The sequence below is a fragment of the Leifsonia sp. 10L418 genome, assembly GCF_056395445.1.
Genome location: NZ_JBFTJN010000003.1, coordinates 57,278 through 114,105, shown reverse-complemented (window position 1 = coordinate 114,105; position 56,828 = coordinate 57,278). Strand labels below are relative to the sequence as shown.

The window sequence follows — 56,828 nt, the reverse complement described above, 5'->3', positions numbered from 1 at the left end:
CACCGCCTACATCGTGGCCGGGCAGCTCGGGCTTCCCGGCGTCCTCGCCGTTCCGCTCGCCATCGTCGCGGCGATGCTCGTCGGTGGCGGCTTCGCCGCGGTGTCCGCTCCGTTGTCAAGCCGGTTCGGTATCCCGATCATCATCTCGACGCTGCTCCTGTCTCCCGTCGCGGTCGCCGTGGCCTCCTACCTCGTGCGGTTCCCGCTCGCTGACCGCGGGTCCGGTGTTGCACAGACTCCGCGCCTGCCGGACGACGCCCACATCTGGGCATTGGGCGGGCTCCGTTACACCTCGGTCGGTCTCCTGCTCATCGTGGCGATCATGGTCGTCTTCTACCTGGTCGACTCGCGTTCCGCGGTGGGCTACGAGCTGCGCGTTGTCGGAGCGAACCGCAGGTTCGGTGCCTATGGTGGGCTCGTCTCCGGGCGTTTGGCCCTCGGCGCCATGGCGTCGGCCGGTGCCGTCGCCGGGTTGGTCGGGGCCATCATCGTGCTGTCGTCGCCGTTCCGTTTCATCGACGGCGCGCTCGTCTCGCCGGGCTATACCTTTGCGGGGCTCGCCGCGGCGCTTTTGGCCGGCGGCCGGCCGGCCCTGGTGCCGGTCACCGCCGTGCTCTTCACCATCCTGCAGGTCGGTGGCGCAGCGATGGAGCGCACGGCAGATGTGCCCCGGCAACTCTCCGATGTCGTGCAGGGCGTTGTCATCGTGATCCTCGCTCTCCGCGTGGTGCTCGAGGCGAAGCGCTCCGGCGCAGGGAAGGACGACTGATGGGCATTCTCGAGTGGGGATTTGTCGCCGCCGTGTTCACCGCAGCCACCCCGATCCTGTTCGCTGCCCTCGCCGGTGCGCTGTGCGCCCAGGCGGGCGTGTTCAACATCGCCCTCGAGGGGCAGATGCTCTGGGGCGCGTTCACTGCGGTGGTGGGCAGCTATCTCACCGGAAACGCCTGGGCCGGCGTGCTGGTCGCCATCCTCTCCACCGCCCTCTACTCCCTGGTGCTGGCCGTCGGCACCGCCCGCTTCAAGGCCGACCCGATCATCATCGCCATCGGAACGAACCTGCTGGCCCTCGGGTTGACCGGGTTCTTGCTGCGAGCGTGGTTCGGCGTCTCCGGATCGTTCGCACCGCGCGGCCTAGCCGGGCTCGGCACCATGCCCTGGCTGGAAGACGTGCCGATTCTCGGGCCGGTGTTCGCCGGACAGACGGCCCTCGTCCCGCTCGCTCTGGTCCTGATCGTCGCTGCCGGCCTGTGGCTGCGGATGACGCCGCGCGGCCTCCGCCTGCGTGGCGTCGGCGAGCATCCGGACGCCGCGGAGAGCCTCGGCGTGAGCGTGCGCAGCCACCAGTTCTGGGTCACCGTGCTGGGCGGCGCGCTCTGCGGCCTCGCCGGGGCGCAACTCTCGCTCGGCAACGTGACCCTGTTCACCGAGAACATGACAGCCGGGCGAGGCTGGATCGCCGTCGCTGCGGTCATCCTGGTGGCCAACAAGCCGCTCTGGTTGCCGCTGGTCTGCCTCGGCTTCGGCGCCGCAGAAGCCATCGGCTTCCGCCTTCAGGGCATCGGGGCGCCCCAGCAGCTCACCGACGCTGCCCCGTACGCCATCACCGTGATCGTGCTGGTGCTCACCCGCATCCGTTTCACCAGACGCGCCGCACCGACTTTGGTGTGACACCCGGTGGTCTGACCGCCTCATTCGCATTCCTCACCCCGTAATCCTCTTCACCCCGCAATCCTCTTCACCCCGCAATCAAGGAGCACCGCCCGTGACGCACGCCCAGCCCACCGACATCCGCCACGTGATCGTGGATACCGACACCGGAATTGATGACGCGCTGGCGTTGCTCTATCTGGCCGGCCGACCAGATGTCGAGATTTCGGCGATCACGAGTGTGTACGGAAACACGCCAGTCGAGGATGCCGTCAGCAACATCGCCCGGGTCCTCGCGGTGATCGGGCGAGAAGACATCCTGGTCGCCCGCGGTGCGGCAGGCCCGATTTTCGGGGAACCCCGGATCGCAGAGCACGTGCACGGCACCGACGGGCTGGGCGACCTCTGGGCCGAGAAGCTGGAGCCGGCCAATCTGTCACCGCTCAGTTCCGCCGAGCTGCTGGTGGAACTCGCGCGTTCCCGGCCCGGCTACTACGACCTGCTTCCAATCGGACCGCTGACCAATCTCGGTCTGGCCCTCGAGATTGAGCCCGATCTGCTGACCCTTTTCCGTTCAACCGTGATCATGGGCGGTTCCGGTCCCTTCCCGCCGTTGGGCGGCGTGCAGATGGTGGACGCGAACATCCACAACGACGCGGAAGCCGCAGCCCGGGTGTTCGCCGCGCCGCGCACCTCGCTGGTCATGGTCGGAGTGAACGTCACCGCGGGGACGATCATCGACGAGGCAGCCGTTCAGGCGCTCCACCGCGCGGGAACCGAGTGGGGCACGTTCTCGGCACAGATCCTCGAGGCGTACATGGACTTCTACCAGTACGCCTGGGGCCGCCGCGTGTCGCCGGCCCACGACGGCCTGGCCGCTGCGTTGTTGGTGCACCCGGAATGGATCACGAAGTCGGTGTCCGGCCCAGTGAACATCACGACGGATGGCTTCTTTACCCGTGCACACCTCGTGCGCACCGCTGAGGGGATGCCGGTGAGCTGGAGGACACAGGATGCGCCGGACACCCTCGTCGTGCTCGACGTCGACCGCGAGGCTTTCCTGAACGAGTTCGTGGGAGTGTTGGCCGCCGGTCGCCCGGAGCTGGTCTAACTGCTGGCCTGACTCTCGCGGGTGGCGGTCGCACGCAGGATGCGTGAGGTCGCCTCCGTGAGGGTCTCCACCGTGTCCGTCGAGAGACGGGAGAGGATGAGCGCCCGTCCGGCCTGGAGCACACCCCGGGCGGCGCCCTCGCGGAGAACCGGTTCCAGCGATTCGATGTCGCTCGCCTTGGCGAATCCGATGATGCGGCGTACCGCCTTCGCTCCCGCGTACGTTCCGGCATCCTTCCGGATGTCGTCGAGGAGCGCCTCACGAACGTCATCCGACCAGACCCTCTGATCGATCCTGCGGGGCCACAGGGCGCGGAACTCCGCCTCGAAGGCATTCCACAACTGCGCCGGAAGGGTGAGGATCAGATCGGCGCGTTCCGATTCGCCGAGCGCTTCTGCCCGGGCGGCGGCCAGCACGAAATTCGCCCACAGTGCGCCGAGATCGAAGCCGGTGGGACCGTAGAAGCCGAACTCGCTGTCGAAGGCCCGCGCCGATGCCGGCCGCTCGACCGTCGCTGCCCGCACGAACACCGAGCCGGTGTGCAGGTCGCCGTGCAGCAGCGACTGGGCGGTGGTCATGAAACGGTACTTAGCCAAGCCGATCTCGCGGAGCACCTGCTGATCAGAACGCAGAGCAGCGACATCCGGTGCATTGGCGGGCAGGACGGCGTTGTGCTCATGTTCAACGTAGGGCTCGGTGAACACCAGGTTCTCGGTGATCTCGCACAGCTCGGGGTTCACTGCGCGCGCGACCAGTCGCTTCTGTTCGATCGGGTCCAGGCCGAGCACCGAGGTGAAGAAGGCGGTGCGGGCAATATAGCGGCCGATCTCCGCGGCCGCCCACGGCTGCACTCGACCGGTGTTCAGCTCGGTCCGCCAGACCGCGTGATCCGACAGGTCCTCGATGGCCAGAACATAGTTCTCCTGGTCGAAGTCGTACAGTGCAGGCACATGGGTGGCATCCGCCTGCTCGTGACGGGCCAGTACCAGCCACTCGCGGGTCGTGCGCTCCCTGGTCATCGGCCAGCTGGGGTCGGTGCGCACATGGGGCAGGGATTGCTTGAGCACAATGGATGCCCCACGGCGGTCCCGCACGATGAAGACCAGGTTGAGATTCCCGTCTCCGACCTCCACGACCGAGACCAGCGCGGAGGCGTCAATGTGCGCGGTGAGCGCCGGGCGGCCGGCCAGATAGCGCGGAATGCTGTCCAGGGTCAGCTGGTCGAAGTCGGAGACAGTGCGAGTCACCATGCGATTTTCCTTCTGAAGCGAGTCGTGGGAATGAGTACCGACAAGTGGGATGGTCGCGGTGCGGGCGACAGGGCCATCGGAAGCTTAACGACCTGACACGTGCGGATCACGCGTCGTGTGACGCCGTGTTACTTCGGGAGGTGTCGGGTAGAGGGGGTCACGGCGGGCACGTCATTACGATTGCCCCATGACTCTTGTGACCGTGTGGAATGAATCCGACCCAGCGACCGTAGTAGTGCAGACGCGCGATGCCGAAGAGATCACTCGGATCCTCGCCGGACTCGGCGCTCGGTTCAGCCGGTGGGAGGTCAAAGAGATCTCCACTGATCCGACCCAGGAGGAGGTTCTCGAGGCCTATCGTGACGAGATCGCGGCGGTGAACGCCGAGCAGGGGTACACCCTCGTCGACGTGATGACACTCGTGCCGTCGGAGACGCCTGAGTACCGTGACAAGGCTGCGGCTGCCCGCCCGAAGTTCCTCAGCGAGCACCGCCACGATGACGACGAAGACCGATTCTTCGCCCGCGGAAGCGGCGTGTTCTACCTGCACGCCAATGAGAAGGTGCACGCGGTGCTCTGCGAGGCGGGCGATGTCATCTCCGTCCCGGCCAACACCACGCACTGGTTCGATATGGGGACCCGTCCCGACTACGTGTCCGTGCGCTTCTTCCACGACGATGACGGATGGGTCGGCAACTTCACCGGCAGCGACATCGCCGCGTCGTTCGCGAGCTTCGACGAACTCGCGGCCGTTCCCGTCTGACCACGCCTCACTCGGGTCTCGTCCCCTGCCCGGTGATCCTCAGCTGAGGCGAGGAACTGCCGCGAGCAGGCTCTGCGTGTAGTCATGTCCCGGGCGGGTCAGCACGGTCTCGGTGTGACCGATTTCGACGATTCTGCCGGCCTGCATCACGGCAACGCGGTCGCTGACGTGTTGGATCACACCGAGATCGTGCGAGATGAAGAGCAGGCTGAGGTCCAGCTCGCGCTGCAGATCGTCAAGCAGGTCCAGCACCTGCGCCTGCACTCCCACGTCGAGGGCCGACACCGGTTCGTCGCAGATCACGATCTCCGGGCGGGACGCCAGGGTGCGGGCGATGCCGACGCGCTGGCGTTGCCCGCCGGAGAGGTCGAGCGGTCGCCGGGCGAGCAGGGTGGGAGACAGTCCCACCCAGTCCAGAAGTTCGCTGGGCGTCGGCGCGGACGATCGGGGCGACGGGCGCAGTGCGCCGCGGGTCGCCGGGTGAGTCGCAGCGTGAGTCACGGCGTGAGTGCTGCCCGGCCGGACACCGATCGCGTCGCGGAGGATGTCGTCGACGCTCCACCGCGGATCGAACGATCCGAGCGCATCCTGATAAATCGCACCGATGCGGGGGCGGAGCGGACGGCGACGTTTTTCGGTCAGCGTGCTCCAGTCCTCGCCGAATAGACGCACCTGGCCGGCGTCGGGGCTCCGCAGGGCGAGGGCGAGCCGCGCCGTCGTGGTTTTGCCGGAGCCTGACTCGCCGACCAGGCCGAGGGTCTCGCCGCGCACCAGTGAGAATGACACGTGGTCGACGGCGAGGCGGTGACGGCCGTCGGGCCCGCGGAAACCGGCGACGAGGTCGATCGCCTCGAGTACGACCTCAGCTGCGCCCGCGGGTGGCGCGGCGGGGTGCGTTTCGAGTGTGTGCGGCGCGGCGGGTGACTGCACTAACGCGGGTGACCGCACCAACACTGGTGGTGACGGCGTCAGCGCCGGTGCCGCGGCCGGCAGCCGGGCCGGGCTGAGACGGATGCCGCGGGGCTTGTCAACCGGAACCGCCTGCAGCATGCGGCGGGTCAGCGAATGCGTCGGTGCGCCGAGCACCTCGTCCGTCGGGCCGGTCTCCACGATGCGTCCGTCGTGAAAGACCGCGACCCGGTCGGCGATCCGGCTGACGACGGCCAGATCGTGGCTGATCAGAAGCAGGCCGGTTCCGGCGGCGGTGAGTTCCGCGAGCAGATCGAGAATTTGGGCCTGCACCGTCACGTCAAGCGCCGTCGTCGGTTCGTCGGCGATCAGCACGGGCGGGTCGAGGGCGATCGCCGACGCGATCAGTGCGCGCTGACGTTGCCCACCCGACAGAGTGCCGGGAAGTTGCGCGGCACGCAGCTCGGCATCCGGCAAGCCCACCCGGCGGAGCAGTTCGACGACCCGGTCGCCGCGTTCGGCCGCGCTCAGCGAGGTGTGCAGACGCAGGGAGTCGGCGACTTCCCGCCCGACCGTGCGCAGCGGGTCCAGCGACACCAGGGCGTCCTGCAGCACGAGTCCGATGTCGAGGCCGCGTCGTCGTCGCCACGCCGCGTCGGAGAGGCCGAGCACACTCGCCCCACCGAGTTCGAGCGTGTCGGCGCTCACCTGGGCGTGGCTGCCGGCCAAACCAAGCAGGCTGCGCGCGGTGACGCTCTTTCCCGACCCCGACTCCCCGACGAGGGCGAGACATTCACCGGGGCGCACCTCGAACGAGACGCCGCGCACGACTTCGGTCAGTCTGGCGCGACCGGCAAAACCGACCCGGAGGTTCTGCACCGACACGGCGAGCGCGGGGTCAGCGGGCCGCCCGGGTTCTGCAACAGGCGTGGGGGTCATGCGTGACGCATCCTTCGTTCGATGCTGCGGCCGAGTGCGGTGGCGGCGACGGCGGTGAGCACGATGACGAGGCCGGGAAAGAAGCTCATCCACCAGGCCGAGCCCAGGTAGATCCGGCCGGCCGCGAGCATGGCGCCCCACTCGGCGGCGGGCGGTGCGGCACCGAGGCCGAGGTAGCTGAGCGCTGAGGCCCAGACGATGGCCTGTCCGAGGCCGAGGGTGGCCAACACGAAGAGGGGGGCGAGCGTATTCGGCAGGATGTGGCGACGGAGGATGCGCCGGCGGCTGTGGCCGAGCACGGTGGCGGCCTCGACGAACGATGCGGATTTCACGGTGATCAATTGCGCTCGGATGATCCGGGCATAGCCGGGTGCCGTCGCGAGTCCGACGGCGACGGTTGCCGTGGCGACGCCCGGGCCGAAGATCAGGATGACGACCAGGGCGAGCAGCAGACCGGGAAAGGCGAAGAGCACCTCGAAGAACCGGTTGAGGGTGAAGTCGACGACTTTGCCGCTCATCCCGGCCAGTGTGCCCAATACAATGCCGAGGCCCAAGCCGATCACCGTCGCCAGGGTGCCGATGAGCAGCGAGCTCGCGGCGCCGTGCACGACCCGGGTGTAGACATCCCGCCCCGACTCGTCGGTGCCGAACCAGTGGGCTGGGGAGGGCGCGGCGAATGCCGAGAGCGGGTCGATGGCGAGCGGGTCGGCGGGTGCGAGGAGCCACGGGACGAAGGCGGCAAGCACGAGCAGGAGCGCAAACACTCCGGCGAGCGCCTCACCGACGCCGATGCGTGCTCCCCGGAGCGGAGTGATCGTTCGGCGGCGTGCCTGGCCGAGCCCCGCCTGGATGCCGAGATCACTCATGCGCGTGCCTGTCGGGGCTCTGCTGGTTCGGACTCTGCTGGTCGAGACTCGGCCTGTAGTGGCTCTGCTTGGCGAGGGTCAACCAGCCGCGTCACGACATCGGTGGCCAGGGTGACCAGGATGTAGACGACGGCGACGACCATCACGACACCGATCACCACCGGCACATCGCGGGCCGTCACGGCGTTGAGCAGGGTGCGGCCAAGGCCGGGCCGGGCGAAGATCGTCTCGACCACGACGGCGCCGCTGATCAACGAACCGAATGCCCACCCGGTGAGGCTGATCGCCGGGACGGCCGCGTGACGAATCGCGTGCAGGCGTCGCACCCCGCCTTCGCTCTCGCCGCGGGCCCGGGCCGACAGCACAAACGGTGATTCGAGCGCGGTGAGCAAAGCCGGCCGCATGATCTGACTGAGAAAACCGGCCAGTGGGATTGCCAACGCCAGCACCGGCAGCACCAGACCCGCCGGGGTACCGGTGCTGATCGGCGGCAGAACCCCGAGCCACAAGCTGAACACGATGATCAAGGATGTCGCCAACCAGAAGTGCGGCAGTGCGGCGGCGACCACGTCAAGCCCGGAACCGATCGACGCGGCAATCCGCCCGCCCCTGGTCGACCAGATGGTGAGGGTGAGGGAGAACAGCCAGGCGACGGCGAGCGAGAGGATCGCGAGGGTCAGCGTGCCGACCAACTGAGGGAGGATCACCTGGGCGACATCCTGATTCAAGGCATAGGAGCGCCCGAGATCACCGGTGGCCAGCTTGCCCAACTGCATCAGGTACTGCACAAAGAGCGGCTGGTCGAGGCCGTTCTCGGCGCGCACCAAGGCGAGCGCCTCGGGGGAGGCCTGCGACCCAGGCCCGCCCAGGAGGGCCAGGGCCGGGTCGCCGGGAATCAGGCGCACGGCGAAGAAGGTCAGCGTGGCCACGGCCCAGAGCACGCCGATGGCTCCGGCGAGGGTCACCAACACATGGGTGATCGTCGCACGGGACCCCGACATCCGTTTCACCACCCCCAACTCACCACCCCGTCTATTCCTTCATTGCCGTCAGACCTACCGATTCAACCAGGCGCCCTGGAATGTCGGAGTCGACACGGTGGGCATCGCCCGCACGCCTTCGACGTCGGAGCGCAACAGGAAGTGATTCTGCTGGTCGTAGAGCGGCAGGATGTAGAAGCCCGACAGCAGCAGGTTCTGCGCATCCGTCTCGAGGGTCTTACGCTCGGCGGGATCTGACACCTGGCCGGCCTGGGTCAACAGGGCGTCAAGCTTCGGGTCGCTCACCTGCGCGTTGTTGGCGAAATAACCGCTCGGCGCCGGAACAATACCGCTCGAGTGATAGAGGATGCGCAGCACGTCGGGTCCGACCTTCGTGTAGGGCGCACTCACCGCGTTGTACTCGTGGTTGCCGAGAGCCGCATACCAGCTGCCGAGATCCATCGGCTCGAGAGCGACTTCGAACCCGGTCTGCTTCGCCGTCGCCTGAATCTGCTCGAACAACGACTGCTCGGCCGGAATCGACTGGTTGGTGCTGACCGGGAACTGCACGTGGAGGCGTACGCCGTCCTTCACCCGGTAGCCGTCGGTGTCACGCTCGGTCCAGCCGGCCTCGTCGAGCAGCGTGTTTGCTGCCTTCTGGTCGTAGGTGAAGAGCTCAGGCTTCGACACGGCGAGCGGCTCGACACTCGAGAGGGCGGAGTACGAGCGTGTTGCCGTTCCCTGGAACAGGCTTGATACGGCATCGTCGACGTTCGCGGAGCGGATGAACGCCTCCCGCACCTTGACGTCGTTGAACGGCGGCTTGCTCGAGTTCAACTCGATGCGGTTGGAGGCACCGGGACGCGGGGCGTCGAGGTGCTGCAGGGAGCCGCTCTTCTCCGCCTGCACGATCGTGTCGGGCTGGGCGTTGTCGATGACGTCCACGTCGCCGGCCTGCAGCGCGGCGTAGCGCGACGCCGATTCAGGGATGAAGCGCCAGGTGATGCCGTCGAGGTAGGCCGGCCCGGTGTTCGTGGCGTCGGCCGGCGGAGAGTTGTACGCATCGTTACGGGTCAGGGTGACGGCGTTCTGCTTCACCCACTTCGTCACGACGAAGGGGCCGGTCCCGACTGGGGCGGCGCAGTTGTCGTCTTGACTGCGCTTCAGCGCGGTGGGGGACTCGATGGCCAGCCACGGCTGGGACAGGGATTCGAGCAGAGCGCTATCCGGCTCGCTCAGGGTGAACTTCACCACCTCGGGGGAGACCGCCTCGGTGGAGACGACCTTGCCCAGGGCGAGGTAGCCGGTCGACGACCCGGTCTCCGGGTTCTGCAGGTGTGCCACATTCGCCTGAACCGCGGCAGCATCAAGCGGGGTTCCGTCGGTGAAGGTCACGTCGGGCTTGAGCGTGAACTCCCAGGTCAAGCCGTCGGCGCTGGTCGTCCAGGATGACGCCAGCCAGGGAACGATCTCTCCGCTCTTATCGCGGGAGACGAGTGACTCCAGGAACTGGGTGCTGAGCAGAGCCTGGGGGTAGTTGCCACCGACATGGGGGTCGAGGCAGGTGGGCTCGGCGTCACCGGACGCATAGGTGAGGGTGCCGCCCGTGCGGGGGCTGCCGGATGCCGCATCGGGGGTGGGCGCGGTGCATCCGGTCAGGGCGAGAGTCGCAATGGCGAGTGCTGCGACAGCGGTGAGGGTTGGAGCGTGGCGGGAGACAGTGCCAACTGTTCGGCGACTGCGGGGGTTCGTGCGCATCGGGGTTCTTTCTCATCGGCAAACTGTGCACCTGGTGGGGCGTGCACGTGGGGGCTGTACAAGCGAGGGGACCAGGCAGTTACGGGAACTGTGCAATTATTGGACTCAGTCCATTAACTGAGGAACTCTTTCTATCGTAGAGCCAGCACCGGGGAGCCATGAACCACACCGAATCAACCCGGGCCGGACGCCCGCGCGGCTCGTCACGCGCCATGCTGCAAGAGGCGGCGGCCGAGTTGTTTCTCGAGCAGACCTACCCGAGCACCACGATCGAGCAGATCACTCGACGTGCGGGGGTGAGCCGCAACACTTTCTTCAACTACTTTTCGGCGAAGAGCGACCTTCTCTGGGTCGAGGTCGACGGTTGGCTGACTGGTCTGCCCGCCGCACTGGAGACGGCGCTCGCCGAGGTGGCGGGTATGCCGACCGACGCCATCCGCGCGGCCCTGCTGGCGCTCGCCGAGGGGATCCCGGCCGGTGACGTGCCCTGGGCGCTCACGCAAACCGAGCTGATGGGAACAGCCCTCGACTTGCAGGCGTCAGCCCTCTCCCGGTTCACCGCTCAGGGTGCCGTGCTGACCCGAGCCGTTGAGCGGGCGACGGCTCGACCGCAGGGTGATCTGCTCCCTTCGGCATTCGCGGTGGCGGCGCTCGCCGCGACGTGTGCCGGGGCCCTCGCCTGGGCGGGGGCCGGCGTGGCACGGGGCAGCTTGGTTCCCTTTCTCGATCAGGCGCTCAGCCCGGTCTGTGACGGATTCCGGCCGCTGCTGCCAGCAGGGTAGAAGGAAACACTTAATTCTGGCGGGCGATTTGCGGAGCGCTCGACTGGTTACGTCAGACCTGCGAATCGTGGCGAAGGCTCTGTTTGTTCGCGTTCGTGCTGCGGATATATCGCGTGACGAGGACCGCCTCGACGATTGTGCCGAAGAAGACGCCCACAAATGCACTGGGCGTCCCGGAAAGGGCGACGACGAGACAGAAGGTCAGAAGGACCCCACAAAACACAATGTTGAAGAGGGAAGCGCGTCTGCCAAGAGAAGGCAAGCGGTCTCGTTTTGTTCGGCTGGTCATGTTCTAAGTATGGTTTCCTGGCGACCGCTCAGATCGAGATCACCACAGCTGATGATTCACTCCCCAGAAAATACTCCGAGCGCCGGGGGTGACACATGGTTGTGTGGCGGTATTCGACCGCGGGCCCCCGCTAATCAGGGCAGCGCGGGCAACGCTACTGGCCAACCATCATTCAAGAGGCGCGTGGAATCCATGAATCCAGAACTGGTAACGACAATCGTGCAATTCCTCGGAGGCGCCCTCGCCTTCACGATCGGTGTCTACATCCTGGCAAAACGCCAACATGTCTTCGATCAGATACGACGCAGCATGAGGGAAAAAGTCGGCAAGGCTGGGATGTTCGTCATCCAGTTTGGCAAACCACGTGACCTCATTTATCCCGGAATAGGCGGGATCGGCATTGGTGTTTTCCTCGTCATCTCGGCGGTCGCGCGCATGGTCGGCGTCTAGGCGAGCCCGCCAGAAAATTGACTTTGGGGCGTTGCGGACTGAACACTTTGCATCGAAGATCAGAGCGGGGTTCACCGCCAGCCATTGTGTACCTTCAGAGCACAGCACCTTTCGGGAATGTGCGAGACAGGCAATTCCGCCCACAAACGGACGGTAGAATTGCTCACACTGACACTGATCCGGCCATCACCGGGGAGTTTTCGGAAGAACGAAACATCGCTTCGGCGCTGTTTTCAGTAGAGCCGAACGGTTCTGGCCCGTCATAGCCGGTGAATAAGCGGTCGTCGGCTGATCTGAATCTGGGTTAAGCGGCGGCAAGCGAGGTGGTACCGCGGCGGTTCTCGAGGCGAGAATCGTTCGTCCTCGTGGAACAAGGGCTGCAGAGCCAACTCGTCCAGGAGAACCATGACGTACCCCCAGGGTCAGACCCCGAGCTCTTCAGATGGCTCAACCCCCGCTCCCGAGTCGATGGGCGCATTCGGCCAGGCTGTTCAGCCCGGCGTTGTCGCCTCGCCGAACTTTCCGGAGATCGAGACCGAGGTTCTCGCCTACTGGAAGCAGGACAACACCTTCCAGGCGTCGATCGACAACCGCGAGGATGCCCCGGAGTGGGTCTTCTACGACGGCCCGCCCTTCGCGAACGGGCTGCCGCACTACGGCCACCTGCTGACCGGCTACGCGAAAGACCTCTTCCCGCGCTTCCAGACCATGCGCGGCAAGCAGGTGCACCGCCGCTTCGGCTGGGACACCCACGGCCTGCCCGCCGAGCTCGAGGCCGAGCGGCAGCTCGGAATCACCGACAAGAGCCAGATCGAGGAGATGGGCCTCGCCGCCTTCAACGAGGTCGCACGCGACTCGGTGCTCAAGTACACGCACGAATGGCAGGACTACGTCACCCGCCAGGCGCGCTGGGTGGACTTCGACAACGACTACAAGACGCTTGACATCACCTTCATGGAGTCGGTGATCTGGGCGTTCAAGCAGCTGCACGAGAAAGGCCTCGCCTACGAGGGCTACCGTGTGCTCCCGTACTGCTGGCGAGACCAGACCCCGCTGTCGAACCACGAACTGCGCATGGACGACGACGTCTACAAGATGCGCCAGGACCAGACGGTCACCGTCACGTTCCCGCTGATCGGCACGAAGGCAGAAAGCCTCGGCCTGACCGCCGTGCGCGCTCTCGCCTGGACGACGACGCCGTGGACCCTGCCGACCAACTTCGCCCTCGCGGTGGGCCCGGCCATCCAGTACGCTGTGCTGCCGGCCGGACCGAACGGCACACCGGATGCGACGGTGCTGCGCGAAGACGCTGCCTCCTCACACGACGGCGGAGCCACCGAGGTGCTCGGCGCCGAGTACATGCTGGCGATCGACCTCGTCGGCAACTACGCGAAGGACCTCGGTTACGACAGCGCAGAAGAGGCACTCGCCGCCGTTTCGCGCACCGTCTCGGGCAGCGAGCTGGAAGGCGTCTCCTACGACCGCCTGTTCGACTACTACGCCGACACCGCGGAGTGGGGCACCGAGAACGCCTGGACGATCCTGCTCGCCGACTACGTCACGACCGCCGACGGTACCGGAATCGTGCACCAGGCTCCCGCCTACGGTGAGGAAGACCAGAAGGTCTGTGAGGCCGCCGGTATCCCCGTCATCCTCTCTCTCGATGACGGCGGAAAGTTCCTGCCCGAGGTGACCGAGGTCGCCGGCCAGCTGTGGTCTGACGCCAACAAGCCGCTCACCCAGCTGCTGAAGGCCGAAGGGCGCCTCCTCCGCCAGGCCAGCTACGAGCACTCGTACCCGCACTGCTGGCGCTGCCGCAACCCGCTGATCTACAAGGCCGTCTCGAGCTGGTTCGTGCGCGTGACCCAGATCCGCGACCGCATGGTCGAGTTGAACCAGGACATCAACTGGGTTCCCGACAACGTCAAAGACGGCCAGTTCGGCAAGTGGGTCGCCAACGCACGCGACTGGTCGATCAGCCGCAACCGGTACTGGGGTTCGCCCATCCCGGTCTGGAAGAGCGACAACCCCGAATACCCGCGCATCGACGTCTACGGTTCGCTCGACGAACTCGAAGCCGACTTCGGCGTGCGCCCCACCGACCTGCACCGCCCGTACATCGACGAGCTGACCCGGCCGAACCCCGACGACCCGACCGGCCAGTCCACCATGCGCCGCATCAGCGACGTGCTCGACGTCTGGTTCGACTCCGGTTCGATGCCGTTCGCCCAGGCTCACTATCCCTTCGAGAACCAGGAATGGTTCGACAGCCACAACCCGGCCGACTTCATCGTCGAGTACATCGGGCAGACCCGTGGCTGGTTCTACGTGCTGCACGTGCTCTCCACGGCGCTGTTCGACCGTCCGGCATTCAAGAACGTCGTCAGTCACGGCATCGTGCTCGGCAACGACGGCCAGAAGATGTCGAAGTCGCTGCGCAATTATCCCGACGTCAACGAGGTCTTCGACCGCGACGGCTCGGATGCGATGCGCTGGTTCCTGATGAGTTCCCCCGTGCTGCGTGGTGGCAACCTCGTCGTCACCGAGGAGGGCATCCGTGAGGGCGTGCGTCAGGTGATGCTGCCGCTCTGGAGCACCTGGTACTTCTTCTCCCTCTACGCCAACGCGTCGGGCGAGAACGGCTACACCGCCACCTGGCGCACCGACTCGACCGATGTGCTCGACCGCTACCTGCTGGCCAAGACCCGGGACCTGATCGACGAGGTCGGCAATGACCTCGAGCTGCTCGACAGCACCCTCGCGGCCGGCCGCCTGCGCGACTTCGCCGACGTGCTGACCAACTGGTACGTGCGTCGCTCCCGCGACCGGTTCTGGGATGGGGTCGCAGAAGACGGCACCGGCAGTGACGCCTTCGACACCCTGTACACGGTGCTGGAAACGGTCACCCGTGTCGCCGCCCCGCTGCTCCCGCTCATCTCCGAGCGCATCTGGCAGGGTCTGACCGGTGGGCGCAGCGTGCACCTGACCGACTGGCCCGACGCCTCGGCCTTCCCGGCCGACGCCACCCTTGTCACGGCGATGGACCAGGTTCGGGCGATCAGCTCGACCGTGCTGTCGCTGCGCAAGCAGGCCGGCCTTCGCGTGCGCCTACCGCTGGCCACGCTGACCGTCGTCACGTCGAACATCGCCGCACTCGCCCCGTTCGACGCGATCCTGCGCGAAGAGCTCAACGTCAAGAACATCGACCTCGTCGAGCTCGCCGACGACAGCGCCTCCGCCTACGGCATCACGTCGAAACTGACCGTCAACGCCCGTGCCGCCGGACCCCGTCTGGGCAAGAACGTGCAGCAGGTCATCCAGGCCGCCCGCACGGGCGACTGGAGCGAGCTCGACGGCGTCGTCACCGCCGGTGGAATCGCGTTGGTGGAAGGCGAGTACGAACTGGCGCTGGCCACCAGCCAGGAATCCGGTGCGGCAGACTCTGCCCTCGCGCTGCTTCCGGGTGGTGGATTCGCGCTTCTCGACACCGTGACCACGCCAGAGCTGGAGTCTGAAGGTTTCGCCCGCGACGTCATTCGTGGCGTGCAGGACACCCGCAAGTCGGCCGGCTTCGAGGTGAGCGACCGCATCCGTCTCGACCTGGTCTTCTTCAGCCAGGATGACGCCGACTCGTTTGCCCGCGCGGTGAGCGTCGACGTGGCGGGGGAGACCTTGGCCGTCGACTTCAGCGTGCACAGCGCCTCGACCGGGTTCGACGCCGCCGCCGTGGCGAACGTCGTGCCGTCGGAATGGCTGCCCGCGGTCACCGGAGCGGTGGTCGAACACTACGTGCGTTTCGACGCAGAGCACTACGTCAACCAGGGACCGCTGATTGTTGCAGTGGCCCGAGAGAACGGACTTTTCAATGTCTGACGACCTGAACGACGACTGGCGTGAGGCCGGGGATGCCGTGTTCACCGCATTGCTCGCCCGGGTCGGCGAGTCTGCTCCGCAGCCCCGCCTCGAGCCCACCCGTCGGGTTCTCGATCTGCTGGGCGACCCGCAGACCTCGTACCCGATCATTCACATCACCGGCACCAACGGCAAGACGAGCACCAGCCGGATCGCCGAAAGCATCCTGCGCGCCTACGGCCTGCGCACCGGATTGATGACCAGCCCGCACCTGGTGCGATTGAACGAGCGCATCGTCATCGACGGTGAGCCGATCAGCGACGAGATGCTCGCCGCGAACTGGGCCGACGTGACCCCGTACCTGCAGATGGTCGACGCTGAGTTGATCGCCGCCGGCGACGAGCCGCTCACTTTCTTCGAGGCGCTCACGGTGTTGGCGTTCGCCTGTTTCGCCGACGCTCCGGTGGATGTCGCGGTGATCGAGGTCGGGATGGGCGGCGAGTGGGACTCCACGAACGTGGCCGACGGCCAGGTTGCCGTCTTCACCCCGATCGCGCTCGACCACATGAACCGACTCGGCAGCACGCCCGCCGAGATCGCCCGCACCAAGGCGGGAATCATCAAGCCGGCGGCGGCGATCGTGTCGGCACGTCAGACCAGCGACGTGCAGAGCGAGTTGCAGCGCGCCGCCGACCTGACCGAATCGCGTCTCTCGGCCGAAGGCGACGCCTTCGAGCTTCTCGACTCGAAGATCGCCGTCGGTGGGCAGCTGATCTCCGTGCGCGGCCTCGCCGGCACCTACTCCGACCTGTTCCTGCCGATGTATGGCACGCACCAGGCGCAGAACGCCGCGGTGGCGATTGCGGCTGTCGAGTCGTTCCTCGGCGCCGGCACGCAGATGCTCGTCGGCGACCTCCTCGCCGAGGGGCTGGCCACGGCCAGTTCGGCCGGACGCCTGCAGTTGGTCGGCATCGAGCCGACGGTTCTGGTGGATGCCGCGCACAACCCCCACGGGGCGGCGGCACTCGTCGACGCCGTCGGCAGCTACTTCGACTTCGACGAGATCGCGGTCGTGCTCGGTGTGCTCACCGACAAGGATGCGGCCGGAATTGTCACGACGCTCGCGCCGATGGCCACCCGCTTCCACGTCACGCAGTCGCACTCAGAGCGAGCGATCGCGGTCGACGAACTCGCCGACCTGGTCGCTGAGCTGACCGGAGACGAGAACACCTTCCGTCACGGCGACATCGCCGAAGCCCTCGAGGCTGCACGGGACTGGGCGAGCGAGGTGCCGCGCCGAGCCGTCGTCGTCACCGGATCGATCACCCTGATCGGTGAGGCGATTGCCGTGGCAGAGTCACACGATTGGATGGCCAAGTGAGTTCAGACGCCAGCGGCGCCTCCGGCGCTCCGCGCCCCGCCCGGCCCCGTTCGGTCAAACGATCGTTGGCGTCGATCGTGCTCGGCTTCGAGACGATCGTGGTCTTCCTGGCCGCATTGGTCTTCTTCGGACTCGGCGCATTGCCACCCGTCTTCGCGCTCGGTGGCGGAGCGCTGCTCTGCGTGATCATGCTCGCCACCATCGCGCTGCTGCAGTACCAGTGGGCGTACGCGGTCGGCTGGGCCATCCAGGCGATCATCGTTTTGTCCGGATTCCTCAATCCGGTGATGTTTTTCATTGGCGCAATTTTTGCCGCCATGTGGGTCTACTGCATGGTCAACGGCTCGAGAATAGATCATCAGAAGGAGATCGCATGAGTACCCAGATCGAAGAAACCCTGGTTTTGGTGAAGCCCGACGGCGTCGCCCGTAACCTGACCGGCGAGATCCTGCGTCGCATCGAGGCCAAGGGCTACTCCCTGGTCGATATCAAGCTGATTCAGGCCGACCGTGCGCTGCTCGCCACTCACTATGCCGAGCACGAAGGCAAGCCGTTCTACATCCCGCTCGTCGAGTTCATGGAGAGCGGTCCTGTCGTCGCGATCCGCGTCGCGGGCAACCGCGTCATCGAGGGTTTCCGCGTTCTGGCCGGCACGACCGACCCGACGCTGGCTGCGCCGGGAACGATCCGTGGCGACCTGGGCCGCGACTGGGGCCTCAAGGTTCAGCAGAACCTGGTTCACGGTTCCGACTCGCCCGAGTCGGCGACTCGCGAACTGGCCCTCTGGTTCAAGTAGCCTCAAGCCCCGCAATACCTCCGCGAGACTGCAGTTGTGGTCGCTCTCACTCGTTCAGAGAGACCACAACTGCAGTCTCGCGGGCGTTAAGCGCGGATCAGAGTCGGTGCAAGACGTCCATTTGGAGCTGCGCGAAGATCGCGACGACGATGTAACAGGCGATGGTGATCACGAAGATCCAGGAGTACGCGATTTCTGCTCGGCGCCTGAAGAATTCCGGAACCGGAATATGTCCGGTTTTCAGGTTGTACAGCGTGACCGCCAGGAACGTCGGGATCGTCACCGACCAGGTCACCATGCACCACGGGCACAGGATGTCGAGCACGTAGATGCTCTGAATGATCAACCAGATGACGAAGGCAAGCGCGCCGGTCACCCCCACGTTGAAGCCGATCCAGTACCAGCGGGCGAACCGCGCCCCGGCGAGAATCGCCACTCCGATCGTGATGACGACGCTCCAGGCGGCGATCCCGATCAACGGGTTGGGGAATCCAAACAGCGAGCCCTGCCACGAAGCCAGGTTGGTGCTGCAGCCGATCAGAACACTGAAATTGCAGGAGAGCTGGGCGTCGGGGTTCTCGAGCAGATGAATTTTGTCGAGAGTCAGGGCGAACGCTGCTCCGAAGCCGATGACGCCGGCGATGATGAGAAAAAGGGCAAGGCCGCGCGGGCGCTTGGACAGTTCGCTGAGGGACACCCTGGGATTATGTCATGTGGCGCGCGCACGATCTCACGTTTGCATGCGATAATCGAGGAAGTCGCTTGAGCCGCGCTCAAGCTGACGCCAGAGAAGGCTTAATGGGCTGTAATCGCCCAGATTCATTGGTCCCACGACCAAAGGTATTAGCAGCCAGAGCCAAGAGCCGGTTGCACACGAAATATAGGATTCGCGGGGGAGACGCGTAAGCGACAACTCCGCACGAGAGAGTACCCGGATGGGCGGCGCGGTTGCCCAGACCGGTCAAGGAGCACACCAGTGATGGTGGAAGACAACGAAATCAAGAAGCGCAAGGGCCTCTTCGGCACGCGCAAGTCAGCACGTAAATCCGTACCCGCAGTCACCGCTGAGCAGCAGCCTGAGGCCGCCCCGGCTCAGTCGGCTCTCGTTGTTCAGCCTGGCTCGTTGGACATTGAGCACGATCCGGTGGCACAAGCATTTGTGGCCGCCGCCGCGTCGGCCGACAAGCCGACTCCCGATGCGAACCAGGGCGTGACTGTGACCGATGAAACAACCGCCGACGCCGAGACTGTAGCCCCGGTGCGCCGGCCGACGACGTCGCTGATCTTCCAGGCGCCCGACATCCTGCCGCTGCCGCCGCGCACGAGTGCGCGCCGCGACGACGATGACGATGAAGAGTCGTCGACGGTTCGCCGTCGTGCCCGTCGCCGCTCCGGCGACGAAGGCCGGTCAGGCTCTGACGACCCGGCCAACACCGTGGTCAAGGTGCGCACCCCGCGCGAGCCAGAGCTCATCACCGAGCCGCAGCGCATCAAGGGATCGACACGCCTCGAAGCCAAGAAGCAGCGCCGTCGTGACGGCCGTGACGCCGGACGCCGACGTCCGGTCATCACCGAGGCTGAGTTTCTGGCCCGCCGCGAATCGGTCGACCGCTCGATGGTCGTGCGTGCCAAGCACAACAAGATTCAGATCGGTGTTCTCGAAGACGGCGTACTCGTCGAGCACTACGTGGCCAAGAACCAGGATGCCTCGCTGATCGGAAACGTCTACCTCGGCAAGGTGCAGAACGTGCTTCCGAGCATGGAAGCTGCTTTCGTCGACATCGGACGCGGCCGCAACGCGGTTCTCTACTCCGGTGAAGTCGACTGGGATGCCGCGGCCGAGAACTCCACAACCGGCAACCAGGCCCGCCGAATCGAACTGGCGCTGAAGCCGGGCGACAAGGTTCTCGTACAGGTCACCAAAGACCCGGTCGGTCACAAGGGTGCGCGTCTGACCAGCCAGATCTCGTTGCCCGGCCGCTACCTCGTGTACGTGCCGAACGGATCGATGAACGGGATCAGCCGCAAGCTTCCCGACACCGAGCGCGCACGTCTGAAAAAGATCCTCAAAGAGGTTCTTCCCGACAATGTGGGCGTCATCGTGCGCACCGCCGCCGAGGGTGCGACCGACGAGCAGCTGACGCTCGACGTGAACCGCCTGACCGCCCAGTGGGCCGTCATCAGCAAGATGGTCGACACCGTGCAGGCTCCCGCCTTGCTGCACAGCGAACCCGACCTCCTGATCAAGATCGTGCGCGACGTCTTCAACGAAGACTTCCAGAAGATGGTCATCTCGGGCGAAGATTCCCGCGAGGTCATCGAGAGCTACCTGCGTCAGGTCGCCCCCGACCTGCTCGAGCGCGTCGAGAAGTACGACAACCCGACCCAGGATGCCTTCGACGAGTTCCGCATTTCGGAGCAGATCGAGAAGGCGCTCGACCGCAAGGTCTGGCTGCCGTCGGGTGGCTCGCTCGTCATCGACCGCACCGAGGCGATGACCGTCGTCGACGTCAACACCGGCAAGTTCGTCGGTTCGGGCGGAAACCTCGAAGAGACCGTCACCAAGAACAACCTCGAAGCCGCCGAAGAAATCGTTCGTCAGCTGCGCCTGCGTGACATCGGCGGCATCATCGTCGTCGACTTCATCGACATGGTGCTCGAGTCGAACCGCGACCTCGTGCTGCGTCGACTGATCGAATGCCTGAGCCGCGACCGCACGAAGCACCAGGTTGCCGAGGTCACCTCGCTCGGACTCGTGCAGATGACGCGTAAGAAGCTCGGCCTCGGCCTGCTCGAGTCGTTCAGTGAGAACTGTGAGGTCTGCGCCGGCCGCGGAATCATCGTTCACCACGACCCCGTCATCAAGCACCGTCAGACCGCGCAGCCGAGCCTGGAGCGCCGACCGCGCTCCAAATCGGGCAACAGCAACAGCAACGGTGGCAACGGCAACTCCAGCTCGGGCAACAACGGCAACGCCGGCGCTGGTTCGTCCGCTCCGCACGCCGACGCGGCCAAGGCCGGCAACGGCACCCACGGAATCACCGAGGATGCCAAGCACGCCCTCGCCCTGATCGCGGCCAGCACCATTCCGCACACCCACACCGGTTCGGTGCCGGTCGTCGGTGCAGCACCGGCCGTCGCCGCTGTTACAACCGAGGCTCCGGCATCCGCCCCCGCCCAGGCAGCTGCGGTCGCCGAGTCGCTCGAAACGGAATCGGTCGAGATTCTCGACATTCCGGTGCGCAAGTCGCAGCGCGGCAAGCGCACGGTGAGCAAGCAGGTCACCGACCAGCTGCTCGACTCGGTGCTCGATGCGCTTCCTGAGCCCAAGCAGCCGGGACAGGGCCGCTCACGCAGCCGTCGCGTCAGCACGGCCGGTGGCCCGACGCAGACGGCCCAGCCGGTTGTCGCACCGTCGACCGAGGCGAAGAACTCCTAAGGTCGCATCAGAAAGGCGGGTCCGTGATTCTCACGGGCCCGCCTTTCTGCGTTAAGTGGCGCTGACTGGCGCTGAGCTGCGTTGCGCGGCGTCTAGCCGTGTTTGCGCTGCTTACCCGAAACACGCAGACCGCTGGCGGCGAGGCGCGTCACGAGCTCCCGGATGCCCACCGGAAGCGCCCCAGCGGCCACCAGAGCGTCGTAGCGCGCTTCCGGCACGTCGTAGTGGTCGAGATCGAATGCACGCCGCGGAATGCCGTTCTGCGCCGCGAAGGTGTGAAGTTCCTCGATTGAGGAATCACTGACAAGATGTGACCAGAGCGTGTTGTGCGCGGGCCACAGTGGTTTGTCGATCAACACGGTCATCATCGAATTCTACGGATGTGCGTCGGTTTGACCGAGGGGCATTTGTACCGCTAAAGTTGACCCTTGGCGTGTGTTGGACGTTTAGGTCCACACTTTCGCCAAGGTTTTCTGAAAAGCAATGAGTCAGTCTGACTCGTTCATCCCAGTGACTTTCCACAATAGGAATCGGGACCCCCCGGCTCCCCAGAGATAGGTACGTTAAAGTGGTTTACGCAGTTGTGCGCGCCGGTGGCCGGCAGGAGAAGGTAGAGGTCGGAACCATCGTTACGATGGACCGAATCAAGGCTGACAAGGACGGCATCGTCGAGCTGGCCGCTGTGCTTCTCGTCGACGGCGACAAGATCACCTCTGACTCCAAGTCACTGGCCGACGTCAAGGTCACCGCCGAGGTTCTCAACGACCTCCGCGGCCCGAAGATCGTTATCCAGAAGTTCAAGAACAAGACCGGTTACAAGAAGCGTCAGGGGCACCGTCAGGAGCTCACGCGCGTTCAGATCACCGGCATCGCCTAGGTCTGAGGAGAAGTACAGATGGCACACAAAAAAGGCGCGAGTTCCACTCGCAACGGTCGTGACTCCAACGCACAGCGCCTCGGCGTGAAGCGCTTCGGCGGTCAGGTTGTCAGCGCGGGCGAGATCATCGTTCGTCAGCGTGGCACCCACTTCCACCCCGGCGTGAACGTCGGACGTGGCGGCGACGACACCCTGTTCGCTCTCGAAGCGGGCTCGGTACAGTTCGGCGCAAAGGGCGGCCGCAAGGTCGTCAACATTGTGGTGGCTGCCGAATAGGCACCCACAAGTTTTGAACGTAGGGGCGGGCTTCGGCTCGCCCTTACGTATTTTTACGCCACCTGAAAGGGGCACATCATGGCCACATTCGTTGACCACGTCACGCTACATCTGCGAGCGGGCAACGGTGGAGACGGCTGTGTCTCTGTCAAGCGCGAGAAGTTCAAGCCACTAGCCGGCCCCGACGGCGGCAATGGCGGCAGCGGCGGCGACCTCGTTCTTGTCGCAGACCCGCAGACCACCACCCTCCTCGGTTACCACCGCTCCCCGCACCGCACCTCCGACAACGGCGGTCCCGGCATGGGCGATCACCGCAACGGCCACAACGGCGAGATGCGTGAGCTGATGGTTCCGCTCGGCACCGTTGTCAAGGATGTCGACGGCAACGAGCTGATGGACATGAACGAGCCCGGCCTGCGACTCATCGTCGCGCCAGGCGGTCAGGGCGGGCTCGGCAACGCCGCGCTGGCCTCCCTCAAGCGCAAGGCCCCCGGCTTCGCACTGCTCGGCACCCACGGCTGGGAAGGCGACGTCTACCTTGAGCTGAAGACCGTCGCGGATGTCGCACTCGTCGGCTACCCCTCGGCCGGCAAGTCGAGCCTGATCGCAGCAATGTCTGCCGCCCGGCCCAAGATTGCCGACTACCCCTTCACCACCCTGCAGCCGAACCTCGGCGTCGTGCAGGCGGGGGAGACCCGCTACACCATGGCCGACGTTCCCGGCCTCATCGAAGGCGCCAGCGAGGGCAAGGGCCTCGGCCTCGAATTCCTGCGCCACGTCGAGCGGTGCACCGCGCTGCTCCACGTTCTCGACTGCGCGACGCTTGACCCGGGTCGCGACCCCATCAGCGACCTCGACATCATTCTCGGCGAACTCGCGGCCTACCCGGTTCCCGAGGGCCAGAAGCCGTTGCTTGAGCGCCCGCAGCTCATCGCCTTGAACAAGATCGACGTTCCGGAAGCCCGTGAGCTCGCCGAGTTCCTGCGCCCCGACCTCGAGGCGCGTGGCTACCGCGTCTTCGAGATCTCGACGGTCACCCACGAAGGCCTCAAGCAGCTCAACTACGCCCTCGCCGAAACGGTTGAGGCGGGTCGCGCTGAGGTCGCCGCCGCCGAGGCTCGGAAGCCCCGGATCGTGCTGCGCCCGGTTGCTGTCGACGACGGCGGCTTCGTGATCAAGGTCGAGGGTGGCACCTTCGGCAACACGTACCGCATCCTCGGCACCAAGCCGGAGCGCTGGGTACAGCAGACCAACTTCACCAATGATGAGGCCGTCGGCTTCCTCGCCGACCGTCTGGCCAAGCTCGGCGTCGAGAACGAACTGTTCCGCGTCGGTGCCGTCGCCGGTTCGACCGTGATCATCGGGCCGGGCAACAGCGGCGTCGTCTTCGACTGGGAGCCCACTCTCACCTCGACGGCCGAGCTCATTACCGCCCCGCGCGGTACCGACACCCGTCTCGACGAGAGCACCCGACGCACGAGCAACCAGCGTCGCGAGGAGTACTTCGGTCGCATGGATGCCAAGGCTGCGGCTCGCGCCGAGCTCATCCGTGAGCGTGAGGCCGGACTCTGGCCGAGCGATGGCGAGGAGTTCTCCGGAAAGTCAGCGTCTGATTCCTCTGATGCGTCGGTTCCGGCCGCCGCCAACAGCCAGGAGGGCGACTCGGAGTGAGCGTGACCGAGCGGGAACACATTCGAAACGCAGCCCGAATTGTCGTGAAGGTCGGCTCCTCGTCGATCAGCGGTGACAATGCCGGAGCCATCGCGTCGCTCGTCGACGCCCTGGCCGAGGCTCACGGCCGCGGTTCTGAAGTTGTTCTCGTCTCGTCTGGGGCGATCGCCACCGGCATGCCCTACCTCAACCTCGATGCACGACCGACGGATTTGGCGACCCAGCAGGCCGCTGCATCCGTCGGTCAGAACCTGCTGATCTTCCGTTATCAAGACAGCCTCGACCGTTACGACATTGTCGCCGGTCAGGTGCTCTTGACGGCGGGAGACCTGGAGAACCCGGCGCACCGCGGCAACGCGCAACGGGCGATGGAACGCCTGCTTGAGCTGCGCATCCTGCCGATCGTCAACGAGAACGACACCGTCGCCACTCACGAGATCCGGTTCGGCGACAACGACAGGCTGGCCTCGCTGGTGGCCACGTTGATCCGGGCGGATGTGCTCGTTCTGCTCAGCGACGTCGACGCGCTGTACACCAAGCCGCCGCACCTTCCGGGTGCGGAACGCATTGAGCGTATTGCGGCCGGCGACTCGCTGCCCGGCGTCGAGTTCGGCTCGACCGGCGCTTCGGGCGTCGGCACGGGCGGGGCCAGCACGAAGGTCTCGGCGGCGCGGATCGCCGCCGACGCCGGAACCGCCGTTCTCGTCACCTCCACCACACTGGTCGCCCAGGCTCTGCGCGGCGAACACGTCGGCACCTGGTTCGAGCCGGCCGCCGTGCCGAGCGGTCACCCGCTCCCGTAAACTGGCGGCATGTCGCCGTCGTCTTACCCCGTCACCGTACTCACTCCGACTCTCTCGGCTGCCCGCACCGCGTCACTCGCTCTCGCCTCCGCACCGACCGAGGTCAAGAACCGGGCATTGGTCGCCATTGCGACGGCGCTGCGTGCCAACGTCGCGGCAATCGTCGAAGCGAACGGGCTCGACCTGACCGCCGGCGTCACGAACGGACTCAGCACCGGGCTTCTCGACCGGCTGCGGCTTGACCCTGCCCGCGTCGAATCCCTTGCCGTCGCCGTGCTCGATGTGGCCTTGCTCACCGACCCGGTCGGTCAGATCGTGCGCGGCAGCAGCCTGCCGAATGGCATCAAGATCAGCCAGGTGCGTGTGCCGTTCGGGGTGGTCGGCGTCATCTACGAGGCACGCCCGAACGTGACGGTCGACATTGCCGCTTTGGCGTTGAAGAGCGGCAATGCCGCGGTGTTGCGCGGCGGTTCGGCCGCCGAGAACTCGAACCGGGTGCTCGTCGCGCTGATTCAGGATGCGCTGGCATCCGTCGGTCTGCCGGCCGAATCGGTGCAGACCATCGACCAGTTCGGGCGCGAGGGGGCGAACCTGCTGATGAAGGCGCGTGGCGGCGTCGACGTGCTGATCCCGCGGGGGAGTGCGAACCTGATCAACACGGTCGTCAGTGAGTCCACGGTGCCCGTCATCGAAACCGGCGCCGGCGTCGTGCACATCTTTTTGGATGACAGCGCCACGCCGGAGTGGGCTGTCGAAATCGTGCACAACTCCAAGGTGCAGCGCCCGAGTGTCTGCAATGCACTCGAGACTCTGCTCGTCCATGAGAACGCTGCGGCCCGCCTGCTTCCGGCCGTGCTGGACCGGCTCGCCGCCAGCGGCGTCACCATCCACGCCGACGAGCGCGCACGTGCGTTCTTCCCGGATGCCGTCGCCGCCACAGACGAGGACTGGGCCACCGAATACATGAGCCTTGACCTGGCCGTCGCCGTCGTCGACTCCCTCGACGACGCGATCGACCACATCCGTCGGTACTCGACCGGACACACCGAGTCGATCATCACCAACGACCTCGCCAACGCCGAACGATTCTTGAACGAGGTCGATTCGGCCGCAGTCATGGTGAACGCCTCGACACGGTTCACCGACGGCGGCGAATTCGGTTTCGGAGCAGAGGTCGGGATCTCGACTCAGAAGCTTCACGCGCGCGGACCGATGGGCCTGTCGGAGCTCACCAGCACCAAGTGGATTGTGCGTGGCAGCGGACAGGTGCGTGCGTAGCCCCGCTAGGATAGTTGCGGCGACACCGTCTCATCGCCGTTTGTGAATGGAGAATTTCATGTCCTTCGTGACCACTGTTCTGGCCGAAGCCGGGCACGTTGAACTGCCCATGCCGACCTGGGCCTACGGTCTGATCGCCCTGGTGATCTTCATCGCGCTCGGTGCTGTGCTCTGGACCTACCGTGACGTGGCCAACCGCCACCAGGCCAAGGCAGACGCCTACGCGGCAGCTCACGGCGGCACCCACGGCCACGGCGGCCACTAAAGCGTCGCTCGTTTCGTGACTGTGCGTCGGCCGCGTATTGGTGTGATGGGTGGAACGTTCGATCCGATTCATCACGGCCACCTGGTTGCCGCGAGTGAGGTCGCACAGAGCTTCGATCTCGACGAGGTCGTCTTCGTGCCGACCGGACACCCGTGGCAGAAAGAAGATGTGACGCTCGCTGAGCATCGCTATCTGATGACGGTGATCGCAACGGCGTCGAACCCGCGGTTCACCGTGAGCCGGGTAGATATCGATCGCACCGGCCCGACCTTCACGATCGACACCCTGCGCGACCTGCACGCCGAACACCCCGACGCCGAGCTCTTCTTCATCACCGGGGCCGACGCCATCTCGCAGATTCTGAGCTGGAAAGACGTTCAGGAGCTGTGGGATCTGGCACACTTTGTGGCTGTGAGTCGCCCGGGACATGAGCTCAGCGTTTCGGGATTGCCTGATCAAGACGTAAGCTTGCTGGAAGTTCCGGCTTTGGCGATCTCTTCGACAGACTGCCGGGCTCGAGTCAATCGGGGATTTCCGGTTTGGTATCTGGTTCCCGACGGGGTCGTCCAGTACATCTCAAAGCATCACCTGTATCGGAGTGTGGCATGACGTTGGGTAACAACCCGCAGCCACTGACGCGACGCCAACTTCGCGAGTTGGCCGCTGAGCAGGATGCCTCTACATCTTCCGACGAGCCGGCGACGGCGTCGATAGCGATTTCAACCGAGCCGCGTGCGAGCTCGACCGAGTCATCGTTCACCGAACTGATCCAGAAGGCCGAAGCCGCCGCGAAAGCTGCCGCTGTGCCCCGAGCGGGCGAGCGCCGAGTCTCGGTTCTTCCTGATTCACTGCGTCCGGACTCAATGCTTGCTGACTCAATGCTTGCGGACTCCTCACTGTCGGAGTTGACCGACGCCGACTACTTCGATTCGCTCGACCGCACCCTGACCCGCCGGGAGCTGCGTGCTCTGAAGGCCGCTCAGGAAGAAGCGGGCGAGGGCGCGGATGGCGTCGACAGTGTCGACCTCGTCGACGACGCCGACGACATCGACGACGCCGAACTCATCAATGACCTCGATCTGGTTGATGATGTTGACCCGGTCGACTCGGACGACGGCCCCCGCGAGTTGCACCCTCCGGTCGGGCATTGGTCGATTGACCCCGACGATGACTCTGAAGCTGTCGCTGAACACACTCGGACTCTCGACCAGGTTCACCAGTTCGACCAGATCATCGCTCTCGGCCTCGGCGCCGGGGGAGTTCCTACCACCACCAATGCGCTCATCCTGCCCGACATGTCGCACCAGGATCGCACCGCGGGACCTTTCGCCAGTACGGGCGAGATCCTGATCACCGGTTCGATCGACCTGCCGCGCAGTCTCGGTTCGACCGGTGCGCATCCTGACCGGTTTGACTCCGCAGATGTCGACCACATGCTTGACCAGCTCGACGAGGCCGGCGCGGGTTCCGACGTCGCCCCGGTGAGTGCCAGTCGCGCCGTCAGCAGCCACACCTCAACGCGCGGCGTCATGACCGCACCGAAGAAAGAAATCGTTTGGCTGCCGACGGTGCTTGCCGTCACCGCAGCCGCACTCGCACTGGGCGTCATCGCCTTGTTCGTCGGTGCCTTCGTGTTCAATATTTTCTAATGCCATCCATATCAGCACCACAAACTCAGGGATTTATTCGATGACCGCTTCTGCCCACGCTCTCGAGCTCCTCCAGGTGGCCGCTGCCGCCGCCGACTCGAAGGCCGGGGAGGATCTCGTTGCTATCGACGTGTCCGAGCCGTTGCCCCTTGCCGACATCTTCCTCATCGTCACCGGCCGCTCAGAGCGCAACGTTGTTGCAATCGCCGGTGAGATCGAAGACAAGCTGATCGAGGCCGGCCACAAGCCGTTGCGTCGTGAAGGCCGCGCTGAGGGCCGCTGGATCCTCGTCGATTTCGGTGACCTCGTCGTGCACGTTTTCCACGAGGAAGAGCGTGTTTACTACGGTCTCGAGCGTCTGTGGAAGGACTGCCCGGTCGTTCCGATCGAGCTTCCGGTTCACGACACGCGCGAGTAACGCGCCGGTTTTCGCTTCGCTCGCGGAGTGTAGTAATCTAAACGAGTTGTTCCGGAGAGATCAGGAACAGCACGAGGGTCCATGGCGCAGCCCGGTAGCGCACCTGCATGGCATGCAGGGGGTCAGGGGTTCGAATCCCCTTGGATCCACACTCAGAAGAAAAGCTCGGCACACTGTGCCGGGCTTTTCTCCGTTTAACCACGTGTGACATCCGTGGGGAATTGGCCAACGCACGAAAACATCAGGTTGATCGATGAGTGGCATACATCGTGATGTTTTGGCGCCGGACGTGCAATCTGTGATGGTTTGGTTTTGCGGGCCGGGTGGTAGTGAGGCGTTCGACACGGGATCCCGGGCCCATCCCTCTGGGCGAGACGATCAGTCCGCCGCCCGTGCGGCAGCGCAGGCGGGACACATGGGTCGGGGCGGGGGTTGGCCCTCCGGCTGACTTCCGGGTACTAGCGGTCATGCGCACGTTGATTTGACGGCGGTTCGACGCGCCACGCTCCTTGCGATGAACCTCGGTTATGCCGACCGACCGGCCCGGCGTTCCTTGGCCGTTTCGCCCGATCCGGGACAGCTCGTTGACGAGCAGGGCCTCGACAAGATCGGTGCAAGGCGAAGCACAATAACTGTTGTGCAATAGTTCTTGTGGAATTATCCTGATTGCATGGTTGAAGAACAGCATGGCGAGTCCGCGGTCAAGCGCTCCGTACTTTCGCTGACGAGCGCTAAGCAGATGCGAGCGTTGGCGCATCCGCTTCGCCTGCAGATTCTGGGGGAGTTGCGCGTCGGCGGCCCCCGCACGGTCGGACTGCTCTCGGAGGTGTTCGATGAAGCGCCGGGAACTCTGAGCTATCACGTGGGCAAGCTCGCCGAGTTCGGCTTTGTAGAGGAAGTGCCGGAGCTCGCTTCGGACAGGCGAGAACGCTGGTGGCGCGCTTCTCATGATTTCACCGACACTTCGCCGGCCGAAGCGGGTGCCTCGCCGAGCGTTCGGCAGGCTTCGGCAGCCATGCGGCACCAGATCGTGGATGTTTACGCGGCTACCTTGCACCGCGTCATTGAGGTGACAGAGGAATTGCCCGAAGAGTGGGCGACCGCGGCGACTTCCGGCGATACCGTCGCCTATCTCACTGCCGTTGAGCTTGCCCAGGCGGGCGCAGAATTGGATGCGGTCGCTGAGAAATGGCACGCTCTGGGCGACCGATCGCGGCCCGGAACAGAGGCGGTTCAGCTCATGGTGCACGCGTTCCGTCGACCGTGAACGCCCAGCTGGGGGCCGGTCGGTCCGAGCCGCTCGTGAGGCGGCTCCCACTGATCGGATTGCTCGCGGCTCGGGGTTTCTCCCTGGCCGGCAACGCGATCACCTTGATCGTTGTTCCGCTCTATGTTCTCCAGGACACCGGTTCGGTGCTGGCGACGGGGGTCGCCGGTGTCTTCGTCACCGTTCCCGTCATTCTCGGCGGGGCGTTTGGCGGTGTCCTCGTTGACAGGCTGGGATTCCGCCTGTCGGCAATCATCGCCGACCTTGCCAGCGGCATGACGGTGCTTCTCATCCCGCTTCTGGCGGCCACGGTTGGTCTGCCATTCTGGGCTCTCCTGACTCTTGTCTTCCTCAGTGGCTTGCTCGACACGCCGGGAACCACCGCGAAATCCGCACTCCTGCCCGATCTGGCGGAGGGCGCGCGCATCCGTCTCCCCCGGGCGAGTGGGGCCGAAGCCGCCATCTCGCGCAGCGCCACACTGGTCGGCGCCTCGGCCGCGGCGCTCTCGCTGGTCTGGTTGGGCCCCGTGAATTCACTCCTCCTCAATGCTGCGACGTTTGCCGTCTCTGCACTGCTGCTGTGGTTGTGCGTCCCAGAGCGAGGAAAGAAGCTGGCCGGGCAGCAGATAGGCCCGGGGAATCCTCGGTCAGGCTACTGGCGGGACTTCTCGGTCGGGATTCGGTTTCTGACGTTGAATCCTCTCCTTCGCAATGTGGTCCTGCTTGTCATGGTCACGAACTGCCTCGACTCCGCCGGGCTGATCGTTCTCTTCCCCGTCTACGCCCGCACCGTCACTCCCGACGGCGCGCTGCTCGCCCTGATGGTCGCTGTCTTCGCCGGCGGTGCACTCGCTGGATCCAGCCTCTTCGGCTGGCTCGGCCACCGACTCCCTCGGCGCAGCACGCTCGTACTCTGCTTTCTTCTAGCGGGCACCCCGCCTTATGTCGCTATGGCGGCCGGGGTGGATACGCCCATTCTGCTCACTGTGTTCGCACTTGCCGGCCTGGCCGCGGGCTCGATCAATCCGTTGCTGTCCACCGTGCTGTATGAGCAGGTCCCGCGAGAGATGCGCGCCCGGGTTCTGGGCGGAATGACCACCGGTGTCGCCGCCGCCATGCCGATCGGCAGCCTGCTGGGTGGCGTCGCGGTCAGCCAGGCTGGCCTTGTGCCCACGCTGGTCGCCGTTGGCGTGGTCTACGCCGCGATCGCCCTCACCCCGCTGCTGGGCAGATCGTGGGGGGAGCTCAACACCCGGAATTTCGCCGACTCGGCAGTGCCTCTCTCGGCCTCAGCGACAGCTACCCGCTGATTTCGCCGAGAAGAATGATTTCTTCGTCCCGGGTGAGACCAGACCGTCGCCCTCTATCAAGTCCCCGTGTCCGTTCGTCCGCGAGCACGTCCGCAAGTGTCTGCTTCAGGTTTCGCTCGGTGCCGCCAGCGGCGAGGAATCGGCTGCGACTGCGTTGGGCAAACGCGAAGTCGCGACGGGGAAGCCAGAGCGGCAGGGAGCGGGGTCCAGCCCAGTAGTTGACGTTGTGTGCGGTGAGCCAGTCGTCTTCGGCCGAGATGAGTTCGCCGGTATGGCCGGCGATCTGAGCGGCATCACGCAGCAGCATGGCGAGTTCGCGTTCGCTGCCGACGGCGTTGTAAATGCCGGTGAGGCCCCGGCGGCCGGCAGCAATGAGCCAATCAGTCAGGTCCCGAATGTCGATGAACTGCACGGCGCGATCGTGGACTTCGGGCACGAGCACGGGTTCCTGCGAAGCCAGGGCCAGTCGCGATACCCAATAGCTGAACCGGTCGCTGGTGTCGCCCGGTCCAGCGATCAGGCCCGGTCTTGCGATGAGCAGGCGATCGCCGAGCGCCGCGGACGTGGCCCGTTCAGCTGCGACTTTTGCGTGCGCATAGTTCGTGAGGTCGGTCGGCTCCACGAGGGCGGCGTCTTCATCGGCTCCCGATTCGGTGTTGCTTGCGTACACAGAGACGGACGAAACCAGTGTCCAGTGCTTCGCGTTGTCAGCCAATGCATCAAGCGCCCCGGTGACGAGGTCGGGCTCAGAGGCGAGCTCGATGATCTCGTCCCAGTCATCGCCTGTGACCGAATCGTATGCTCCAGGTGCTCGCCGGTCAGAGCGCACGAACATCACACCGCTCGGGGCCGCTCCGGACTCGCCCCGTGCGAGGCACGTCACATCCTCTCCTTCGGCAACCAATTGCTCGGCAATCGCGCGACCGAGCCAGGCCGTCCCCCCAAGAATGAGTGTGCGCGTCATGACCTCAGCTAATCGCAACAATGGCGCCAATGGCGCGGGGTTCGCCCTGAGCGCAGAGGGTGGCCCGACTGTCGTGACCCAAGGTTGCGGTATATCTGCGCCCTGGAAGATGCTCATCACGACACCGGGTGGCGCTCAGCGTACTCCCAGCCATGTCCCACCTAGGCTGGGTTGGTAAGCCCGGGGCGTCACGGTACCCCGGCCAATCGCAGGAGGACTCGATGTCGGTCAGTAGCGCACAGGCTGTGTCATTCGCGGGGGCGCTGGCGGCCATTCTGCTCCTCGGCGGCTGTGCTACGGATGCCGGCTCCGCGCCCGAGGCGACCGGCCAGCCGGGTGCGACCCAGGGCGAGGACGGCTCCTCAGCCGTCCCGTCTGCGCAGCAACCCGCATCCGTCAACGACGTTGACCTGCACTTTCTGGCGATGATGACTCCTCACCACGAGCAGGCCGTGACCATGAGCGATGTTGTGCTGGCCGCCGAGGGCGTGTCGTCTGAAACTCGCGACCTGGCCGAACGGATCAAGGCCGGACAGCAGGATGAGATCGACGTGATGGTGGGGTGGACGACAGCCTGGAACCAGGGCCCACTGCTGGCGGAGCACTCCGTGCACATCGCCAATGGAATGGTCACTCCCGAGCGGATGCAGGCACTCGGCGCTCTGACCGGCGCTGAGATGGAACGCACGTTCTTGACGGAGATGAAGTCCCACCACGAAGGTGCCATCGCGATGACCCAGGACCAGATCGACAACGGCGGTTTCGACGAGCTGCGTGCCTTGGCCGAGCAGATGATCACGGTGCAGAGCTCCGAGGTCGTCGAAATGAACACACTGCTGGGCAGCTGATGGCACCGGTGACGCTCGAACGCTGCCCGTGCCTGAGCGGCGAGAGCTACGCCAACTGCTGTGGCCGCTACCACCGCGACGGCACCACTCCGCCGACGGCGGAACTGCTGATGCGCTCGCGCTACTCGGCATTCGCGGTCGGCGACACGGCCTATCTGCTTCGCACCTGGCATCCGCGCACCCGCCCGACCGAGCTTGACTTCGACGACGACCTGATCTGGCGACGGCTCGACATCGAACGCAGCGAGCGCGGCGGGCTGTTCGACACGGACGGGATCGTCGAGTTCACCGCATACGGCCGGCAGAACGGCGAGCGGGTGCAGCAGCACGAGACGAGCCGTTTCGTGCGAGTCGACACACGCTGGGTCTATCTCGACGCCGTGGACGAATAGAAGCTCCGACGAGTAGCGGCCCAGTGGGGCTCCGACGAGTTGAGACTCCGGTGAGCAGGGGCCCGACCACGGAGTAATCCGCCGCCAAAATTTCTGTGGTGCGCGACGCTCTGCCGGGGTACGCTTCCGCACATCACGCTGAACGCCGAGGTCGGCGGCGCGGCGAAACGCTCACCCGAAGAGTGGAGATTGTGATGGCGCGCATCCTGATCGGTGTCATGCCGTTTGCCGGTCACGTTGCACCGATTCTTGCCGTCGTCGAGCAGCTCGTCGCTCGCGGGCATCGCGTGCGGGTGTACACCGGTTCCCGATATCTCGACCAGTTCAAACAGGTCGGCGCCACCGGGATTCCCTGGCGCCACGCCCCGGACTTCGACGAACACGACCTGCATGCGGCATTTCCGGCCCTGCCCTTTCGAACCGGTCGGCGCGCGCTGCTCGGCAACCTCGAGCATGTCTTCGTGCGATCGGCCGCCGGGCAGGTCGCCGACCTGCGTGAGGCGTATGACGCCGAGCCCTGGGATGTGATGGCCGGCGACCAACTCTGCTTAGGCGTGGCTCTGGCCGGGGAGCTACTGGGCTGCCCGTGGGCGTCGATCTCCCTCATTCCACTGTCGCTGCCGAGTCGTGACCTTCCGCCGGCCGGTCTGGCGCTGCAGCCGGCGGAGACAATCGCCGGTCGGCTGCGAGACCGGCTGCTGCGCGCGGCCTCTACCGTCATGACGCATGGTGTGCAGAAGGCCTACGAGCAGACCCGGGCGGCGGTCGGGCTCCCAGTCGCCGCGGAACGTCTGGACCGGGCCTGGTGGTCGCCATACCTGATCTGCGCGACCGGGGTCCCAGCGCTGGAATACCCCCGGCGCGACCTGCCACCCCAGGTGCACTTCGTCGGAGCGCTCCAGCGCCCGCTCGCGGCGCGACGTGCGCAGCATCCGCCCTGGTGGGGCGACGTCTTGGCCGCCGAGCTGCCAGTCGTGCACGTGACCCAGGGCACCCTGCACACCGAACCCACCGAGCTGCTCAAGCCGACACTCACCGCCCTGGCCGACGAGAACCTGCTCGTGGTCGCGGTCACGGGCCGCCCCGGCGTGACCACCCTGCCCTTTCCGGTTCCGGCGAACGCACGTGTTGCCGATGTGCTGCCCTACCCGGAGCTGCTTCCTCTTGTCTCGGTGATGATCACCAACGGCGGATGGGGCGGGGTGCTGGCCGCGCTGGCCCACGGCGTGCCGCTGATCGTTGCCGGGGGAGACATCGACAAACCCGAGATCGCCGCACGCGTCGCGGCAAGCGGAGCCGGGATCGACCTGCGCACCGGCCGGCCGCGCCCGGCGGCCATCGCCCGTGCCGTCGACGCGGTGGGTGAAGACCGGTTGTTTCGGGTGAATGCGGCGCGGGTCGCCGCACAATTGACCCAGCACGACGGCGTGCGGGAGGTCGCGCAGCTGATCGAACGCCTCCAGGTGCTGGGGCTTCCCGTGGTGCGGAGCACCCCAGATCCATGGACCGATGATCGGATGACGATCAGCAACGGATGATGGCAGTCGGCGGAGTTCAGGAATATCCGGGCCGACCCCTCGGTTCCCCTTGGTGTATGCATTTGCATAGAAGTATGTGGTGAGCAGAATTGACTCGAGAGGCGATCACAGCGTGGCGCAGACACTTGAACTTGGACTAGACACTTTCGGCGACGTGACGTTCGACGCCGACGGGCGGCTGCTGTCGCAGCCCGAGGTGTTGCGCAATGTCGTGGAAGAAGCGGTGCTGGCCGACCAGGTCGGACTCAACTTCTTCGGTGTCGGCGAACATCACCGTGAAGACTTTGCGATCTCGGCCCCCGAAGTTGTGCTTGCGACCATCGCCGGCCAGACCAGCCAGATCCACCTGGGTTCCGCGGTCACTGTTCTGAGTTCCGACGACCCGGTACGCGTGTTCCAGCGATTCTCCACCCTCGACGCGGTGTCGAACGGTCGCGCGGAGGTCATCCTCGGCCGCGGCTCATTCACCGAGTCGTTCCCGCTCTTCGGTCTCGACCTCAGCGACTACGAGCGCCTCTTCGAAGAGAAGACCGAGCTGTTCACCGAGATTCTGAAAGAGCAGCCCGTCACCTGGTCGGGCAGCACCCGCGGTGCGCTCGAGAACCAGTCGGTGTTCCCGCCGACGGCATCCGGTTCACTCCGCACCTGGGTGGGCGTGGGCGGAAGCCCGCAGTCCGTCGTGCGCGCCGCCCACTACGGCCTGCCCATGATGCTCGCCATCATCGGTGGCAATCCACTCGCCTTCGCGCAATTCACCGACCTCTACCACCGGGCGCTCGAACAGTTCGGCAAGCCGACCCAGCCGATCGGCGCCCACTCGCCCGGCTATGTCGCGGCGACGGATGCCGAGGCCCTCGACGAACTGTGGCCACACTATTCGGTGATGCAGGCGCGCATCGGCCGCGAACGCGGCTGGGGTCCGATGACTCGCGAACGCTACGAGGAAGAGGCGGGTCCACAGGGCGCGCTCATGGTCGGCTCGCCCGAGACCGTGGCGAAGAAGATCGTCACCGTGGTGCAAGGGCTCGGCCTCAGCCGGTTCGACATGAAGTACAGTAACGGCACCATGCCGCACGCGAAGCTGATGAACGCCATCGAGTTGTACGGCACACAGGTCGCACCGCTCGTGCGCGAGATGCTCGGGGAGAGCAAATAGCGCCAAGCGCTGCCGGCGTAATCAGCTGATGCAATGATGTCAGACTCCCTGAGAAAGTGGGACAACTGACCCAGTCGCTTGACTCACTCGCATTTCTCCCCGAGTATGAGAGGGTTCCGGCGCGGTCGGCGCGGAACGAGCCGAGGCGTCAGGTCCGAACAACGCAAAGTCGCGTGAAAGGTAGTCAATGTCGAACTCCGCATTCCCCTCACTTCCTGCTTCATTCGTCTGGGGGGTGTCGACGGCTGCCTACCAGATCGAGGGTGCCGTGACCGAAGGCGGCCGGGGGCCGACCAGCTGGGACGCGTTCTGCGCCGAGCCGAATCGTGTGTTCGGCGGCCAGACGGGCGAGGTCGCCTGCGACCATTACCACCGCTACCCCGACGACATCGGTCTGATGAAGCAGCTCGGGATCGACGCCTACCGCTTCTCGTTCGCCTGGTCGCGCATCCAGCCCACCGGGAGCGGCCCGGTCAACGCCGAGGGGCTGGCGTTCTACGACCGGCTGGTCGACGGCCTGCTCGAAGCCGGCATCAGGCCGACCCCGACCCTGTTCCACTGGGACACCCCGCTCGCGCTCGAGGAGGCAGGCGGCTGGCTGAACCGCGACATCACCGACCGGTTCGCTGACTACGCCAGCATCATGGGCACCCACTTTGCCGATCGCATCCCGCAATGGATCACCATCAACGAACCGGTCGTGCTGACCATGCTCGGCTACGGCGCCGGCATTCAGGCACCGGGCCAGCAGCTAGGCTTCGGCGCGCTGCCGGCCGCCCACCACCAGCTTCTCGCCCATGGCCGTGCTGTCACCGCGTTGCGCGCCGGCGGTGTCGACAACATCGGAATCGCGAACAACCACGCCCCCACCTGGGCGGCCAGTGAGAAAGAGGAAGACCAGCAGGCGGCCGGGCTCTACGACGCCATCGCCAACTGGGTCTTCGCCGATCCGATTCTGCTCGGAACGTACCCAGAGGAGCTTCTGCCGTTCCTGCCCGAGGGAGCGCAGGATGACCTGCCGGCGATCAGCGTGCCGATCGACTGGTACGGCATCAACTACTACAACCCGACGAAGATCAGCGCACCGGGGGAGTCGAATGGACTCGTCGACGGCCACGAGATCGACGGCTCGCTGCCCTTTGCGATTCAGGAGATCGAGGGCTACCCGACCACCGACTTCGACTGGCCCGTCATTCCGGCCGGCTTCACCGAACTGCTCACCTCGTTCAAGGCTCGCTACGGCGACGCGCTTCCGCCGATCTACATCACCGAGAACGGATGCGCCATCAACGATGGGCCCGACGCTGACGGCGTCGTGGCCGACCAGCGCCGCATCGACTACACCGGCGCGCATTTGGCCGCCATCGCCGACGCGGTCGATGCCGGTGTCGATGTGCGCGGCTACTTTCACTGGTCATTGCTCGACAACTTCGAATGGGCGGTCGGATACTCTCAGCGCTTCGGCCTCATCTACACGGACTACGAGACGCTGGAGCGCATTCCGAAGCAGTCCTACTGGTGGTACCGCGACGTCATCCGGAACCACCGATGACAGTGGTGCCCGCCACGTCTACAAGATCAGAGGGGTGCGGTAGGCGGCGCCACGTCGTGGTTTCACCGGGCGACCTGTAGCGTGAAAGCACCATGGGACTTTTTCTTTCGCCTGCTTCAGCCCGGGCGCTGGCCGAGCTGACCGCTCTGGATGCCGACCCCGAGTCTGCCCCGCTGGCCCGGCTCCGCGCACTCCGCCGTCTTCAGATCGCGTTGGACGCCGACCCGGCAGCCCTGGCAAGCGCACGCGCTGCTGAGAGCGCCGGTGCCGGTTGGACTGAGATCGCCGAGGCCGCGGGGCTCGGGGCCGCTGCCGCCAAATGGCGGTGGCAAGGAACCGACGAGGAGATCGCCGCCCGGCATGATGCCGGACGCAAACGGGCGGCTCGCCCGAGCAGCGTTCCGACCGACCTACCCGGGCTCTCGGTCGCCGAAGCCGCGGCACAGCTCGGCGTCACCGCCCAAGCGATCTATCTCAAGGTGAGCCGCGGCGCACTGGCGAGCCGCACGGTGGAACTTGCCGACGGGCGCAAGTACAAGAGGGTGTTCCCGAACGGGGATCCCGACGGCGCTGCGGCTGGAACGCCCGCCGCCGCCGCCCCGTCGAGTTCCTAGCCCAGGAGCGCCGCCGTCTCGGCCTCCAACGTCTGCATCAGGGAAGACGCCGATCCGGCGCGCGCCAACGGCGCCGCTTGACCGGCCCAGAGCGCCATGAGGTCGGTGTTTTGCCGGGCGATCGCCGCCGCCTTGATCCGGCCGGACAGCCAGTTCTGGGCGGGGAACGGCGCCAACCTGGAGGTCTGCTCGCTTAGTTCGGCGAACATCCGGTTCGGGATGCCGCGGGCCAACCGGCCGCTGTAGACCCGGGTCAGCACGGTTCTGGCCGAGTCCGGACTGAGAATGCGTTCCCGGTGGCCCGGCGAGATCGCCGATTCGTCGGTGGTGAGAAAGGCCGTGCCGAGAACGGCGGCATCGGCGCCGAGGATGAGTGCGGCGGCGATTCCCCGGCCGTCGGCGATGCCGCCGGCGGCGATGACGGGCACACCGACCGCATCGACGACCTGCGGCAGCAGAGAGAACAATCCCATCAGCGAGTCTTCGGCGCTGCCCAGGAACGAGACGCGGTGCCCGCCGGCCTCGAAGCCGCTGGCGACGATGGCGTCGATGCCGGCGGCATCCAGGGCCACGGCCTCCGCCACCGTCGTCGCGGTGCCGACGGTGCGGATTCCCGTCGAGCGGCAGCGGTCGAGCATGTCGGGCGAGGGCACGCCGAAGACGAAGCTGACGACCGCCGGTCGCGCTTCAACGACCGCATCGAACTGCTTCTCGACAGTGGGCAAGAAGTGATCGGGCTTGCTCGGCGGTGCGACATCGAGTTCGCGAAAGTAGGGGAGCATCGGTTCGAGCCAGGCGGCGAACTCGGCGTCGGTCGGCGCCAATGCGGCAGCGTTGTCAGGGTCGAGCCACAGATTGAGGTTGAACGGCCGATCGGTCAACTCGCGGAGCTGCTCGGCAGTCTGGCGGATGCGCTCGGCTGCGTAGCCGTAGAGGCCGAACGAACCGAGTCCGCCCGCGTTACTGACGGCCGCGGTGAGCGAGACGGAGGAGAGCCCGCCGAACGGTCCGAGCACGACAGGGAGCCGCAGCCCCAGCATCTCGGTCAGCCGTGTCTCTCGCCAGCTCGACGTGCCCCGGTGTGTCGTCATCTGCATCCTTTCGCTCGCACCGAGAGCCTAGACGAACCGCCAAGCTGCGGATGCGACCTGCGCCACCCTGGCTTCGGTACTGCCCTGCACCCTCTGGCCGAGGCGCAAAGTCACACCATGGACTCACGAAGCGCGCGCAGGTAGTGGTTCTTCGGCCAGTGCCGGATTGCGCGGGGGAGAAGCGGGTACACGGTGGAGGTGAATCGCATCAGTCGGTCAAACCGTCGCTGCGAGCGTGGTGTCCAGGGCAGCGCGAAATCGGCACGCAGTTCGGGCGGCAGAAATCCGGTGGTGAGTAAGCGCCCCGTCGGCATCGCGGCACGCAGCCAGAACGGGCCGGTGCGGGGGTGGAGCAATTGGGCCGCGACATTGCGCGTCGTCTCATCGGTCTGCAGTCGTGCGAGCTGATCGTTCCAGTAGGCGGCAAACGCCGCGCGATCGGCCGGCCAGAGCGTGCGCGGAACTTGAAGCTCCGCACCGAGTGCCGCGTAGTCGAGGTACATCTGGTCGGCCTCGGCGTCGCTGAGCGGGCCGAAGACGTGATCGTGCACGGTCATTGCCGAGTCATACAGGGTCGCCGCCACCCACAACTGAAGCTCAGGCGTGAACGCGTTGTACGCCGGATGGTCGGCGGATTCCTCGGCGTGGGCGCTGTGAACCGGAACATGAGCCTGGTTGACCCGGCGGCGCACGGCCTTCAGTTCTGCCGGGGTACCGCACGAAACGGCATAGACATACGTCAGTGTGGCATGCAGACGGTCCAGAGGCCGATTGGTGAAGTCGCTGTGATGGGCCACGCCATGACCGATGGCCGGGTTGGCCAGCTGCAGCAAAATGGCGCGCCCGCCGCCGGCGATCAGAATCGCCTCAGCCGCTTTCTCATTCGTGAACACGCCGACCTCCCGTAACGAGAGCCTAACGGGCCGCGCTGAGACCGAAGCTGCAAGGGACGCGCCCCAGAACCGGATGTTTCGAGAAATTCGAAAAAGATTTGGGTGACATCGGAATATCTCGAGACTCTATGCGCTTGCATACATCTGTGGGAGGCGAAAACCTCTCGATTGACTTACACCTGTCACATAAGGAGAACGCATGACCGACACGATCACGACCACCATCCCGGGCTACAAGGCTGGCACCTGGACCATCGACCCCACGCACAGCGAGGTCGGCTTCAGCATCCGCCACATCATGATCAGCAAGGTCAAGGGCACGTTCGACAGCTTCAACGCCACGTTCGTCACTGCGGAGAACCCGCTCGACTCGACCGTCACCGCATCCGCCGTTGTCGCCTCGATCAACACGAATGAAGCGAACCGCGACGGACACCTCCGTACCGGCGACTTCTTCGACGCCGAGACCTACCCGACCATCGACTTCGTCTCGACCGGCGTGCGCGAGGTCAAGGGCGACTTCTTCATCGACGGCGACCTGACGATCAAGGGCGTGACCAAGCCCGTCACGTTCGACTTCGAATTCGGCGGCTTCGGCAGCGACCCGTACGGCAACTACAAGGGTGGCGCAACCGCCAAAGCCGTCGTGAACCGTGAAGAGTTCGGTCTCACCTACAACGCCGCGCTTGAAACCGGCGGCGTGCTGCTCGGTGACAAGGTCACCATCACGCTCGAACTGCAGGCAGTGCTCAACCAGGACTAATCGTCGGTTGTGAATGAGGGGCCCCGCTTCGGTGGGGCCCCTTTTCTCATGCCCGGCATTCTCAACCCCGGTTATGACTACTCGCCGGTGATTTCCTCACGCACGCGACGGAGATCTTCCATGAGCGAGCCGATCAGGATCCAATGCTGGGGTGGCGGGGCGGCGATCACCAACGGCGCCGTGAGCGCCGGGTCCTCGGCCAATACCCAGTCCTCCTCGGCCGGAACGCGCTCATCCGGGCGTTCATCCTGACGCGCAAGCAGGCGCAGGTCATGAGCGGCACGCTCGAGTTCGAGCGAGAGCGCCTGCACGGTTGGCTCACGGTAGAGCGTGTCGTCGTAGTGGTCGTGGAGTGCCCTGGTCATGCCGATCGCGCGCGTCACGAGTGCCTTCAAACGTTCGTATCGCACCGTCTCCGCGTCGAGGATCACCCGGTAGGACGCCTGTCGCGGATTCAGGGTGAGGCTCTCCTCGGCCTGCACGATGGCCTTCTCTGCCGACCCGAGCATCGGGCGCAGCAGCCGCGCCTCGATCATCATCTCAGCGAGTGCTGCGTTGGTCTGGGGTGCGCGGAGCGCCCTGGCCACCCGGTCGAGCGTGGTGGCGACCTCCCGGGCCAAGAGGGTCAGCGAATCATGTGCCGGGGTCAACAGCACCGGCGGCACGATCAGAATGTTCACGACGAGGGCGATGCCGGCCCCGATGAACGTTTCGATGATGCGGTCGAACGCGTAGGCGGGGGTGGTGGCGCCGATCGACAACACGAGCATCGCGCTGATCGGAAACTGGTTCGACGACCCGGGATTCAGGCGAAGCGCCCAGGCGAGGAAGATGCAGAGCACGACGGCCATCAGCACGATCCAGCTCGAGTTTCCGAAGAGCAAACCGATGCCGTAGGCGACCAGCACGCCGCCGACCACGCCGAGCGTGCGCTCGATTGCCTTTCCGAGCGACTGGTTGATGCTGGGCTGCACGACGAGCAAGGCGGCGATTGCCGCGAAGATCGGAAGTTCGGTGGGCAGCAGCAGCTGGGCGACGAACCAGGCGAGGACGGTCGCCACTGATGTCTTGACAGCCTGAAGCAGCGGCACTCGGTTGTTGCTCTGGAACCTGGCAGTCAATCGCACTCTTCCAGGCTAGTGCTGCCTGTCTTGCACCCCGGGCGCGTCTCGGTCTGCCTTCGCTCCTCGCCGGCCGGAGAGGACAACTCCGCCACCCGGGCGTGGGGAATCCCTGTCGGCGTGCGCCATCCCGCACGCCCAGCGGGATTCCCCACACCGGGACGCCGACTGCCGGACGCCGTCCGCTGGGATGCCGCACTTATCCGTTTCGGTGGTCGAGCTTGTCGAGACCCGGTGCGCCGACCTTCGAACCCGGCCATCCCGGTGCCGTTCTAGCTCGGTAACCTTCTGCAACGGCGAAGCTGATGACCACATGGGGCCGTCACGTGATGGACTGAGTCGCCATCTCGACGAGCTGCACCGGCGTGCCGAGAAACGTCTGGTACTCCCGGATGCTGCGCGCGAAGCTCGCCTGTTGGCGCCCGGTCAGCCCGGCGAAGGGTTGCGGCTCGACAGTCACCCTTGTGCCTGTCTTTTGGCGGCGCCAGGTTCCGATCACCCGACCGCGTTCCAGAATGAGCGGCAGAAAGATGCCGTTCTTGCCCGGCACAACGCGAGAGAGGTCTTCATCGGCGACGGCGAAACTGCGATCGGTGTAGCCGAGCAGCATCTCGTCGAAGCCGCCGAGTGCGAGCACGGGGGAGCGTTGCCCGGGAGGGCTTCCCCAGGAACCGGTGTCGGCCTCAGCGGGCAGAAAGTAGCTCACCTCATCGAGCCGAATCTCAATGAGCCTGTCCCGCGCCACAGCCAAGCCGACCTTCGCATCGGCGACGGTGAGCTTCGCCCACCAGGCGAAGTCTTTCAACGTCGCCGGGCCGTGCCCGGCGAAGTACCGTAGAACGAATTCCCCGAGGGCTTCGTCACGCTCGAGTCGGCGAGGGGCGGGCACCCACTCGTCGAGCAGAACCAGAGCCTGTGCGTTGCCGATCCGCGGACCCCAGCAGAGCGTGCCGCTTTGTGCGAGGTGCCAGATCAGGTGATAGCCGCGTTGATTCGCCGTCGCAATGCCGTTGGACTCAAGCAGGGCAAGAAACTCGGCCCGGCTGAATGCGCGTCCACCGGCCAACGCCTCCTGGGCAACCACTCGCGCCTTCTCGATCGCTGCCAGATCGAGGTCGAGTTGCATGCGCCGGGTCGTCGTACCAGCCATGAGCCGCGAGGTCGTGAGCTGCAGCATCCAGTTCAGGTCGGCCGGTGGCACGAAATGCAGGGTCCCACGCATCGGCCAGGAACGCAGAATGCTTCCCTCGTCGATCGCTCGGTCGACGTCGGCCCGGCTGATACCGGGGGAGCGCACGCCGAGCGCCCAGGCCGCTGCAGGGAGATCTTGTGCCTGCACCGCGAGCAAACGCTCGACGACATCGGCCGGAGTGCAGAGCGGGCCGTTCAGCCCGGTCGCATCAGCAGCGACGGCGGGACCGAGCCCCTGGCATGACAGGCGGATGCGGATGACGTCGCGTCTCGATGCCGCAGTCGGCGCCGCGCTCACGATTCCACACCGAACTGCGGCCGCCGAGTCATCGGCAGCCGCAGAAGCGTGAGGAGTCGACCGTTAGGCCAGGTCGTCGTCGCTACGGGCGCCGAAAACAATCTCATCCCAGCTGGGCATCGAAGCACGTCCGCGTTTGCCGAGGTTGCCGGTATTGCGAGCCTGGGCTTTCGCCGCCTGAGTCGCCCAAATGTTGGGTGCTGCGGCCGGAGCGGGAGTTTCGTCTGGCTCGGCAGTTGCCGTACCGGCGTCGATCCGAGCGGATTCCGCGGAGGAGGAACCGGTCGAGTCCGAGTCCGGCACTGCTGACGAATCCGACACGAGCCGCATGGCGGCCGGCGTGGATACGGGAGCAGAGCCGGCGGCATCGTGCTCACTGTCGACATCGGTGGTCGAGGCCGGGCTGATCGACGGAACGTCGGGAGCCGAGATGTTCGGCACCGCGGTGGGCAGCACGGTCGGCAGCACTGTGGGCAGCGCTGTCGGCGTCGTCGCAAAGCTCGGGGGCAGGGTCGGCAGTTCCATCGTTTCGTTGTACTGCGGAGCGGCGGCGGCTTCACGCTCACCGCGCCGGCGACGCAGCGCTTCGAGGAGATCGGCGGTCTCAGAGAGAGTTGCCGCCGGTTCGACGGCCCGCTTGATTGCCGCGTTGGCGACTGCGTCGGTGGTGCTGCCGGGGCGGGCGTAGGGCACCGGGTCGAGGATCGGCGCGGTGTCGTTCAACACCTCGTCGTTCTGCAGCTCTTTGAACGTGAACGCACCGCTGTCAAAACGAGAGATGTCTGCGGGACTCGTCTCAGAACCGACCGCGCGAAGCCGGGGGATGAGCGCACCCTTGAGTTCGCCCTGCTGCGAGAGCGCGATGGCCTCGCTGCCGATCGGGGTCAGCGAGTTCTTCTTGGGTTCGAAGCCCCAGCGTGCATCGTGATCGATGTCGTCAGCGGTGAAGGAGAGCTTGATGATCCAGCCTCCGGCCGGTTCTTTCCAGCTCGCCCACCGTTCATCGGTGGCGCCGAGCGACGCAAGACGCTCGCGGATGACGTTGCCGAAATTGGCGTCGCCGTCGGTGGGGTCGGGGTCGATCGCGGTGTGCACCGGCACGCTGAGCGCAGACGAGACGATGTATTCGCGTTCGGCGAGCACCGGCCCCTCGAAACGACGCACGTAGTCGAGCGACGCACCCGTCACATCGGCGACATCTTCAGCCGACATCCCAGAACGGATGTGCGACTGAATTTCTCGGGGCGATAATTTCGCCCCATTCGACGGTTCCGATTGGGTTTGGCGAAGTCTCGATTGGAGAACTTCGTCGATGGCAATTCGAAAACGATCACCCTCTTCGCTCGCTGCAAGCAGCGCGCCGTTCTCGACACCGATAACTTTCAATTCCTGCATGGCGAAAGCCCTCTCGCGATCACTGTTAGGCCCCAGAATGTCACGGATTCACGGTTTTAACTGGGAATACACCGGGCGTGCCGGAAGTTGACCCCACTGTTAGGCACAAGACCTGAAAATAGGGTTTGCTATTCGGCGGGGATTGTTGCAAACTATGGCCGCCGATTTCGTTTATCGGCGTTACTGAAATGGATGGGCATGGCAACCGATTACGACGCACCGCGAAAGACCGAAGACGACTCTGAGTCGATTGAGGCCCTCAAGGAGCGTGTCCCTGACAAGATGTCCGGAGTCGTGGATGTCGACGATGCCGACAACCCCGGTGGTTTCGATCTGCCCGGCGCAGATCTGTCCGACCTCGACCTCGACGTTGTTGTACTGCCTCCGCAGGCCGACGAGTTCACCTGCGTTGAGTGCTTCCTTGTGAAGCACCGCTCACAGATGGCTCGTGAGTCAAAGCTCGGCCCTGTGTGCAAGGAGTGCGACGCTTAGTCACACACATTGATCTGACGCTCGCTTTTTGAAGCTAGCCGTCTGAGACTGGCCGTCGCGATCCTTCGATCGCGGCGGCCAATTTTTGTGGGTTCCGCGTCGAAATGATCCAGTACGGAGCGGGGTCGTTGGGGTCGGTGATCTCGATGCGCACGATCGACGTGATCCACCCGCGAATCAGCAACCAGGCGCGCATATCCATTCGGGGGCCCCGCTCGGCCGTTGCCTCTGCGCCGTCGAAACACTCGACTTCGCCGAGCTGATCGATCGAGATTCGCGCGTGCCCGGCGGTCAGAATGCCGTCAGCCACCTCAATGCGCGGTGACGTCAGCGCCAGAACGAGCACGATTCCGCCGTAGAAGACAATGGCGGTGACGATGCCGGCAAACAGTGAAATGGGGAGCAGAACCAGCAGGCTCGCCGGGATGACAAGGGCAGTGGCCAGGAAGACCCACGGGGAGGGCCAGAGTTTTTCGCGATATTCGTGCATGGCTCTATTCGATCAGACTTCTGCACTACCCTCGACACGTGACAGAAAGCGTCGAAGTACTGATTACCGCCTCCGTTGTTCCGACCTACGCGCATCCGGGCGATGCCGGGGCCGATCTTCACTCAGCTGAATCCCTCACACTTGCGCCCGGTGAGCGCGCACTTGTGGGGACCGGAGTGTCGATTGCCCTTCCCGACGGCTATGCCGCGTTCATCGTTCCCCGTAGCGGCCTGGCCGCCAAGCACGGAATAACCATCGTGAACTCGCCGGGCACCGTCGATGCCGGCTATCGCGGCGAGATCAAGGTTGCACTGCTCAATACCGATGCGACGAAGTCATTCGACATTGAAATCGGCGACCGGATCGCCCAGATCATCGTCATGCCCGTCACCCGCGCCACCTTCGTTCCCGTTGACCGCCTTCCGGGCAGCCAACGCGGACACGGCGGATTCGGCTCGACGGGCGTCACTGCCTTTACGTCCACACCCCTGTCAGGAGAAGCCCTGTGAGTGACATTGTGAACCCCGACGCCACGCCGGAGAACATGCCGAAGTCCGCGCCGGAAGACCGCGAGACCGAAGGCCCCCTCGATGAGGCCGAAGCCAACCCGGTTCGCCCCTATGTCGACCTGGGTGGAGTGAAGATCCTTCCCCGCGAGGGACTGCACCTGCGCCTTGAGATCGAAGAGGGTAGCAAGCGCGTCGTCGCCATCGGCCTCGACTACGCCGGCTCGACGCTGCAGGTGCAGCCGTTCGCCGCCCCCCGCTCGAGTGGCCTCTGGCACGAGATTCGCGACCAGATCGCTGATCAGATCGGCAAGCAGGGCGGTACCACGACCCTGCGGGAAGGCCCCTTCGGCCCGGAGCTCGTTGCCGAGATCCCCGTTGCCGCAGGTCAGGACACCACCGAATCCACGCGTCTCGCCCGTTTCATCGGCGTCGACGGACCTCGCTGGTTCCTCCGCGGTGTCATCGCCGGCGAAGGCGCCGTCAATGAAGAAGCCGCACTGCAGATCGAAGACCTGTTCCGCAGCATCGTCGTGGTGCGCGGCTCCACCCCGATGCCGCCACGCGACCTGATTCCGCTGCGCATGCCGGCAACACCGGCCGGTCCGTCAGAGCCCAACGAGATTTAGTCAGGCAGGAGCACGTGTCGATGACGGATGCCCGCGATGAGCAGCCAGCAGGCGACCCGGAGGATTCCGGCGTTGAACCGCGGAGCTCGGGCGACGCTCCCGAATCGTTCTCGAACGCGCTCGGCCAGGGGCTCGCTGCGGCGGCCAAGCGCAGCGGTCTCGGCGGCGTAGCCGACGGGCAGGCACCGACCGGTGCCGCCCTGCTCGCGGCGATGGGCGGCATCCGCGGAATGGCCGAAACCATCCTGCCGGGCCTCGTCTTTCTCGTGCTCTACTCCTTTACCTTCAACCTGCCGCTCGCGCTCGGGGCATCCGTGGCGGTGGCCGTGGTGTTCACCATCGTTCGAATCGTCGGTCGCACGCCGATCACCCAGGCTCTGGCCGGACTCATCGGCGTTGCGGCGTCTGCGGCCCTCGCGCTGTTCAGCGGCAAGGGCAGCGACAACTTCGTGCTCGGGTTGCTGACCAACGCCGGATATGCCGCCGTGCTGCTGATCTCGCTTCTTGTGCGCTGGCCGCTGATCGGGTTGGCCGTCGGCTACCTGATGGGCGATGGCGTCGCCTGGCGTGCGAACAAGAGCAAGTACCGTGCCATGCAGCTGTTGACGCTCGCCTGGCTCGGCATGTTCGTCGCCCGGCTGGCCGTGCAGCTTCCGCTCTACCTGGCCGACAACGTGGCCGGGCTCGCCGTGACCAAACTCATCATGGGCATCCCGCTCTACGCACCGCTTCTTCTGCTCTCCTGGCTGGTCGTGCGGGCGATCTATCGTCGTGATGCGCCGACCGGCCCCGCGGCCACGGATGCCCCGGCCTGATCCCTCCGGAACACACCGACCAGACCTCTCCACGCGGGTCGCAGCTGCTGCTAGAGTTATCTCGACATCGAGATACTTTGGGTATCTCGAACAGCCGGGCCTGCAGGCCCGCACTTAGGCTAACCTTGCTGGCAACAGTGGGGGTTCGGCAGCAAAGATTGGATTGAACTGGTGGCTTTCCACCGGTTCTCCACGAAGGAGAGGGCACCGTGTCGGAGCTTGGAAAATCAGCGGTCAACAGCTTTGGGGCAAAGGACACCCTCCGCGTCGGCGAGACAGACTACGAAGTCTTTCGTCTTGACGCGGTAGCGGGCTTCGAAAAGCTCCCATTCAGCCTGAAGGTGCTGCTCGAGAACCTTCTCCGCACCGAAGACGGCGCCAACATCACCGACGCACACATCCGTGCTCTCGGCGAGTGGGTTCCCACCGCAGAGCCCGACACCGAGATCCAGTTCACGCCCGCCCGCGTGATCATGCAGGACTTCACCGGCGTTCCTTGCATCGTCGACCTCGCCACCATGCGTGAGGCAGTCGAAGCCCTCGGCGGCGACCCCAAGAAGATCAACCCCCTCGCTCCGGCCGAGATGGTCATCGACCACTCCGTCATCGCCGACCTCTTCGGCACCGAGAACGCCTTCGAGCGCAACGTCGAGATCGAGTACGAGCGCAACGGCGAGCGTTACCAGTTCCTCCGTTGGGGCCAGACCGCGTTCGACGACTTCAAGGTCGTCCCGCCCGGAACCGGCATCGTTCACCAGGTCAACATTGAGCACCTCGCCCGCGTCACCATGACCCGCGAGGTCAACGGCGTTCTCCAGGCCTACCCCGACACCTGCGTCGGCACCGACTCGCACACCACCATGGTCAACGGCCTCGGCGTGCTCGGTTGGGGCGTCGGCGGAATCGAAGCCGAAGCAGCGATGCTCGGCCAGCCCGTCTCGATGCTCATCCCGAAGGTTGTCGGCTTCAAGCTCAACGGCACCATCCCGACCGGCGTCACCGCAACGGATGTCGTGCTCACGATCACTCAGATGCTGCGTCGCCACGGCGTCGTCGGCAAGTTCGTCGAGTTCTACGGAGCCGGCGTTGCCGCCGTTCCCCTGGCGAACCGCGCCACCATCGGAAACATGAGCCCGGAGTTCGGCTCCACCGCTGCCATGTTCCCGATCGACGACGTCACCCTCGACTACCTGCGCCTCACCGGCCGCAGCGCCGAGCAGGTTGCCCTCGTCGAGGCGTACTCCAAGCTGCAGGGCCTCTGGCACAACGCAGACGCTGAGCCCGTCTTCAGCGAGTACCTCGAACTCGACCTCGGCACCGTCGTACCGTCGATCGCCGGCCCGAAGCGTCCGCAGGACCGCATCGAGCTGTCGAAGGCGAAGAGCCAGTTCGAGATCGACCTCGACAACTACGCCTCGACCCCGATCTCGGGTGTCGACGCGGCCATCGAGGGCACCTTCCCGGCCTCTGACCCGATCGGTCTGACGCCGCAGGATGAAGAGACCGCTCACCGCATCTCGCACCAGTCGGGCGATTCGCACCACGCGAGCCACGCGCCGGTTTCACACACGCAGCCGACCCAGGTCGCCCTGGCCGACGGCCGTGAGTTCACGATCGACAACGGTGCTGTCGCCATCGCCGCCATCACCTCGTGCACCAACACCTCGAACCCCTCGGTGATGCTCGCTGCCGGTCTCCTGGCCCGCAACGCCTCGCTGAAGGGCCTGAAGTCGAAGCCGTGGGTCAAGACCACGCTTGCTCCGGGCTCCAAGGTCGTCACCGACTACTACGCAAAGGCCGGCCTCAACGGCTACCTCGAAGACCTCGGTTTCTACCTGGTCGGTTACGGCTGCACGACCTGCATCGGTAACTCCGGTCCGTTGGAAGACGAAATCTCCGCTGCGATCAACGAGAACGACCTGGCCGTCACGGCAGTTCTCTCGGGCAACCGCAACTTCGAGGGGCGCATCAATCCCGACGTGAAGATGAACTACCTCGCCAGCCCGCCGCTGGTCATCGCCTATGCACTGGCCGGGTCGATGAACTTCGACTTCGACACGGATGCTCTGGGTCAGGACCACGACGGCAACGACGTATTCCTCAAGGACATCTGGCCCGACGCGGCCGAGGTGCAGAAGACCATCGACGAGTCGATCGACTCCGGCATGTTCGAGACGCAGTACGCGGGCGTCTTCGAGGGTGACGAGCGCTGGCGTTCGCTGGAGACCCCGACCGGTGCCACCTTCGAGTGGAACCCCGAGTCGACCTACGTGCGTCGCCCCCCGTACTTCGAGGGGATGACCATGGAGACCACGCCGGTCACCAACATCGAGGGCGCGCGCGTTCTCGCGAAGCTCGGCGACTCGGTCACCACCGACCACATCAGCCCCGCCGGTTCGATCAAGGCCGACAGCCCCGCCGGCCGTTACCTCGACGAGCACGGTGTCGCTCGCATCGACTACAACTCCTACGGCTCGCGTCGCGGAAACCACGAGATCATGATTCGTGGCACCTTCGCCAACATCCGTCTGCGTAACCTGCTGCTCGACGGCGTCGAGGGTGGCTACACCCGCGACTTCACGCAGGCCGACGGCCCGCAGTCGTTCATCTACGACGCATCGCAGAACTACCAGGCAGCCGGCACACCGCTGGTCATCTTCGGTGGCAAGGAGTACGGCTCCGGTTCGTCGCGTGACTGGGCAGCCAAGGGAACCAGCCTGCTGGGCGTCAAGGCCGTCATCACCGAGAGCTTTGAGCGTATTCACCGCTCGAACCTCATCGGTATGGGTGTCGTGCCGCTGCAGTTCCCGGCCGGCGAAAGCTGGGCGTCGCTCGGCCTCGATGGCACGGAGTCCGTCACGATCACGGGCATCGACGAGCTGAACAACGGCACCACCCCGAAGACGGTGCACGTTGCCGCCACCCCGACCGAGAACTCGCCGGCCGGCAAGGCCGTCGTTGAGTTCGACGCCGTCGTGCGCATCGACACCCCGGGTGAGGCTGACTACTACCGCAACGGCGGCATTCTGCAGTACGTGCTGCGCTCGCTCGTCGCGTAGTCACACCCCGTAGCAACTCGATCCTGTAGAAACTCAGAGGGCCGGATTCCGAATGGAATCCGGCCCTCTGTGCATCTCCGGCCAGGCGTGTCCTAGTCTCAAATGATGGGGAATCGAAGCGTGAAGCGAATCGGCACGTTCACCGTCGGGGCTGTGATTGTGGCGGCGGTCTTCGCTTTCTCGCCGTTGATTGTCCCGATGATTTCGTCTGCTCCGGCTTCGTTCAGGGCCATGCTGGACTCAGCCACGGAGGGCGGCAGTTCGGAGGCACTCACCCCGAATGCCGAAAGCGGGGCGGTACCCGGAGCGGTACCGGCGGATGTCGTGCCGGAGGAGGCCGCCGGTGCCAGCGGTTCTGACGTCCCTGCCCGCCCAGCCGATGCCATGGTGATGACCGTTGACTATGTGCACGACGGCGACACACTCTTTCTCCTGCCTGCCGATGCTGCCACGTCGGACTCCGGCAGACTCAAAGTGCGTCTCCTTGGACTGGACACACCCGAGATCGGCGACAACGCCGAATGCTACGGCAGTGAAGCGACGGAGCAGCTGCGTGCGCTCCTGCCGGAGGGGACGCAGGTTGCTGTCACGGGCGACATCGAGCCGCTCGATCAATACGGCCGCAGCCTGTTCTATCTGTGGACCGAGGACGGCCGCTTCGTCAACTACGAGCTGGTTGCCGGCGGTGCGGCCGACGAAGTCACCTATGCGCCGAACGACGCCTACGCTGACCTCCTTCGCTCGGCCGAGACCATAGCCCGGTCATCGGGCGTCGGCCGGTGGGGTTCCTGCTCGTAAGGCGGCTGCCTGGTGTCAACGTGACTCCTGTCGCCAGCTACCGCCAGCTACCGCCAGCTCGCCCGCTCGTCTTCACGTGGGGAATGAACGAGCGGGTTGGCCGTGCCATCCCAGACCCGAACCGGGCGGTAGGAATTCCAGGTCGGCCAGCCGGGATCTCCCGTCTTCGCGAAGCGCACCCAGGCGTCGTGCATGTCGGTGGCCAGCTGCTGCGGAGCCGTCGGCCCGGCCATGCCTTGCGCATCGTCGCTTGCGAGGGTGTCGAAAACGAATCCGAGTTCGAGCGCATGGCAGGCGCCGAGGTCGGCGATGGGGGAGCGCCAGGCAAACTCGTAGACGTGCGTGGTCGCCCCATCCGGTTGGGCGAAACGGGCGTCGGCCAGGCGGTTCACCGGCACACGCAACAGCAGATCGGTGGCGAGAGCACCAAAGAGCTCGCCCACGCTGCAGCCGGGCCGGTTGCGCCGATAGCGGCTGACTGTGCGCGGCGAGATGCGAAACTTCAGCATCGCCACGAGGATGTGCAGCCAGCCGACTTTCTGCATCAGTCCGGTCGGGATGAACCAGAGCCGGTACTCCTCAGTGTTCGTGCCGATCAGGAGCGGGATGCCTCTGCCGGCGCCGGCCGTGAGGGCCGTGCCGGGATTTCTCGGCACCAGGTTGGAGTCGAGCGTGAGGGTGTAGGCCGGACCGCCGGTGATCGGCGTCGTGCCGGCCGTCACACGTTTCTGCGCTTCGAGAAGCCGCGTCGCGCTCATGGCGGAGAACGCAGCCCGGTTGGCGGGAATCTGCAGGTCCTTCGCCATCAGATCGGTGATGAGCCGGCTCTTCTTGCGGGGCCGCGAGTCGGGCGGACCACTCTGCATGATGGCGCGATCGAAGAGGGCGGATGCATCGGGGTGCGCGAGCAACGCAGCGATGCAGATCGCGCCCGCTGATTCACCCATCACCGTGACGTTGGCCGGGTCTCCGCCGAACGCGGCGGCGTTGTGCCGCACCCACTGCAGTGCCGCGACCTGGTCGGCAAGGCCCAGGTTGGTGTCGGCGTCGTCGAGCACCGAAAATCCTTCGGCGCCGAGCCGGTAGTTGACACCGATGAACACCACGCCGTCGCGCGCGAAGCTGGTTCCGTCATACGCCGTGATCGCATTCGACCCGCGGCTGAGCGAACCGCCGTGGATCCAGACGATCACCGGATACGCAGCATCGGATGTTGCCGCCCCGAATGTTGTCACTGCGGACGCTGTCGCCGCGGGCTCCGTCAACTCGGCCGGAGTCGCGGCCGGCGCCCAGATGTTCACATTCAAGATCTCGTCGCCCGGGACCGTCACCGTCGAGAGGTAGTTCTCCATTCCGCCGGCATAGGGCAACTGCGGGGGCGTGGCGCCCATCTGCCGACAGTCGCGTTCGCCTTCGTGGGCGGCAACGGGCTGCGGGGCGGCGAACCGATTCGCGCCGACGGGGGCTGCGGCGTACGGAACGCCCAAATAGCGGTCGATCTGTGCGAGGCGCACACCGCGAATTCGGCCACTGGTGATGGTGACGGCGGGTGCGGCATCCGCGCCGATGGTCTCGACCTGCATCCTTGCTCTCCCTCGAACGTTCGACTGCGGTCCATCATGCCGGATGCGGGACTCTGGCGCGCGAAAGGCGATGCTCGGAGTTCAACCAGTCGCACGGCATAGACTTGTGCTTTCAGTTCGACCGGCGTGCCGGTACACGAAAGGCAGTGCATGACCCTTCTTGAGTCGATCACTGGTCCCCGCGATCTCGACGCCCTCTCGAAGGAACAGCTGCTTCAGCTTTCCGCTGAGATCCGCGAATTTCTGGTGCAGGAGATTGCCAAGACCGGTGGTCACCTGGGCCCGAACCTGGGCGTCGTCGAGACGACCATCGCCATCCACCGTGTGTTCGATTCGCCCAAGGATGCGATCATCTTCGACACCGGGCACCAGTCGTATGTGCACAAACTGCTGACCGGACGGCAAGATTTCGCCCGCCTGCGCCAGACCGGCGGCTTGGCCGGCTACCCGCAGCGCTCGGAATCGGTGCATGACATCGTCGAGAGCTCGCACGCGTCGAGCTCGCTCTCGTGGGCTGACGGGATCTCCCGGGCCTTCGCCATGACCGGACAGAACGACCGCCACGTGATCGCTGTCGTCGGCGACGGCGCGCTGACCGGCGGGATGACCTGGGAAGCGCTGAATAACATCAGCGACGACAACACCCGGCGCCTCATCATCGTGGTCAACGACAACGGCCGCTCGTACGCACCGACCATCGGCGGCATGGCCCGCTTCTTGAACACGGTGCGCACCCGCCGCAGCTACCGCAATCTGTACATTTCGAGTCGTGACGCCTTCGACAAGCTCGGCTCGCCCGGGCGGGCGTTCTACCGCGGGGTGCGCGGCGGTCTTCACGGCTTCCTCTCCCGCTTCTCGAACAACGAGGCGCTCTACTCGAACCTCGACATCAAGTACATTGGCCCGGTCGACGGTCACGATCTCGACGCGATGCAAGAAGCCCTCAACCAGGCCAAGGGCTACGGCGCCCCGGTGATCGTTCATACGATCACCCAGAAGGGAAAAGGCTACGAGCCGGCGATCCAGGACACGGCAGACCAGTTCCACGCCGTCGGGCAGATCGACCCGGAGACCGGCGAATCGGTCGAGCTGGCCGGTGCCCCGAGCTGGACCTCGGTGTTCGCCGATGAGTTGCTGCGGCTCGCCACCGAAAACGAACGCCTCGTCGGAATCACCGCCGCGATGCTCCGCCCGACCGGACTGCACCGCATGGCCGAGCGTTTTCCCAACCGGGTGCACGATGTCGGCATCGCCGAACAGCACGCCGTGACCAGTGCAGCCGGGCTGGCCTTCGGCGGCCTGCACCCGGTTGTCGCCCTCTACGCGACATTCATGAACCGGGCGTTCGACCAGGTATTGATGGATGTCGCGCTGCACAAAGCCGGGGTGACCTTCGTTCTCGACCGGGCCGGTGTCACCGGTCCCGACGGTCCGAGTCATCACGGCATGTGGGACCTCGCAATTCTTCAGGTCGTGCCGGGGATCCGTCTGGCGGCCCCGCGCGACGAACCGCGTCTGCGCGAAGAGCTCGTCGAGGCCGTCGCGGTGGAAGACGCCCCGACGGTACTGCGGTTCCCGAAGGGCAGCACCGGCACCGACTACCCGGCGGTGCGTCGACTGGACGACGGGGCCGATATCCTTCGCGAGTCGGCACAGAAAGATGTGCTAATCGTCACGGTCGGGCCGATGGCCGGGATGGGACTCGAGATCGCCGAGAATCTGGCCGCCGCCGGCATCGGGGCGACGGTCGTCGACCCGCGCTGGGTGGTTCCGGTGCCGAAGAGCATCGTGACCCTCTCGGCCGAGTACCGCCTCGTCGTGAGTATCGAAGACGGCATCCGGGTCGGTGGCGTGGGAACTCGCATCCGTCAGGACCTGCGCGAAGCCGGCGTCGACACGGCCGTGACCGAGTTGGGTCTGCCCGACGAGTTCCTCGACCACGGTACGCGGGCTGAGATTCTCGAGCGGGTCGGTCTGACCGCTGAAAAGATCTCGCACGATGTCATCGGGATGGTGCAGGGCAGCAAGCTTCCCCGGGCACGGGCGTTGGCCGCGGATGGCACGAACACCGGCGCAATTCCGGTGATCTTTCACCCGCAGGCGTAGTCCACACCGCCGCCCGCCGCGCCGGCGGGGCCACCTGGCGCGTGAAGACCGAAAGCGGTCGGGACCAGACCTGGTCCCGACCGCTTCTCACATTCACGAGTGCGGCGCCTTCTGTCAGCCGACGATATCGGCGGCCAGGTCGGAGTGGGGTGACTTCACTTTCTGCGTCTGTGCATATCCGAGGTAGAGCACGGTGGGCAGCACGAGACCAACGATCCAGGCGAGGTCTGCGCCGCCGAGGAGCGGGACGAATGGACCGACGAACAGGGTGCTGTTGATGAACGGGATCTCGGCGGCGATCGCGACCAGGTAGATGATGACAGCCGGCCAGTTGACGAGTTTGTACACCCCGCGCGGTTTGAAGAGCTCAGCGACCTCGTAATTGCCCTTACGCACGAAGTAGTAGTCCGTCAGGTTGATCGCCGTCCACGGCACCAGCAGGTACAGCAAGAACAGGGTGATCTGTTGGACGGTTCCCAGGATGTCTCCGTTGGCCGCGATGGTGATCGTGGAGACGATGACGGAGAAGACGATGACGAAGATGGTTCGGACCCTCGGCGTTGCCCGACCGTTTCCTTGGGCAGAGACGGCGCTGATGAAGCTGAGATATGCGCCGTATGCGCCGTTGGCGCCGGCGGGAATGACGCTGATCAGGAGCGCGAACAGGATGACCCCGCTCAGGCCGGGCACCAGGCCGCTCAGAAAGCCGATGGCGTCCTCACCCATGTTCTCTGCGCTGATCGAAGCGGCGAGGGCGCCCAGGATCATCACCCAGGATCCGCCGAGCGTGGAGCCGACGTAGGTCCAGGCGAACGTCGTGCTCGCCGGGGTGTTGGCAGGAAGGTACCTCGAGTAGTCGGAGACATACGGCGCCCAGGTGATCTGCCACGAGATGAAGATCGAGAGCGCGAGCAGCACCGTGCCGAACGCGGGCGGTGGGCCAACCGGAAGCTCACTCGGCAGCTGGGAGAGCAGGGCGATAGTCAGCACGGCGAACAGAATCGTCGAGATAACGGTGACGACTCGGCTGGTGATGTGGATGAGGCGGTAGCCGACGATTGCGATGACGGCGCCGATCGAGGTCTGGATGATCACGGAGCTGGCGAAGGGGATGTGCGCCCAGGTGGCCAACGCTTGTCCGGTGACGACCCCGCCTTCGATGGCGAATCCGGCGTACATGCAGAGAACGATTGCGACCGGGAGGAGCGCACCGAGAAATCCGAACTGCGCACGACTCTGAATCATCTGGGGAACGCCCATCCGCGGGCCCTGTACGGAGTGGTACGCCATGAAGACCCCGCCGATGAGATTGCCGACGACGATCGTGATGATCGACCAGACAAGATCGAGGCCGACGATGACGGCCAGTGCGCCGGTGACGAGACCGGTGATTTGCAGGTTGCTGGAGAACCAGACGGTGAACAGATGCCACGGCTTTCCGTGACGCTCGTTGAGTGGAATGTAGTCGATGGAGCGTTGCTCGAGCGCGCCGGTGCGCGGCTGGT

Annotated in this window: 53 protein-coding genes and 1 tRNA gene (2 of these 54 running past the window's edge); 36 read left to right on the top strand and 18 right to left on the bottom strand. The window is 65.4% G+C overall.

All coding sequences use genetic code 11. From position 1 onward, the window contains the following. The 3 genes from AC1DCF_RS08465 to AC1DCF_RS08455 all read left to right on the top strand — a co-directional run. Nucleotides 1-769: the 3' portion of an ABC transporter permease gene (locus AC1DCF_RS08465; protein WP_477210623.1), read on the top strand. 287 nt of this gene lie to the left of the window's left edge; only the last 769 of its 1,056 coding nucleotides appear in the window; its start codon lies beyond the left edge, outside the window; its stop codon occupies nucleotides 767-769. Further along, nucleotides 769-1,671, top strand: coding sequence for an ABC transporter permease (locus tag AC1DCF_RS08460; RefSeq protein ID WP_477210622.1), 903 nt, complete (start codon nucleotides 769-771; stop codon nucleotides 1,669-1,671). Before AC1DCF_RS08465 ends, AC1DCF_RS08460 begins: the two co-directional genes overlap by 1 nt. A gap of 94 nt (nucleotides 1,672-1,765) precedes the next feature. Beyond that, nucleotides 1,766-2,761, top strand: a complete 996-nt coding sequence (locus AC1DCF_RS08455; protein ID WP_477210621.1) for a nucleoside hydrolase — start codon at nucleotides 1,766-1,768, stop codon at nucleotides 2,759-2,761. Here the strand turns inward: AC1DCF_RS08455 and mtnK are convergent. Beyond that, nucleotides 2,758-4,011: an S-methyl-5-thioribose kinase gene (gene mtnK / locus AC1DCF_RS08450; protein ID WP_477210620.1), complete on the bottom strand. Its 1,254-nt coding sequence runs from the start codon at nucleotides 4,009-4,011 to the stop codon at nucleotides 2,758-2,760. The genes AC1DCF_RS08455 and mtnK overlap by 4 nt on opposite strands. 187 nt (nucleotides 4,012-4,198) lie before the next feature. Here mtnK and AC1DCF_RS08445 point away from each other — a divergent pair, with 187 nt between their 5' ends. Then, the gene (locus tag AC1DCF_RS08445; RefSeq protein ID WP_477210619.1) at nucleotides 4,199-4,774 is read left to right on the top strand and encodes a 1,2-dihydroxy-3-keto-5-methylthiopentene dioxygenase; all 576 of its coding nucleotides are present in this window, start codon (nucleotides 4,199-4,201) and stop codon (nucleotides 4,772-4,774) included. Nucleotides 4,775-4,813: 39 nt separating this feature from the next. Here the strand turns inward: AC1DCF_RS08445 and AC1DCF_RS08440 are convergent, their stop codons facing one another. From AC1DCF_RS08440 to AC1DCF_RS08425, 4 genes are read right to left on the bottom strand one after another with little or no spacing between them, the layout of a single operon-like run. Continuing rightward, a complete protein-coding gene (locus AC1DCF_RS08440) occupies nucleotides 4,814-6,622 on the bottom strand; it encodes a dipeptide ABC transporter ATP-binding protein (protein WP_477210618.1) in 1,809 nt (602 codons plus the stop codon). Then, nucleotides 6,619-7,488, bottom strand: coding sequence for an ABC transporter permease (locus tag AC1DCF_RS08435; protein ID WP_441792275.1), 870 nt, complete (start codon nucleotides 7,486-7,488; stop codon nucleotides 6,619-6,621). The genes AC1DCF_RS08440 and AC1DCF_RS08435 overlap by 4 nt, the downstream gene beginning before the upstream one ends. Next, the gene (locus tag AC1DCF_RS08430) at nucleotides 7,485-8,489 is read right to left on the bottom strand and encodes an ABC transporter permease (protein WP_477210617.1); all 1,005 of its coding nucleotides are present in this window, start codon (nucleotides 8,487-8,489) and stop codon (nucleotides 7,485-7,487) included. The genes AC1DCF_RS08435 and AC1DCF_RS08430 overlap by 4 nt, the downstream gene beginning before the upstream one ends. 54 nt (nucleotides 8,490-8,543) lie before the next feature. Beyond that, a complete protein-coding gene (locus AC1DCF_RS08425) occupies nucleotides 8,544-10,226 on the bottom strand; it encodes an ABC transporter substrate-binding protein (protein ID WP_477210616.1) in 1,683 nt (560 codons plus the stop codon). Between the two features lie 158 nt (nucleotides 10,227-10,384). Between AC1DCF_RS08425 and AC1DCF_RS08420 the strand changes: the two genes are divergently transcribed. Continuing rightward, on the top strand, nucleotides 10,385-11,008 hold the full coding sequence (locus AC1DCF_RS08420; protein WP_477210615.1) for a TetR/AcrR family transcriptional regulator: 624 nt from the start codon (nucleotides 10,385-10,387) through the stop codon (nucleotides 11,006-11,008). 52 nt (nucleotides 11,009-11,060) lie between these two features. Here AC1DCF_RS08420 and AC1DCF_RS08415 read toward each other — a convergent pair whose 3' ends face one another. Both AC1DCF_RS08415 and AC1DCF_RS08410 read right to left on the bottom strand, forming a co-directional pair. Next, nucleotides 11,061-11,297 (bottom strand): hypothetical protein, encoded by a 237-nt coding sequence (locus AC1DCF_RS08415; protein ID WP_477210614.1) that lies wholly within the window; start codon nucleotides 11,295-11,297, stop codon nucleotides 11,061-11,063. Between the two features lie 168 nt (nucleotides 11,298-11,465). After that, nucleotides 11,466-11,891: a hypothetical protein gene (locus AC1DCF_RS08410; protein ID WP_477210613.1), complete on the bottom strand. Its 426-nt coding sequence runs from the start codon at nucleotides 11,889-11,891 to the stop codon at nucleotides 11,466-11,468. A 261-nt stretch (nucleotides 11,892-12,152) separates the two neighbouring features. Between AC1DCF_RS08410 and ileS the strand changes: the two genes are divergently transcribed. The 4 genes from ileS to ndk are packed head-to-tail and all read left to right on the top strand — an operon-like array spanning nucleotide 12,153 to nucleotide 17,776. Next, the gene (gene ileS, locus AC1DCF_RS08405) at nucleotides 12,153-15,620 is read left to right on the top strand and encodes an isoleucine--tRNA ligase (RefSeq protein ID WP_477210612.1); all 3,468 of its coding nucleotides are present in this window, start codon (nucleotides 12,153-12,155) and stop codon (nucleotides 15,618-15,620) included. Further along, nucleotides 15,613-16,980 (top strand): bifunctional folylpolyglutamate synthase/dihydrofolate synthase, encoded by a 1,368-nt coding sequence (locus tag AC1DCF_RS08400; RefSeq protein WP_477210611.1) that lies wholly within the window; start codon nucleotides 15,613-15,615, stop codon nucleotides 16,978-16,980. The genes ileS and AC1DCF_RS08400 overlap by 8 nt, the downstream gene beginning before the upstream one ends. Further along, nucleotides 16,977-17,357 (top strand): DUF4233 domain-containing protein, encoded by a 381-nt coding sequence (locus tag AC1DCF_RS08395; protein ID WP_441792285.1) that lies wholly within the window; start codon nucleotides 16,977-16,979, stop codon nucleotides 17,355-17,357. The genes AC1DCF_RS08400 and AC1DCF_RS08395 overlap by 4 nt, the downstream gene beginning before the upstream one ends. Beyond that, nucleotides 17,354-17,776, top strand: a complete 423-nt coding sequence (ndk, locus tag AC1DCF_RS08390; protein ID WP_477210610.1) for a nucleoside-diphosphate kinase — start codon at nucleotides 17,354-17,356, stop codon at nucleotides 17,774-17,776. The genes AC1DCF_RS08395 and ndk overlap by 4 nt, the downstream gene beginning before the upstream one ends. 97 nt (nucleotides 17,777-17,873) lie before the next feature. On the opposite strand, the gene AC1DCF_RS08385 is transcribed toward ndk, so the two are convergent. Beyond that, nucleotides 17,874-18,473 (bottom strand): vitamin K epoxide reductase family protein, encoded by a 600-nt coding sequence (locus AC1DCF_RS08385; RefSeq protein ID WP_477210609.1) that lies wholly within the window; start codon nucleotides 18,471-18,473, stop codon nucleotides 17,874-17,876. A gap of 282 nt (nucleotides 18,474-18,755) precedes the next feature. Between AC1DCF_RS08385 and AC1DCF_RS08380 the strand changes: the two genes are divergently transcribed. Continuing rightward, nucleotides 18,756-21,215 carry an Rne/Rng family ribonuclease gene (locus AC1DCF_RS08380; protein ID WP_477210913.1) on the top strand — a complete coding sequence of 820 codons (2,460 nt, stop codon included), beginning with the start codon at nucleotides 18,756-18,758 and terminating at the stop codon, nucleotides 21,213-21,215. Between the two features lie 92 nt (nucleotides 21,216-21,307). On the opposite strand, the gene AC1DCF_RS08375 is transcribed toward AC1DCF_RS08380, so the two are convergent. Beyond that, the gene (locus AC1DCF_RS08375) at nucleotides 21,308-21,580 is read right to left on the bottom strand and encodes a DUF4031 domain-containing protein (protein WP_477210608.1); all 273 of its coding nucleotides are present in this window, start codon (nucleotides 21,578-21,580) and stop codon (nucleotides 21,308-21,310) included. A 203-nt stretch (nucleotides 21,581-21,783) separates the two neighbouring features. Here AC1DCF_RS08375 and rplU point away from each other — a divergent pair, with 203 nt between their 5' ends. The 12 genes from rplU to AC1DCF_RS08315 all read left to right on the top strand — a co-directional run bounded on the left by rplU (nucleotide 21,784) and on the right by AC1DCF_RS08315 (nucleotide 31,029). Further along, nucleotides 21,784-22,092: a 50S ribosomal protein L21 gene (rplU, locus tag AC1DCF_RS08370; RefSeq protein ID WP_441792290.1), complete on the top strand. Its 309-nt coding sequence runs from the start codon at nucleotides 21,784-21,786 to the stop codon at nucleotides 22,090-22,092. Nucleotides 22,093-22,110: 18 nt separating this feature from the next. Continuing rightward, nucleotides 22,111-22,368, top strand: coding sequence for a 50S ribosomal protein L27 (gene rpmA, locus AC1DCF_RS08365; protein WP_092323831.1), 258 nt, complete (start codon nucleotides 22,111-22,113; stop codon nucleotides 22,366-22,368). A gap of 78 nt (nucleotides 22,369-22,446) precedes the next feature. Next, entirely contained in the window at nucleotides 22,447-24,039 is a 1,593-nt protein-coding gene (gene obgE, locus AC1DCF_RS08360) for a GTPase ObgE (RefSeq protein ID WP_441792291.1), read from the top strand. Next, entirely contained in the window at nucleotides 24,036-24,842 is an 807-nt protein-coding gene (proB, locus tag AC1DCF_RS08355; RefSeq protein WP_477210607.1) for a glutamate 5-kinase, read from the top strand. Before obgE ends, proB begins: the two co-directional genes overlap by 4 nt. A gap of 9 nt (nucleotides 24,843-24,851) precedes the next feature. Further along, nucleotides 24,852-26,120 (top strand): glutamate-5-semialdehyde dehydrogenase, encoded by a 1,269-nt coding sequence (locus AC1DCF_RS08350; RefSeq protein ID WP_477210606.1) that lies wholly within the window; start codon nucleotides 24,852-24,854, stop codon nucleotides 26,118-26,120. Nucleotides 26,121-26,178: 58 nt separating this feature from the next. Then, nucleotides 26,179-26,385, top strand: coding sequence for a hypothetical protein (locus AC1DCF_RS08345; RefSeq protein WP_441792294.1), 207 nt, complete (start codon nucleotides 26,179-26,181; stop codon nucleotides 26,383-26,385). A gap of 15 nt (nucleotides 26,386-26,400) precedes the next feature. Next, entirely contained in the window at nucleotides 26,401-26,994 is a 594-nt protein-coding gene (gene nadD / locus AC1DCF_RS08340; RefSeq protein WP_441792295.1) for a nicotinate-nucleotide adenylyltransferase, read from the top strand. Beyond that, nucleotides 26,991-28,034, top strand: a complete 1,044-nt coding sequence (locus AC1DCF_RS08335) for a hypothetical protein (protein WP_441792296.1) — start codon at nucleotides 26,991-26,993, stop codon at nucleotides 28,032-28,034. The genes nadD and AC1DCF_RS08335 overlap by 4 nt, the downstream gene beginning before the upstream one ends. A gap of 40 nt (nucleotides 28,035-28,074) precedes the next feature. After that, nucleotides 28,075-28,452, top strand: a complete 378-nt coding sequence (gene rsfS / locus AC1DCF_RS08330) for a ribosome silencing factor (RefSeq protein WP_441792297.1) — start codon at nucleotides 28,075-28,077, stop codon at nucleotides 28,450-28,452. Nucleotides 28,453-28,527: 75 nt separating this feature from the next. Next, nucleotides 28,528-28,601, top strand: a tRNA-Ala gene (locus AC1DCF_RS08325). Nucleotides 28,602-29,122: 521 nt separating this feature from the next. Then, nucleotides 29,123-29,719, top strand: coding sequence for an ArsR/SmtB family transcription factor (locus tag AC1DCF_RS08320; RefSeq protein WP_477210605.1), 597 nt, complete (start codon nucleotides 29,123-29,125; stop codon nucleotides 29,717-29,719). A gap of 35 nt (nucleotides 29,720-29,754) precedes the next feature. Further along, nucleotides 29,755-31,029, top strand: coding sequence for an MFS transporter (locus AC1DCF_RS08315; RefSeq protein WP_477210604.1), 1,275 nt, complete (start codon nucleotides 29,755-29,757; stop codon nucleotides 31,027-31,029). Here the strand turns inward: AC1DCF_RS08315 and AC1DCF_RS08310 are convergent. After that, a complete protein-coding gene (locus tag AC1DCF_RS08310; RefSeq protein WP_477210603.1) occupies nucleotides 31,019-31,993 on the bottom strand; it encodes an NAD-dependent epimerase/dehydratase family protein in 975 nt (324 codons plus the stop codon). The two genes, AC1DCF_RS08315 and AC1DCF_RS08310, sit on opposite strands and share 11 nt — an antisense overlap. A 221-nt stretch (nucleotides 31,994-32,214) precedes the next feature. On the opposite strand from AC1DCF_RS08310, the gene AC1DCF_RS08305 reads away from it, so the two are divergent. From AC1DCF_RS08305 to AC1DCF_RS08280, 6 genes are all read left to right on the top strand, one after another. After that, nucleotides 32,215-32,841: a DUF305 domain-containing protein gene (locus AC1DCF_RS08305; RefSeq protein WP_477210602.1), complete on the top strand. Its 627-nt coding sequence runs from the start codon at nucleotides 32,215-32,217 to the stop codon at nucleotides 32,839-32,841. Further along, complete coding sequence (locus AC1DCF_RS08300; RefSeq protein WP_477210601.1) at nucleotides 32,841-33,233, top strand: YchJ family protein; 393 nt, start codon at nucleotides 32,841-32,843, stop codon at nucleotides 33,231-33,233. The genes AC1DCF_RS08305 and AC1DCF_RS08300 overlap by 1 nt, the downstream gene beginning before the upstream one ends. 194 nt (nucleotides 33,234-33,427) lie before the next feature. Continuing rightward, the gene (locus tag AC1DCF_RS08295) at nucleotides 33,428-34,771 is read left to right on the top strand and encodes a glycosyltransferase (RefSeq protein ID WP_477210600.1); all 1,344 of its coding nucleotides are present in this window, start codon (nucleotides 33,428-33,430) and stop codon (nucleotides 34,769-34,771) included. A gap of 112 nt (nucleotides 34,772-34,883) precedes the next feature. After that, nucleotides 34,884-35,927 carry an LLM class flavin-dependent oxidoreductase gene (locus AC1DCF_RS08290; RefSeq protein ID WP_477210599.1) on the top strand — a complete coding sequence of 348 codons (1,044 nt, stop codon included), beginning with the start codon at nucleotides 34,884-34,886 and terminating at the stop codon, nucleotides 35,925-35,927. 187 nt (nucleotides 35,928-36,114) lie between these two features. Next, nucleotides 36,115-37,479, top strand: coding sequence for a GH1 family beta-glucosidase (locus tag AC1DCF_RS08285; RefSeq protein WP_477210598.1), 1,365 nt, complete (start codon nucleotides 36,115-36,117; stop codon nucleotides 37,477-37,479). Nucleotides 37,480-37,571: 92 nt separating this feature from the next. Then, a complete protein-coding gene (locus AC1DCF_RS08280; RefSeq protein ID WP_477210597.1) occupies nucleotides 37,572-38,093 on the top strand; it encodes a hypothetical protein in 522 nt (173 codons plus the stop codon). Here the strand turns inward: AC1DCF_RS08280 and AC1DCF_RS08275 are convergent. Together AC1DCF_RS08275 and AC1DCF_RS08270 are read right to left on the bottom strand one after the other, a co-directional pair. Next, a complete protein-coding gene (locus AC1DCF_RS08275; RefSeq protein ID WP_477210596.1) occupies nucleotides 38,090-39,184 on the bottom strand; it encodes an NAD(P)H-dependent flavin oxidoreductase in 1,095 nt (364 codons plus the stop codon). The two genes, AC1DCF_RS08280 and AC1DCF_RS08275, sit on opposite strands and share 4 nt — an antisense overlap. Before the next feature lie 110 nt (nucleotides 39,185-39,294). After that, nucleotides 39,295-40,077 (bottom strand): oxygenase MpaB family protein, encoded by a 783-nt coding sequence (locus tag AC1DCF_RS08270; protein WP_477210595.1) that lies wholly within the window; start codon nucleotides 40,075-40,077, stop codon nucleotides 39,295-39,297. Between the two features lie 199 nt (nucleotides 40,078-40,276). Between AC1DCF_RS08270 and AC1DCF_RS08265 the strand changes: the two genes are divergently transcribed. Further along, entirely contained in the window at nucleotides 40,277-40,840 is a 564-nt protein-coding gene (locus tag AC1DCF_RS08265; RefSeq protein WP_441792310.1) for a YceI family protein, read from the top strand. Nucleotides 40,841-40,917: 77 nt separating this feature from the next. On the opposite strand, the gene AC1DCF_RS08260 is transcribed toward AC1DCF_RS08265, so the two are convergent. From AC1DCF_RS08260 to sepH, 3 genes are all read right to left on the bottom strand, one after another. After that, complete coding sequence (locus AC1DCF_RS08260; RefSeq protein WP_441792311.1) at nucleotides 40,918-41,967, bottom strand: FUSC family protein; 1,050 nt, start codon at nucleotides 41,965-41,967, stop codon at nucleotides 40,918-40,920. 316 nt (nucleotides 41,968-42,283) lie between these two features. Then, nucleotides 42,284-43,450 carry a winged helix DNA-binding domain-containing protein gene (locus tag AC1DCF_RS08255; RefSeq protein ID WP_477210594.1) on the bottom strand — a complete coding sequence of 389 codons (1,167 nt, stop codon included), beginning with the start codon at nucleotides 43,448-43,450 and terminating at the stop codon, nucleotides 42,284-42,286. A gap of 63 nt (nucleotides 43,451-43,513) precedes the next feature. After that, nucleotides 43,514-44,845 (bottom strand): septation protein SepH, encoded by a 1,332-nt coding sequence (gene sepH, locus AC1DCF_RS08250; RefSeq protein ID WP_477210593.1) that lies wholly within the window; start codon nucleotides 44,843-44,845, stop codon nucleotides 43,514-43,516. A 198-nt stretch (nucleotides 44,846-45,043) separates the two neighbouring features. On the opposite strand from sepH, the gene AC1DCF_RS08245 reads away from it, so the two are divergent. Continuing rightward, the gene (locus AC1DCF_RS08245) at nucleotides 45,044-45,337 is read left to right on the top strand and encodes a DUF4193 domain-containing protein (RefSeq protein WP_345062346.1); all 294 of its coding nucleotides are present in this window, start codon (nucleotides 45,044-45,046) and stop codon (nucleotides 45,335-45,337) included. Between the two features lie 34 nt (nucleotides 45,338-45,371). Here the strand turns inward: AC1DCF_RS08245 and AC1DCF_RS08240 are convergent, their stop codons facing one another. Then, entirely contained in the window at nucleotides 45,372-45,827 is a 456-nt protein-coding gene (locus AC1DCF_RS08240) for a DUF3093 domain-containing protein (RefSeq protein ID WP_477210592.1), read from the bottom strand. Nucleotides 45,828-45,865: 38 nt separating this feature from the next. On the opposite strand from AC1DCF_RS08240, the gene dut reads away from it, so the two are divergent. From dut to AC1DCF_RS08215, 5 genes are all read left to right on the top strand, one after another. Beyond that, nucleotides 45,866-46,336: a dUTP diphosphatase gene (gene dut, locus AC1DCF_RS08235; protein ID WP_477210591.1), complete on the top strand. Its 471-nt coding sequence runs from the start codon at nucleotides 45,866-45,868 to the stop codon at nucleotides 46,334-46,336. A 35-nt stretch (nucleotides 46,337-46,371) separates the two neighbouring features. After that, nucleotides 46,372-46,962, top strand: a complete 591-nt coding sequence (locus AC1DCF_RS08230; protein ID WP_441792397.1) for a DUF3710 domain-containing protein — start codon at nucleotides 46,372-46,374, stop codon at nucleotides 46,960-46,962. Nucleotides 46,963-46,982: 20 nt separating this feature from the next. Continuing rightward, entirely contained in the window at nucleotides 46,983-47,777 is a 795-nt protein-coding gene (locus AC1DCF_RS08225) for a DUF3159 domain-containing protein (protein WP_441792318.1), read from the top strand. A gap of 209 nt (nucleotides 47,778-47,986) precedes the next feature. After that, nucleotides 47,987-50,836 carry an aconitate hydratase gene (locus tag AC1DCF_RS08220; protein ID WP_477210590.1) on the top strand — a complete coding sequence of 950 codons (2,850 nt, stop codon included), beginning with the start codon at nucleotides 47,987-47,989 and terminating at the stop codon, nucleotides 50,834-50,836. 120 nt (nucleotides 50,837-50,956) lie between these two features. Next, nucleotides 50,957-51,634, top strand: a complete 678-nt coding sequence (locus AC1DCF_RS08215) for a thermonuclease family protein (protein WP_477210589.1) — start codon at nucleotides 50,957-50,959, stop codon at nucleotides 51,632-51,634. Nucleotides 51,635-51,681: 47 nt separating this feature from the next. Here the strand turns inward: AC1DCF_RS08215 and AC1DCF_RS08210 are convergent, their stop codons facing one another. Then, a complete protein-coding gene (locus AC1DCF_RS08210; RefSeq protein WP_477210588.1) occupies nucleotides 51,682-53,217 on the bottom strand; it encodes a carboxylesterase/lipase family protein in 1,536 nt (511 codons plus the stop codon). Nucleotides 53,218-53,367: 150 nt separating this feature from the next. On the opposite strand from AC1DCF_RS08210, the gene dxs reads away from it, so the two are divergent. Continuing rightward, entirely contained in the window at nucleotides 53,368-55,323 is a 1,956-nt protein-coding gene (gene dxs / locus AC1DCF_RS08205; protein ID WP_441792322.1) for a 1-deoxy-D-xylulose-5-phosphate synthase, read from the top strand. Between the two features lie 114 nt (nucleotides 55,324-55,437). Here the strand turns inward: dxs and AC1DCF_RS08200 are convergent, their stop codons facing one another. Continuing rightward, nucleotides 55,438-56,828, bottom strand: the 3' portion of a protein-coding gene (locus AC1DCF_RS08200) for a purine-cytosine permease family protein (protein ID WP_477210587.1). It continues 10 nt past the right edge of the window; only the last 1,391 of its 1,401 coding nucleotides appear in the window; its start codon lies off the right edge, out of view — the gene reads right to left on this strand; its stop codon occupies nucleotides 55,438-55,440.

Bases quoted from the DNA above. Each gene is read 5' to 3' on its own strand.
- AC1DCF_RS08460 (WP_477210622.1), top strand. From the start codon at position 769: ATGGGCATTCTCGAGTGGGGATTTGTCGCCGCCGTGTTCACCGCAGCC.
- mtnK (WP_477210620.1), bottom strand. From the start codon at position 4,011: ATGGTGACTCGCACTGTCTCCGACTTCGACCAGCTGACCCTGGACAGC.
- AC1DCF_RS08445 (WP_477210619.1), top strand. From the start codon at position 4,199: ATGACTCTTGTGACCGTGTGGAATGAATCCGACCCAGCGACCGTAGTA.
- AC1DCF_RS08440 (WP_477210618.1), bottom strand. From the start codon at position 6,622: ATGACCCCCACGCCTGTTGCAGAACCCGGGCGGCCCGCTGACCCCGCG.
- AC1DCF_RS08435 (WP_441792275.1), bottom strand. From the start codon at position 7,488: ATGAGTGATCTCGGCATCCAGGCGGGGCTCGGCCAGGCACGCCGCCGA.
- AC1DCF_RS08430 (WP_477210617.1), bottom strand. From the start codon at position 8,489: ATGTCGGGGTCCCGTGCGACGATCACCCATGTGTTGGTGACCCTCGCC.
- AC1DCF_RS08425 (WP_477210616.1), bottom strand. From the start codon at position 10,226: ATGCGCACGAACCCCCGCAGTCGCCGAACAGTTGGCACTGTCTCCCGC.
- AC1DCF_RS08420 (WP_477210615.1), top strand. From the start codon at position 10,385: ATGAACCACACCGAATCAACCCGGGCCGGACGCCCGCGCGGCTCGTCA.
- AC1DCF_RS08415 (WP_477210614.1), bottom strand. From the start codon at position 11,297: ATGACCAGCCGAACAAAACGAGACCGCTTGCCTTCTCTTGGCAGACGC.
- ileS (WP_477210612.1), top strand. From the start codon at position 12,153: ATGACGTACCCCCAGGGTCAGACCCCGAGCTCTTCAGATGGCTCAACC.
- AC1DCF_RS08400 (WP_477210611.1), top strand. From the start codon at position 15,613: ATGTCTGACGACCTGAACGACGACTGGCGTGAGGCCGGGGATGCCGTG.
- ndk (WP_477210610.1), top strand. From the start codon at position 17,354: ATGAGTACCCAGATCGAAGAAACCCTGGTTTTGGTGAAGCCCGACGGC.
- AC1DCF_RS08380 (WP_477210913.1), top strand. From the start codon at position 18,756: ATGGTGGAAGACAACGAAATCAAGAAGCGCAAGGGCCTCTTCGGCACG.
- AC1DCF_RS08375 (WP_477210608.1), bottom strand. From the start codon at position 21,580: ATGACCGTGTTGATCGACAAACCACTGTGGCCCGCGCACAACACGCTC.
- rpmA (WP_092323831.1), top strand. From the start codon at position 22,111: ATGGCACACAAAAAAGGCGCGAGTTCCACTCGCAACGGTCGTGACTCC.
- obgE (WP_441792291.1), top strand. From the start codon at position 22,447: ATGGCCACATTCGTTGACCACGTCACGCTACATCTGCGAGCGGGCAAC.
- AC1DCF_RS08350 (WP_477210606.1), top strand. From the start codon at position 24,852: ATGTCGCCGTCGTCTTACCCCGTCACCGTACTCACTCCGACTCTCTCG.
- AC1DCF_RS08345 (WP_441792294.1), top strand. From the start codon at position 26,179: ATGTCCTTCGTGACCACTGTTCTGGCCGAAGCCGGGCACGTTGAACTG.
- AC1DCF_RS08335 (WP_441792296.1), top strand. From the start codon at position 26,991: ATGACGTTGGGTAACAACCCGCAGCCACTGACGCGACGCCAACTTCGC.
- rsfS (WP_441792297.1), top strand. From the start codon at position 28,075: ATGACCGCTTCTGCCCACGCTCTCGAGCTCCTCCAGGTGGCCGCTGCC.
- AC1DCF_RS08320 (WP_477210605.1), top strand. From the start codon at position 29,123: ATGGTTGAAGAACAGCATGGCGAGTCCGCGGTCAAGCGCTCCGTACTT.
- AC1DCF_RS08310 (WP_477210603.1), bottom strand. From the start codon at position 31,993: ATGACGCGCACACTCATTCTTGGGGGGACGGCCTGGCTCGGTCGCGCG.
- AC1DCF_RS08305 (WP_477210602.1), top strand. From the start codon at position 32,215: ATGTCGGTCAGTAGCGCACAGGCTGTGTCATTCGCGGGGGCGCTGGCG.
- AC1DCF_RS08300 (WP_477210601.1), top strand. From the start codon at position 32,841: ATGGCACCGGTGACGCTCGAACGCTGCCCGTGCCTGAGCGGCGAGAGC.
- AC1DCF_RS08295 (WP_477210600.1), top strand. From the start codon at position 33,428: ATGGCGCGCATCCTGATCGGTGTCATGCCGTTTGCCGGTCACGTTGCA.
- AC1DCF_RS08285 (WP_477210598.1), top strand. From the start codon at position 36,115: ATGTCGAACTCCGCATTCCCCTCACTTCCTGCTTCATTCGTCTGGGGG.
- AC1DCF_RS08280 (WP_477210597.1), top strand. From the start codon at position 37,572: ATGGGACTTTTTCTTTCGCCTGCTTCAGCCCGGGCGCTGGCCGAGCTG.
- AC1DCF_RS08275 (WP_477210596.1), bottom strand. From the start codon at position 39,184: ATGACGACACACCGGGGCACGTCGAGCTGGCGAGAGACACGGCTGACC.
- AC1DCF_RS08265 (WP_441792310.1), top strand. From the start codon at position 40,277: ATGACCGACACGATCACGACCACCATCCCGGGCTACAAGGCTGGCACC.
- sepH (WP_477210593.1), bottom strand. From the start codon at position 44,845: ATGCAGGAATTGAAAGTTATCGGTGTCGAGAACGGCGCGCTGCTTGCA.
- AC1DCF_RS08245 (WP_345062346.1), top strand. From the start codon at position 45,044: ATGGCAACCGATTACGACGCACCGCGAAAGACCGAAGACGACTCTGAG.
- AC1DCF_RS08240 (WP_477210592.1), bottom strand. From the start codon at position 45,827: ATGCACGAATATCGCGAAAAACTCTGGCCCTCCCCGTGGGTCTTCCTG.
- AC1DCF_RS08230 (WP_441792397.1), top strand. From the start codon at position 46,372: ATGCCGAAGTCCGCGCCGGAAGACCGCGAGACCGAAGGCCCCCTCGAT.
- AC1DCF_RS08225 (WP_441792318.1), top strand. From the start codon at position 46,983: ATGACGGATGCCCGCGATGAGCAGCCAGCAGGCGACCCGGAGGATTCC.
- AC1DCF_RS08210 (WP_477210588.1), bottom strand. From the start codon at position 53,217: ATGCAGGTCGAGACCATCGGCGCGGATGCCGCACCCGCCGTCACCATC.
- dxs (WP_441792322.1), top strand. From the start codon at position 53,368: ATGACCCTTCTTGAGTCGATCACTGGTCCCCGCGATCTCGACGCCCTC.